The organism is Paenibacillus sp. FSL R7-277 (genome assembly GCF_000517965.1).
GTDB classification, from domain to species: domain Bacteria; phylum Bacillota; class Bacilli; order Paenibacillales; family Paenibacillaceae; genus Paenibacillus_AQ; species Paenibacillus_AQ silagei.
In genome coordinates this window covers 57,672-115,342 of the sequence record NZ_ASPX01000054.1, presented here as the reverse complement: position 1 = coordinate 115,342, position 57,671 = coordinate 57,672, and the positions used below count along the sequence as shown (strand labels likewise).

General features: G+C 52.7%; 53 protein-coding genes, 1 pseudogene and 1 riboswitch (2 of these 55 cut by a window edge). Of the genes and pseudogenes, 12 read left to right on the top strand and 42 right to left on the bottom strand.

The features are described 5' to 3' along the window. Window positions 1–98: riboswitch (cyclic di-AMP (ydaO/yuaA leader) on the bottom strand (it extends 62 nt beyond the left edge of the window). A gap of 226 nt (window positions 99–324) precedes the next feature. The 10 genes from C173_RS16730 to C173_RS16690 form a co-directional block, all read right to left on the bottom strand. After that, window positions 325–759: a disulfide oxidoreductase gene (locus C173_RS16730; RefSeq protein ID WP_036726554.1), complete on the bottom strand. Its 435-nt coding sequence runs from the start codon at window positions 757–759 to the stop codon at window positions 325–327. Next, a complete protein-coding gene (locus C173_RS16725; protein WP_036726553.1) occupies window positions 756–1,514 on the bottom strand; it encodes a DsbA family protein in 759 nt (252 codons plus the stop codon). The genes C173_RS16730 and C173_RS16725 overlap by 4 nt, the downstream gene beginning before the upstream one ends. A gap of 93 nt (window positions 1,515–1,607) precedes the next feature. Beyond that, the gene (locus tag C173_RS16720) at window positions 1,608–3,527 is read right to left on the bottom strand and encodes a sensor histidine kinase (RefSeq protein ID WP_051478108.1); all 1,920 of its coding nucleotides are present in this window, start codon (window positions 3,525–3,527) and stop codon (window positions 1,608–1,610) included. 159 nt (window positions 3,528–3,686) lie between these two features. Further along, window positions 3,687–5,003, bottom strand: coding sequence for a hemolysin family protein (locus C173_RS16715; RefSeq protein WP_036726551.1), 1,317 nt, complete (start codon window positions 5,001–5,003; stop codon window positions 3,687–3,689). 316 nt (window positions 5,004–5,319) lie between these two features. Then, window positions 5,320–5,721 (bottom strand): spore coat protein GerQ, encoded by a 402-nt coding sequence (gene gerQ / locus C173_RS16710; RefSeq protein ID WP_051478116.1) that lies wholly within the window; start codon window positions 5,719–5,721, stop codon window positions 5,320–5,322. A gap of 174 nt (window positions 5,722–5,895) precedes the next feature. Then, the gene (locus tag C173_RS16705; protein ID WP_036726550.1) at window positions 5,896–6,318 is read right to left on the bottom strand and encodes a cell wall hydrolase; all 423 of its coding nucleotides are present in this window, start codon (window positions 6,316–6,318) and stop codon (window positions 5,896–5,898) included. A 242-nt stretch (window positions 6,319–6,560) separates the two neighbouring features. Continuing rightward, window positions 6,561–6,959 (bottom strand): DUF2500 domain-containing protein, encoded by a 399-nt coding sequence (locus tag C173_RS16700; protein WP_036726548.1) that lies wholly within the window; start codon window positions 6,957–6,959, stop codon window positions 6,561–6,563. A 174-nt stretch (window positions 6,960–7,133) separates the two neighbouring features. Further along, the gene (locus C173_RS34690; RefSeq protein ID WP_179090460.1) at window positions 7,134–7,310 is read right to left on the bottom strand and encodes a hypothetical protein; all 177 of its coding nucleotides are present in this window, start codon (window positions 7,308–7,310) and stop codon (window positions 7,134–7,136) included. A 227-nt stretch (window positions 7,311–7,537) separates the two neighbouring features. After that, a complete protein-coding gene (locus tag C173_RS16695) occupies window positions 7,538–8,785 on the bottom strand; it encodes a WD40/YVTN/BNR-like repeat-containing protein (RefSeq protein ID WP_036726547.1) in 1,248 nt (415 codons plus the stop codon). Window positions 8,786–8,870: 85 nt separating this feature from the next. Continuing rightward, window positions 8,871–10,256 carry an APC family permease gene (locus tag C173_RS16690; protein WP_036726545.1) on the bottom strand — a complete coding sequence of 462 codons (1,386 nt, stop codon included), beginning with the start codon at window positions 10,254–10,256 and terminating at the stop codon, window positions 8,871–8,873. A gap of 199 nt (window positions 10,257–10,455) precedes the next feature. Here C173_RS16690 and C173_RS16685 point away from each other — a divergent pair, with 199 nt between their 5' ends. Continuing rightward, complete coding sequence (locus C173_RS16685; protein ID WP_036726543.1) at window positions 10,456–11,379, top strand: L-lactate dehydrogenase; 924 nt, start codon at window positions 10,456–10,458, stop codon at window positions 11,377–11,379. Window positions 11,380–11,646: 267 nt separating this feature from the next. Here the strand turns inward: C173_RS16685 and C173_RS16680 are convergent, their stop codons facing one another. Then, window positions 11,647–12,576 carry a tyrosine-type recombinase/integrase gene (locus C173_RS16680; RefSeq protein ID WP_051478107.1) on the bottom strand — a complete coding sequence of 310 codons (930 nt, stop codon included), beginning with the start codon at window positions 12,574–12,576 and terminating at the stop codon, window positions 11,647–11,649. 35 nt (window positions 12,577–12,611) lie between these two features. Next, the gene (locus C173_RS16675; RefSeq protein WP_036726540.1) at window positions 12,612–13,523 is read right to left on the bottom strand and encodes a LysR family transcriptional regulator; all 912 of its coding nucleotides are present in this window, start codon (window positions 13,521–13,523) and stop codon (window positions 12,612–12,614) included. Between the two features lie 120 nt (window positions 13,524–13,643). Here C173_RS16675 and C173_RS16670 point away from each other — a divergent pair, with 120 nt between their 5' ends. Continuing rightward, a complete protein-coding gene (locus tag C173_RS16670; protein ID WP_051478106.1) occupies window positions 13,644–14,918 on the top strand; it encodes an APC family permease in 1,275 nt (424 codons plus the stop codon). Between the two features lie 423 nt (window positions 14,919–15,341). On the opposite strand, the gene C173_RS16665 is transcribed toward C173_RS16670, so the two are convergent. Together C173_RS16665 and C173_RS16660 are read right to left on the bottom strand one after the other, a co-directional pair. Then, on the bottom strand, window positions 15,342–16,724 hold the full coding sequence (locus C173_RS16665) for a DUF4179 domain-containing protein (RefSeq protein ID WP_036726538.1): 1,383 nt from the start codon (window positions 16,722–16,724) through the stop codon (window positions 15,342–15,344). Beyond that, window positions 16,721–17,257: an RNA polymerase sigma factor gene (locus tag C173_RS16660; protein WP_051478105.1), complete on the bottom strand. Its 537-nt coding sequence runs from the start codon at window positions 17,255–17,257 to the stop codon at window positions 16,721–16,723. The genes C173_RS16665 and C173_RS16660 overlap by 4 nt, the downstream gene beginning before the upstream one ends. Before the next feature lie 136 nt (window positions 17,258–17,393). Between C173_RS16660 and C173_RS16655 the strand changes: the two genes are divergently transcribed. Then, window positions 17,394–18,344, top strand: a complete 951-nt coding sequence (locus C173_RS16655; protein WP_036726536.1) for an alpha/beta hydrolase — start codon at window positions 17,394–17,396, stop codon at window positions 18,342–18,344. A gap of 140 nt (window positions 18,345–18,484) precedes the next feature. On the opposite strand, the gene C173_RS16650 is transcribed toward C173_RS16655, so the two are convergent. Then, entirely contained in the window at window positions 18,485–18,841 is a 357-nt protein-coding gene (locus tag C173_RS16650; RefSeq protein WP_051478104.1) for a hypothetical protein, read from the bottom strand. A gap of 114 nt (window positions 18,842–18,955) precedes the next feature. Beyond that, window positions 18,956–20,176, bottom strand: a complete 1,221-nt coding sequence (locus C173_RS16645) for an aminotransferase class I/II-fold pyridoxal phosphate-dependent enzyme (RefSeq protein WP_036726535.1) — start codon at window positions 20,174–20,176, stop codon at window positions 18,956–18,958. Between the two features lie 418 nt (window positions 20,177–20,594). Between C173_RS16645 and C173_RS34685 the strand changes: the two genes are divergently transcribed. Next, window positions 20,595–20,768, top strand: coding sequence for a hypothetical protein (locus C173_RS34685; protein ID WP_200869554.1), 174 nt, complete (start codon window positions 20,595–20,597; stop codon window positions 20,766–20,768). Window positions 20,769–20,849: 81 nt separating this feature from the next. Here the strand turns inward: C173_RS34685 and C173_RS16640 are convergent, their stop codons facing one another. Further along, window positions 20,850–22,634, bottom strand: a complete 1,785-nt coding sequence (locus C173_RS16640) for an ABC transporter substrate-binding protein (RefSeq protein WP_036726533.1) — start codon at window positions 22,632–22,634, stop codon at window positions 20,850–20,852. A 144-nt stretch (window positions 22,635–22,778) separates the two neighbouring features. Between C173_RS16640 and C173_RS16635 the strand changes: the two genes are divergently transcribed. Next, window positions 22,779–24,020 carry an MDR family MFS transporter gene (locus C173_RS16635; RefSeq protein ID WP_036726532.1) on the top strand — a complete coding sequence of 414 codons (1,242 nt, stop codon included), beginning with the start codon at window positions 22,779–22,781 and terminating at the stop codon, window positions 24,018–24,020. 564 nt (window positions 24,021–24,584) lie between these two features. Here C173_RS16635 and C173_RS16630 read toward each other — a convergent pair. The 8 genes and pseudogenes from C173_RS16630 to C173_RS16595 all read right to left on the bottom strand — a co-directional run. Then, window positions 24,585–25,934: pseudogene (locus C173_RS16630) on the bottom strand (FAD-dependent oxidoreductase); the annotation flags it as partial. A 16-nt stretch (window positions 25,935–25,950) separates the two neighbouring features. After that, window positions 25,951–26,799 carry a carbohydrate ABC transporter permease gene (locus tag C173_RS16625; RefSeq protein ID WP_036726528.1) on the bottom strand — a complete coding sequence of 283 codons (849 nt, stop codon included), beginning with the start codon at window positions 26,797–26,799 and terminating at the stop codon, window positions 25,951–25,953. Then, window positions 26,783–27,697 (bottom strand): carbohydrate ABC transporter permease, encoded by a 915-nt coding sequence (locus C173_RS16620; RefSeq protein WP_036726527.1) that lies wholly within the window; start codon window positions 27,695–27,697, stop codon window positions 26,783–26,785. The genes C173_RS16625 and C173_RS16620 overlap by 17 nt, the downstream gene beginning before the upstream one ends. Window positions 27,698–27,715: 18 nt before the next feature. Next, complete coding sequence (locus C173_RS16615; protein ID WP_036726525.1) at window positions 27,716–28,408, bottom strand: hypothetical protein; 693 nt, start codon at window positions 28,406–28,408, stop codon at window positions 27,716–27,718. An 86-nt stretch (window positions 28,409–28,494) separates the two neighbouring features. Next, window positions 28,495–29,784, bottom strand: coding sequence for an ABC transporter substrate-binding protein (locus C173_RS16610; protein ID WP_036726523.1), 1,290 nt, complete (start codon window positions 29,782–29,784; stop codon window positions 28,495–28,497). 130 nt (window positions 29,785–29,914) lie between these two features. Continuing rightward, window positions 29,915–30,682 carry a response regulator transcription factor gene (locus C173_RS16605; RefSeq protein WP_036726522.1) on the bottom strand — a complete coding sequence of 256 codons (768 nt, stop codon included), beginning with the start codon at window positions 30,680–30,682 and terminating at the stop codon, window positions 29,915–29,917. Next, the gene (locus tag C173_RS16600) at window positions 30,675–32,465 is read right to left on the bottom strand and encodes a cache domain-containing sensor histidine kinase (protein ID WP_162174697.1); all 1,791 of its coding nucleotides are present in this window, start codon (window positions 32,463–32,465) and stop codon (window positions 30,675–30,677) included. The genes C173_RS16605 and C173_RS16600 overlap by 8 nt, the downstream gene beginning before the upstream one ends. Window positions 32,466–32,724: 259 nt before the next feature. Next, entirely contained in the window at window positions 32,725–33,666 is a 942-nt protein-coding gene (locus tag C173_RS16595; RefSeq protein WP_327196458.1) for a helix-turn-helix transcriptional regulator, read from the bottom strand. Window positions 33,667–33,782: 116 nt separating this feature from the next. Here C173_RS16595 and C173_RS16590 point away from each other — a divergent pair, with 116 nt between their 5' ends. Continuing rightward, the gene (locus C173_RS16590) at window positions 33,783–34,718 is read left to right on the top strand and encodes a Gfo/Idh/MocA family protein (protein WP_036726516.1); all 936 of its coding nucleotides are present in this window, start codon (window positions 33,783–33,785) and stop codon (window positions 34,716–34,718) included. A 614-nt stretch (window positions 34,719–35,332) separates the two neighbouring features. Here C173_RS16590 and C173_RS16585 read toward each other — a convergent pair. The 5 genes from C173_RS16585 to C173_RS16565 all read right to left on the bottom strand — a co-directional run bounded on the left by C173_RS16585 (window position 35,333) and on the right by C173_RS16565 (window position 39,162). After that, on the bottom strand, window positions 35,333–35,821 hold the full coding sequence (locus C173_RS16585) for a flavodoxin domain-containing protein (protein ID WP_036726515.1): 489 nt from the start codon (window positions 35,819–35,821) through the stop codon (window positions 35,333–35,335). Window positions 35,822–35,833: 12 nt separating this feature from the next. Beyond that, a complete protein-coding gene (locus tag C173_RS16580) occupies window positions 35,834–36,733 on the bottom strand; it encodes a hypothetical protein (protein ID WP_200869553.1) in 900 nt (299 codons plus the stop codon). Window positions 36,734–36,743: 10 nt separating this feature from the next. Next, window positions 36,744–37,367, bottom strand: a complete 624-nt coding sequence (locus tag C173_RS16575) for a TetR/AcrR family transcriptional regulator (RefSeq protein WP_036726513.1) — start codon at window positions 37,365–37,367, stop codon at window positions 36,744–36,746. 190 nt (window positions 37,368–37,557) lie between these two features. Beyond that, window positions 37,558–38,619 (bottom strand): hypothetical protein, encoded by a 1,062-nt coding sequence (locus tag C173_RS16570; protein WP_235191918.1) that lies wholly within the window; start codon window positions 38,617–38,619, stop codon window positions 37,558–37,560. Window positions 38,620–38,652: 33 nt separating this feature from the next. Further along, entirely contained in the window at window positions 38,653–39,162 is a 510-nt protein-coding gene (locus C173_RS16565; protein ID WP_036726510.1) for a GNAT family N-acetyltransferase, read from the bottom strand. 135 nt (window positions 39,163–39,297) lie between these two features. Between C173_RS16565 and xerS the strand changes: the two genes are divergently transcribed. The 4 genes from xerS to map all read left to right on the top strand — a co-directional run bounded on the left by xerS (window position 39,298) and on the right by map (window position 42,967). After that, the gene (gene xerS, locus C173_RS16560) at window positions 39,298–40,392 is read left to right on the top strand and encodes a tyrosine recombinase XerS (protein ID WP_036726635.1); all 1,095 of its coding nucleotides are present in this window, start codon (window positions 39,298–39,300) and stop codon (window positions 40,390–40,392) included. Window positions 40,393–40,440: 48 nt separating this feature from the next. Further along, complete coding sequence (locus C173_RS16555; protein ID WP_036726508.1) at window positions 40,441–41,307, top strand: pentapeptide repeat-containing protein; 867 nt, start codon at window positions 40,441–40,443, stop codon at window positions 41,305–41,307. Window positions 41,308–41,547: 240 nt separating this feature from the next. Continuing rightward, window positions 41,548–42,174, top strand: coding sequence for a TetR/AcrR family transcriptional regulator (locus tag C173_RS16550; protein ID WP_036726507.1), 627 nt, complete (start codon window positions 41,548–41,550; stop codon window positions 42,172–42,174). A gap of 43 nt (window positions 42,175–42,217) precedes the next feature. Beyond that, complete coding sequence (gene map, locus C173_RS16545; RefSeq protein ID WP_036726505.1) at window positions 42,218–42,967, top strand: type I methionyl aminopeptidase; 750 nt, start codon at window positions 42,218–42,220, stop codon at window positions 42,965–42,967. A gap of 1,063 nt (window positions 42,968–44,030) precedes the next feature. Here the strand turns inward: map and C173_RS16540 are convergent. From C173_RS16540 to C173_RS16505, 8 genes are all read right to left on the bottom strand, one after another. Beyond that, a complete protein-coding gene (locus C173_RS16540; RefSeq protein ID WP_235191917.1) occupies window positions 44,031–45,359 on the bottom strand; it encodes a molybdopterin molybdotransferase MoeA in 1,329 nt (442 codons plus the stop codon). 184 nt (window positions 45,360–45,543) lie between these two features. Beyond that, window positions 45,544–46,050 carry a DUF4178 domain-containing protein gene (locus tag C173_RS16535; RefSeq protein ID WP_036726503.1) on the bottom strand — a complete coding sequence of 169 codons (507 nt, stop codon included), beginning with the start codon at window positions 46,048–46,050 and terminating at the stop codon, window positions 45,544–45,546. Between the two features lie 41 nt (window positions 46,051–46,091). Further along, entirely contained in the window at window positions 46,092–46,502 is a 411-nt protein-coding gene (locus C173_RS16530; RefSeq protein ID WP_036726501.1) for a DUF350 domain-containing protein, read from the bottom strand. 126 nt (window positions 46,503–46,628) lie between these two features. Further along, entirely contained in the window at window positions 46,629–47,297 is a 669-nt protein-coding gene (locus C173_RS16525) for a PspA/IM30 family protein (RefSeq protein WP_036726499.1), read from the bottom strand. A gap of 68 nt (window positions 47,298–47,365) precedes the next feature. Next, the gene (locus tag C173_RS16520) at window positions 47,366–47,716 is read right to left on the bottom strand and encodes a prenylated flavin chaperone LpdD (protein WP_235191916.1); all 351 of its coding nucleotides are present in this window, start codon (window positions 47,714–47,716) and stop codon (window positions 47,366–47,368) included. Between the two features lie 87 nt (window positions 47,717–47,803). Further along, complete coding sequence (locus C173_RS16515) at window positions 47,804–48,748, bottom strand: dihydroorotate dehydrogenase (protein WP_036726497.1); 945 nt, start codon at window positions 48,746–48,748, stop codon at window positions 47,804–47,806. Next, on the bottom strand, window positions 48,741–49,445 hold the full coding sequence (locus C173_RS16510) for a dihydroorotate dehydrogenase electron transfer subunit (RefSeq protein ID WP_036726496.1): 705 nt from the start codon (window positions 49,443–49,445) through the stop codon (window positions 48,741–48,743). Before C173_RS16510 ends, C173_RS16515 begins: the two co-directional genes overlap by 8 nt. A gap of 86 nt (window positions 49,446–49,531) precedes the next feature. Next, complete coding sequence (locus C173_RS16505) at window positions 49,532–50,572, bottom strand: NADH:flavin oxidoreductase/NADH oxidase (protein ID WP_036726494.1); 1,041 nt, start codon at window positions 50,570–50,572, stop codon at window positions 49,532–49,534. 174 nt (window positions 50,573–50,746) lie between these two features. Here C173_RS16505 and C173_RS16500 point away from each other — a divergent pair, with 174 nt between their 5' ends. After that, the gene (locus C173_RS16500) at window positions 50,747–51,649 is read left to right on the top strand and encodes a polysaccharide deacetylase family protein (protein ID WP_036726492.1); all 903 of its coding nucleotides are present in this window, start codon (window positions 50,747–50,749) and stop codon (window positions 51,647–51,649) included. A gap of 126 nt (window positions 51,650–51,775) precedes the next feature. Here the strand turns inward: C173_RS16500 and C173_RS16495 are convergent, their stop codons facing one another. Next, window positions 51,776–52,459, bottom strand: coding sequence for a 3D domain-containing protein (locus tag C173_RS16495; protein WP_036726490.1), 684 nt, complete (start codon window positions 52,457–52,459; stop codon window positions 51,776–51,778). 299 nt (window positions 52,460–52,758) lie between these two features. On the opposite strand from C173_RS16495, the gene ppk1 reads away from it, so the two are divergent. Beyond that, window positions 52,759–54,879 carry a polyphosphate kinase 1 gene (gene ppk1, locus C173_RS16490; RefSeq protein ID WP_036726487.1) on the top strand — a complete coding sequence of 707 codons (2,121 nt, stop codon included), beginning with the start codon at window positions 52,759–52,761 and terminating at the stop codon, window positions 54,877–54,879. Here the strand turns inward: ppk1 and C173_RS16485 are convergent. The 3 genes from C173_RS16485 to C173_RS16475 form a co-directional block, all read right to left on the bottom strand. After that, entirely contained in the window at window positions 54,827–56,353 is a 1,527-nt protein-coding gene (locus tag C173_RS16485; protein WP_036726485.1) for a Ppx/GppA phosphatase family protein, read from the bottom strand. The two genes, ppk1 and C173_RS16485, sit on opposite strands and share 53 nt — an antisense overlap. 109 nt (window positions 56,354–56,462) lie before the next feature. Then, a complete protein-coding gene (locus C173_RS16480; RefSeq protein WP_036726484.1) occupies window positions 56,463–57,185 on the bottom strand; it encodes an amino acid ABC transporter ATP-binding protein in 723 nt (240 codons plus the stop codon). Continuing rightward, window positions 57,172–57,671: the 3' portion of an amino acid ABC transporter permease gene (locus C173_RS16475; protein ID WP_036726482.1), read on the bottom strand. Its footprint extends 160 nt past the window's final position; 500 of the gene's 660 nt are visible here — the last part of the coding sequence; its start codon lies beyond the right edge, outside the window; its stop codon occupies window positions 57,172–57,174. The genes C173_RS16480 and C173_RS16475 overlap by 14 nt, the downstream gene beginning before the upstream one ends.

The following is a 57,671-nucleotide window of genomic DNA, read 5'->3' as shown; positions in this document are numbered from 1 at the left end:
TTACAGGTCAGGTAGCCTGCTCCGATTCACCCCTTTTGGCCTTGGCCAAAGTGTGGTTCCCCCGTTTTTCCTTCCGGAAAATTCAGCGCATATTCAACTTCTCACAAGGACTAATATTAAGCTACAACACGTCTTCCGTAAAGCGTGGAAACAAATGAAAAAAGAATGAAAAGCACTCAAAACAACCAAATCCATCATCCGGTATGTCTTGATCTTTCATTCTCTTTCATTATCCCTTTAACACGTGATTTTACAGGGTTTTTGCCTATTATTTTTTACTAAAATTAAGGGTATTCTCTTCTCTTCCTTCTGCCCGTCAGCTTCTTACTCTGCCGGCTCCTCTTTGCGTCCTGTCCAGAGCAGAATGGAGATTAAGGCAAAGGCTATAAGTGCAAGCAGAGGGATCGTTATAAATCCGAACCAGTTCAGATAATCCTTGTTGCACGGTACGCCGATGGTACAGGGAAGCACCTTGCTGAGCGCCGGAATTTTCTGCTCCGCATAATGATAAATAGAGATGCTGCCGCCGATCAGACTAAGGGGAAGCACGTAAGGAATGATCCGCTTGTCCGCCCGGTAGGTGGCGATCCCCAGCAGGAACAGCTGCGGGTACATGAAGATCCGCTGGAACCAGCACAGCTTGCAGGGCTCGTAATGCAGGACCTCACTGAGATACAGGCTTCCCGCTACAGCAACCACACAGACGAACCAGGCCAAGTAGAGACAGTTACGCCGGCAGAAGGCAGTGAAGGCGGTCATTGGGCGGCCCCTGCTCCCGCTGCTGCTGCCTGAATCTGGGCGTCAATCGCCTCCATATTGAAAGGCTCCTTCACCTTGATGCCGTTCACGTACAAGGATGGCGTATTCGTTACGCCCGTATCGGAGCCAAGCTGAATATCCCGGTCCAGCTCCTTCTCATAGGTGCGGTCATCAATATCCTTGCGCAGCAGATCATAATCCACCGGCAGTTCCAGCTGCTTGGCGAGACTCACCATGAAGTCAGGCGTAGCCCATTCCTCCTCTTCATTCCCCTGATTGGCATAGATCGCATCGAAGTACTTCCAGAACGCTTCCTGGTTCTGATGATACACCGATAGGGCTGCCAGGGAGGCCGTTCTCGAATCCTTGCCGATGAAGGCCAGATTCACGAAATAGAAGGCTGCTTTATTCTGATCTACATAGCCCTGAACGATCTGCGGCTTGATGACACCGGTGAACTGGGCGCAAGCCGGACATTTGAAGTCGCCGAATTCCACTATTTTGACCGGAGCATCCTCCTTGCCAAGCCGCATCATTTCACTGTAATTGAAGGCAACCGGCGTGCTGTCTGTGCCGGCAGGCGAAGAGTCCTTGGAAGCAAGCATGAATAAGCCTACAAAAATAATAATAACGATGGCCACCGTACTCACGATCAGAATTCTCGTTTTCTGCTTCTGCTGCTCCTGCTCTGCCCTGCGCTTCTCCTGCTTGCTCATCTGGGGAGCCGTGACATTGTTCTTTTTTGTTTTGCTCAAAGAGAGTTCCTTTCCGTCCTCAGGACTATCGTGATAAAAGAATAGTTACTTTCAAATTATATAATGTTAACTCTCTTGTTGGCAATCGCTGTCTTATACGGCTTCATTCTCCTCTGCTGACTCCCCTTCCCCTGTATCCTTGCCGAAAAACACCTCCGGGGAATGCTCCTGCGACTGCAGCTTAATTCTGAAGAAGAATTGTGTGCCGCCCCCTTCTGCCGGTTCTGCCCAGATCTCTCCTTGCATCAGGTCTACAAGCTTCTTGCAGATCGCAAGGCCCAGACCCGTGCCGGGGTACTTACGGGTATGCGACCCGTCCACCTGGGAGAAGGACTGGAACAGCAGCTGCAGCTTATCCGGTGAGATGCCGATGCCAGTGTCGCGCACCATGAATTGCAGCGCCTGAGCGGTCTCCCTGACGCCATAGGACTCCACCTTAACCGTTACCGTGCCGGATGGCGTGAATTTCACCGCATTGCCGATCAGATTGATCAGAATCTGGCGGATACGCGCAGCATCCCCGGTGAACTTGTCGGGAAGCCCCTCCTCGATCAGAAGCTCCAGAGATAACGGCTTGTCTTGTGTGCTCACCATGAACAGGTCCATACAGCCCTGGAGCAGCGCCTTCAGCCCGAAAGAATCCTTGTTCAGCGAGAGGGCATCCGCCTCCAGCCGGGAGATATCGAGAATATCGCTCATCACATGCAGCAGAGCATGGCTGCTTGTACTCTGAAGCCGTAGGAGCTCCAGATGCTCAGGATTGGTGATCTCCTCGGCCAGCAGCTGGTTGACGCCGATAATGCCGTTCAGCGGTGTGCGGATTTCATGGCTCATGGTGGCGAGGAACTCGCTTTTCATCGTCACCGCACTCTCCGCGGCATCCCTGGCCTCCAGCAGCTCATACTGATACTTCATCAGGGCAGTCACATCCTCGGCCACAATATAGACCCACTGCTCCGTATGATGCAGCAAAGGAAAGACGGTGACACTACAGATCAGCTGCTCCCCGCCTTTGCTCCGTACCTTCAGCTCCAGCTTGGAGGACTGCCCCCGTGAAGCGCGCGTTATGGCACCCCGTACGGCCGCTTCATCCCTTTCGCTGTATAGTATCGCCTTATAATTCCCCAGTTCTTCGCTGCTATATCCGGTAATGTCCCGCAGAGCAGGATTAGCACTGATTATCTTCTTACGGGCAGGATCAATGCAAATCACCATATCAGGGTTATGCTCGAACAGCGCAGTATACCGCTGCTCATTAAAGGCGGCTGACTGGAGTACCCGCTGCCGGTCCCTGTACAACAGAGCAAGGACGATCGACACAATGAACAGGAAGGAGCCGCAGAGGATCATTCCCAGTATCGAATCCTGCAAATAGAGCACGTGCGCGGCTGCACTGGACGGTTCTCCTGGAGAGAATGAAGCGCCCGCCATGGCAGCGTAATGGATGCCTGTGAACGCGCCGGTCAGGGTCAGGACAAGCAGCAGCTTTTTGAAGCTGAACATATTGTAGGCCTGCTCCAGCCACTTCGGTTCATAGGATGCGGTGACCACCGGAACGATCAGGGCGAACAATACCGCCATTATAATTGAGAAAGCGCCTTGCTCATACGTTGCCGTAAGTCTCATCGACAGAATGCCGCTGAAATGCATAATCAGGATGCCGCTGCTGAACAAGAGGCCGCCCAGAGCCAGATAGACCCTGCTGCGGGTGTGCGGGTTATTCAGCATAGCTAACAGCATATAAGAAGCTGCCACGGGAATCACTAGAGAGAACGCCAGTAGCGGCAGATTATACGATACCGGAACGGCCATATCCATGGCACGCATCCCGATGAAATGCATGCTCCACAGGCCTGTGCCAAGCACTAGGGAGATGAGCAGGATGAACCGGGAGCTCCGCTGGCCGCGAAGCAGACGTTCCGTCAGATCGAGCGCCGTGAAGCAGGAGAGAAAGGCTATCGCAACCGACAAGAGGACAAGCAGATCATTGTAGGTGTTAAAAGGATGCTTCAACGCTCCCGCCCCTTTCTTGAATCGGATAGATTACATGTATTTACACTTCCTTACCCGCCTTAAATCCGGCCGAATCGGAGATAGGTCAGAACACTTCATCCTTATAACAAAAAAAGCACAGCGCTGTAGTAGCGCCATGCTTATATTGTATGCAGCAGCTTATGCTCCGGCTTCTTCCGTCAATAACTGCAGCTTCAGCAGCTTGATCCGGGAAATCCGCTTATTATCGGTTTCTTCGACCACGAATAAATGATTGTCGAACTCAATGGACTGGCCCTTTTGCGGCGGATTAACCTCCAGCTTGGAATACAGCCAGCCGCCGATCGTATCATAATCATCAGTCTCCATATGGATTCCGAGCTTGTCGTTAATCTCTTCAATCAGCATCAGTCCGTCCACGGAGAACTCATCCTCTCCCAGCTGCTCAATGCCGGGCCGCTCCTCGTCGAACTCATCCTGAATCTCACCGACAATCTCTTCCATAATATCCTCCAGTGTAACCATCCCCGAGGTACCGCCGTACTCATCAATAAGAATGGCGATCTGGGTCTTGGCACGCTGCATGACCTTCAGGAGGCTGCTGATCTGAATCGATTCCGGTACCGTCAATATCGGACGGATCAATTCATTATAGCTCGGCGCCTTCTCCCGGATCATATCCTTAATATGAATGAAACCAAGAATATGGTCCTTGTCTCCGTCACAGACCGGATACCGGGTTCTCATTCCATCGAAGGCAATCTCCAGATTCTCCTCCGTCTCCAGATGCGTGTTCAGACAGATCATCTCGGTACGCGGAATCATAATCTCCCGGGCCATTGTGTCGGCAAATCCAAAAATATTATCCACCAGTGTCATTTCTGTGTTGTCGATCAAGCCGCTTTTGTTACTCTCCTGCATCAGGATGCGGATTTCTTCCTCCGTATGCGCAGTAGCCAGCTCGGAAGCCGGTGTCAGACGGAAGATCCGCAGCAGTCCCCGGGCCAGCCCGTTAACCACCCAGATGAATGGAAACATGATCCGGTAGAAAACGTTCATCGGTCCCGCAGTTAACAGAAGCACCGCCTCAGCCTTATTCACAGCAATGGTCTTCGGTGCAAGCTCGCCGAGTACAATATGGAGAACCGTGATGAACATGAAGGCAATAATCAGGGAGATGACAAATACAGTAGTATCATCAAAGCCCAGTCCCCTGACCAGCGGCCCCACAATTGTGGCCACGGCCGGTTCACCGAGCCAGCCCAGTGCAAGTGAAGCAAGGGTCACCCCAAGCTGGCAGGCCGACAGGAAGCCATCCAGATTATGGACGATGTTCCTTGCGGCCAGCGCTCTCTTGCTGCCTTCCTCAATCAGCGATTCAATGCGCCCGCTGCGCACCTTCACCATCGCGTACTCCACCGAAACGAAAAAACCGTTAAGCAGCACAAGCAAAATAATAAGTCCTACATGTAATATACCGGGTAAAGGGTCGCTCAATTTATACTCCTATCCACCGTAATCTGTACGGCTGGATAGGCCCACCTCCTTCGTTTGCTCAAAATGTCAGACTCGATTACGCTAAAAGAACCCTTGCGTATCAATTCCCCAATGCCCTCATCTCCTATACAAAATCACGGATTATAAATAATACTTTCATTATATAAATATATTAGGTGAAACAGCAAGCATGCGTGTCCCCTCGAAAAATACAGCATATGTACGTACGGGAGCATAAGTAACGGCTGACCGCCTCAAACCAAGGCGGACAGCCGTTTTTGGATGATTCTATGGATAAATGGCCGAAAAAAGCGGATTAGCAGTTGCGCACTCCAAGCGGATTCCCGACAACGCCCGGATATTGATAGACAAGCGGCTCTTCGAAAGTAGCGTAATCAAAGTTAACCATCAGCAGCACTACCCGCTGGCCGGTAGCACGGTCGCTGATAATCAGGTGGTCACGGCCCGCAGCTTCCAGCACCCCGGTATAGACCTTGGCATTCCAGTCCTTGTTGTTCTCATATGTGAAATAGAAGGTGCCCACCTTGCCCAGGTTCAGGCGGAATATGTTCTCCACATAGGACTGTTCAAACACAGGTGCGGCTGTGGAGACCACCGTGCCGCCAGGCATCATGGGACTGCCGCTGCTGACCTGAGGCGGCATAGCGACCATGGTGCCCATGTTCCCCATGTTCCCCATGTTTCCCATTTTCCCCATATTCCCGATGTGCCCCATGTTGTTCATGTTATTCATGTTCTCCATATTATTCATATTGTTCATATTGTTCATGCTGCCTGCTGGATTGCTGCCCATCATATAAGGAACTGGGCGGTACGGTTGAACGATCATGTACGGATTACCTCCTAAAGTGTAATAACTGCCTTGTCTTGCCTAGTATACTGCCGGACAATCTCCCTGTGTCGGAGTGAAGAAGCAGTGAGCCTTGTAGCGTCCGGTATTCTGCTGATTGTACCAGGTCGCCGGACAGTCGCCGACAGGGCGGAAGAACCAGAGCGCATTCGAGGCCGGCCAGGTTCGCTCCCCGGCAATCGCACGTTTCGCCAGCCGGATATCGGCTTCCCGCGCCCGTTGATAGAAGTATCCCTTCTGCGGGGCTTCGAAGCCGCCGGGACTCTGGTACACCATGTCGTTCACACTGCGGATGTTGTTGAAATCCAGACAATTGCCAAGAATCCGGTTCACGCCGACATTGCCGACCATCAGCATGCCTGACTCTCCATCCTCTTCAGCCTCTGCCCGCATCAGCCGTGCAAGCACTCTTACGTCCTCCGAGTTTGTTTTGATGACAGCCACGCGTTCTCCTCCTTACATTCATTTCATGGACGGGTGAAGCTATGCATGCAAACAATGTGATTCTCCGTTGTTCTTTTGCTGCTCGCTGTATTGTATGTGTATTCGCCCAGGAGGTGACAGTCTGCGCCCAATTTCCTGCCTCCTCTTCTTCCGTCTCTATGCCGGATACACGCAAAAACCCCCTGGCTCCACAGCGGGAACCAGGGGGTCCTATCACCATCTATAATACATTGCCATCTTAGCTACTCCGCCGTGGAGTAGTGAGAACGCCGCTGAAAGCCATGATACCGTGTCCCCTGATACGTCAGTATGCCTTGATCCCCCTCAGCGCTCATCCCGTATTCCTGTCCCTCCACCTTGAATTCCCTGCGCACCCCATCCTCAGCTTCATAGGTCAGATAGTAGGTGGTGCTGGTCCGGCTGGAGAGACTATCCTCCTGGGACTGCTGCTGGCGCACTTCGGTCCGCTTGCTCACGATACGGGCGGGAATGGACTGCAGGGGGGCATTATTGTTCCGGCTCCACTGAAGCAATCCCCGGCCAGCAGACACAGCGATGATCCCCACGACCAGAGCGAGAAAGACCGGCAATACCGTTCCTGTAAAATCGAACAGCCAGGATGGATCACTCCCCGTTCCCATTGTCTCTTCCCCCTTATTCCCAAGTAGTTAGCACACCTGCCCCTATAGGCTTCTCTACATGTATATGCCTCTTGTCTGCAAGACAGCACCGGTAGAAACGGCAAAAAGACCATTCAGGCTCCGGTACTGCCGGGAACTCAAATGGCCTTCTATAATACCCGAGTGGCGGTTAGATTAAGCATGTACGAGGTCTAACAGTTGTCTGGTTTCGTTCGTTTCTTCCGGCATCATGCCGTTCTCTGCCCAGCAGGCTTTGCATTGTTCTTCAGTCTGGCACAAGTGAGCGTCATCGCAGTTGTAGCACAATTGCATCAGGTTTCTAGTCATATAATCCGTTTCAAAAGTTGTCATTGTAATCTCTCCTCTTCGGGTTGGAAGTTTGTTTGAAAGTTTGTGAAAAAAGTAACTTGTTCTCTATGTGTTAAATATATCACAGGATTCAAAGTTTGTCATGTGATTTTTTTCACACTTTTAAAGAAAATTTTAAATAAGATTTTTCCTTATATTGTAGAGGCCTTTAAGCGGATTTAATGTAAAAAAGAGGGTGTCCGTCAGAACGGGCACCCTCTTGTACAGTATTACATTACACGCCAGCTCTCGCCGCCGTTAGTGGTCTGAAGCAGGATCGACTTACGGTCCTCCTCCTTCGAGATCAGCAGCCAGCCGACATCATTTGAAATGAACTGCAGCTTCACTACCTCCGGATACTCCAGGAGCTTGGACTGCAGCACTGTGCTGGCCGGGAGGGCTGTCCAGGTCACTCCCTGGTCCACCGTCTTATAGAGCAGATTACCTTCCAGCGACCAGCCTGTCATGGCATTCAGGAAGTCGGGGGCCACATTGCGGTTCATGCCGGATAGCGCCGGCCGCCCGAAAGTGGTGAATTTCCAGTTCTCTCCCCCATTGGCGGTAAAATAGCCGTTATAGGTCATGCTGCCTTCCTTTTCCCTCTGACAGCCGACCGGCATCCAGCCTCCCGACGCATTCTCCCCGAAGAATTCAGGAACACCGGTAACCACCCGGTCACATCCGGCAAAGCTATCATTGACCAGGAATTCCGAACCCGATACCCAGGTCGCTCCTCCGTCCCTGGTCATATAAATCTTGGGCAGAGCGCCGGTCTGCAGCATAACAAACCCCCGGCTCTCGTCACCAAAGATCATCCCGGTCGTTACCCCCGCATGCGGAATGGAACTAGTCGGCAGATTCGGATTATACTGCTCATTCTGCATCACCAGATTCCAGGTAGCTCCGCCATCCTTAGTAGCATACAAGGCTTTGCTCTCTTTGGTCGCACTTGCATCCCACTTGGTCATCAGCCAGCCGCTGCGGCTGGAGCTGAAATAGATGGAGGACAGCTTGTTGGAATCGGGGAACGCTGAGATCTGCCAGCTGTGTCCACCGTCTGTGGTACGCAGCACCACGGTCTCGGTGGAGCCGAACGAGCTGCGGATGATCCAGCCATGCTCGGGGTCGGTGAAAAAAATCTCTTTGCCGTAGACCGGATTGCTTAGAAATTGTACATTCGTAGCTGGAGAGATATTCGCCCAGGTCTTGCCGTTATTCAGCGTCATGTACATTCGAAGCTCATTGCGCGTTACCCCCCAGGCTAGTCCTGCTGAGGGGTTGAGCAGCCGGAAATCGGTCAGCCGCGTCTGAATCTGGTATTTCTTTGCATTTTCGGGTTCGACATTCTTATTATCCGGGGTAATGACTGTAATCATCTGCCCTTCTTCCGGCGCTTCAGTCGGCTGAGGAGGCCGGGTTGCCTCCGGCGGAGGGGCGGACGAGCAAGCTGAGAGAATCAGCAGAGTCATAAGAAGCATCAACGCCACTCTTAGAACCTTGGAACATGAAGCTTTGGCTGACAATGCTCTCTCTCCTTTTCTACATTAATAAGTATTTAAAAGATTATTTCTTCGTATTCAGATTACTGCGTTTGTAGCCGTACAATGAGTAAATCACCAGTCCGAACGCAACCCAGATGATGAAGCCAATCCAGGTCTCTCTGCCGAGATTATACATTAAATAGCCGCAGGCTGCCGCACTAAGGAGTGGAACCAGCGGAACCCAAGGAACCCGGAAGCCTCTGCGGAGATCTGTCTTCGTCCGGCGGAGCATAATAACCCCGAGAGACACAACCAGGAAGGCAAATAAAGTGCCGATACTCGTCAGATTCGCCAGCCTGTCCAGAGGTACGAAGCCGGTAAGCACAGCGATCAGGCTGCCCACCATCCAGGTGCTGCGCACCGGGGTATGCGTCTTGGCACTAACCTTGGACAAGCTCTTCGGCAGCAGCCCGTCACGGGAGATAGCGAACAGCAAGCGGGTCTGGCCGAACAGCATAACCAGCAGAACGGTTGTCATTCCGGCAATCGCCCCGATGGAGATCAGTCCGGCAATCATATTCTGGCCCACGAACCGCAGCGCAAAGGATACCGGATCGCTGACATTCAGGCTCTGATAAGGCACAATGCCCGTCAGGACCAAGGATACGGCGATATATAAGACTGTACAGATCGCAAGGGATGAGATAATCCCGATTGGAAGATCGCGCTGCGGACGCTTCACTTCTTCTGCGGCGGTTGAAATGGCATCAAAGCCGATATAGGCAAAAAATACAGTGGCCGCGCCGTTCATCACGCCATGAATCCCGAACGGCAGGAAGGGCGTCCAGTTCTCCGGCTTCACATAGAAAATACCGGTGATGATGAACAGCAGCACCACGGAGATCTTAATTGCGACCATCACTGCGTTGAAGCGGGCGGTCTCCTTGACCCCCCGTGTCAGCAGATAGGAGATCAGCAGGATAATGATGACGGCAGGCAGATTGATGAATGTTCCCTTATCCGCATTATACGCTCCAGACAAAGCTGTGGGCAAATGTATCCCGAAGCCCTCCAGCAGACCCTGGAAATAACCGGACCATCCGCTGCTTACCGCTGCGGCGGCAACCCCGTATTCCAGTACAAGATCCCAGCCGAGCACCCAGGCCAGCAATTCGCCGAAGGCGACATAGCTATAGGCATAGGCGCTGCCGGATACCGGCAGGGTCGAAGCAAATTCGGAATAGCACAAGGCGGATAGCACACAGGCAATCCCCGCGATGATGAAGGACAGAACCAGTCCCGGGCCGGCATGCTCCGCAGCAGCCACCCCCGTCATAACAAAGATCCCGGTGCCGATAATGGCTCCTACCCCAAGCATCGTCAAATCTAAGGCACCCAGTGTCTTGCTAAGCTTCTCCGCTCCGGCATTCTGGGGAATGGCCAGCGGTTTTTTGCGGAATAAATCCATACTTCAGTTCGCTCCTGTCAAGTGGTTGAGTGGATAACAGAAAAATCGTTGTTAGCTTACCCTATTACGGGTAATGGATGAAAAACGGATAGCTTGAAAACACTATCCCTAGCGATTATGATGGATAAGATTGGACAGCAAGTGGAATGGCTCTGCCTTCCTTATACTACCAAAATACAAATGCTGGAGGAGATTTGACATGGCCCCATTTAAGCCCAATCGTGTTGTAGTCATCGGTACCGGTGCAGTCGGAACCACTACAGCCTATACGCTGCTGCTGCGTAAGCGCATGCCCGAGCTTGTACTGATCGATGTGAACCACCAGAAGGCGCTTGGTGAAGCGCTGGATATGAACCATGGTATGCCTTTTGTAGGAGGCGTGAAGCTTTGGGCCGGTACCTATGAGGATTGCCGCGAAGCCGACATTATTATCGTCACTGCCGGAGCCTCCCAGAAGCCTGGTGAAACCCGGATCGACCTGCTCCGCAAGAACATCTCGATCTTCAAAGATATCATCCAGAAAATCACGAAATACAACCAGCACGCGATCCTGCTGATTGCGACCAACCCGGTCGATATCCTGGCATACGCCACCCTGAAGATCAGCGGCTTTGACCGCAGACGGGTTATCGGCTCAGGAACGGTACTGGACAGCGCCCGCTTCCGTTACCTGATCGGGAAGCACAAGGAGATTGACCCGCGCAGCATCCATGGACAGATCATCGGGGAGCATGGCGATTCCGAGCTGCCGGTCTGGAGTCTCGCCAATGTCGCCGGGATTGATCTGGGCTTCGATGAAGCCGAACGCAAAGAAATCTTCGAGGATACGAAGAATGCCGCTTACGAGATTATCGATGCCAAGGGATCGACCTCCTACGCCATCGCGCTTGCACTGGACCGCATTGTAGCGTCCATCCTGAACAATGAAGGCTCCGTTCTGAATGTATCTACACTACTGAACAATTACAACGGCGTCTCCGATGTGTTCCTCGGCGCTCCGTGTGTTGTGGACCGCTCCGGTGTGCGTGAGGTGCTTGATCTTCCGCTCAGCGAAGAAGAACAGAGCTTATTCCAGCAGTCCGCTGACAAGCTCAAGAGTGAAATTACCAAGCTGGAGCTATAATTCCAGCCGGAACGAGCCGGCCGCCAATCCGCAGGGATTGGCGGCCTTTTTTTGAAATCTAAGCATCCAAGCATTTACAAGCCGCGAAGACGCGTTAAGCGACTAAAGCGAATTATGCGGTTGATTTCTCATCTCCGTTTTTCCCTTTCTCATGGTAGCAATTCATAGACAAGTTGTCATCATTAAAATGCACATTGCATGTAATTTATGCGTTAGGATATGAACAAAAATTCATAGTTCAAGTGATAATAATGCTAGACAGTTCGATTACAGGCTACCACTCAGCTTATCAGCGCTGCTGATTTGCAGTCGGGACATCGCCTCTTCCTTCTCCCGGCTCGTGATATGGGTATAGACTGTAGTTGTCTGAATGGAAGAGTGACCCAGCAGCTCCTGCACCGTCCGCAGATCCGCGCCCTTGCGCAGCAGCATAGTGGCGAACGAATGCCGAAGCTTATGGCTCGAATAGGCACGCTGCTGGGAAGAGGGCAGCTCACTCTGGAAGCGGCTGAAGGTATCCGCAGCAATGCCCTGAATTCCCCGGATCGACAATCTGCGGCCCTTCTGCGAGATGAACATGGCCTCTTCTTTGCTGCGCCAAGGGACCAGCCGGTCCGCAATCGCCTGATCGAGATACGGGGCTACATCCTCCGGAACCGGTATGCCCCGCCATTTTCGCCCTTTGCCGAAGACCCGCAGAGTACGTCGGTCTACATTATAATCACTCAGATTCAGCGTATGTACTTCCCCTACCCGCAGCCCCATATAGGACATAAGCAGGAAGACCGCCAGATTGCGGCTTCTGTACTTGCCGTCCACCGCTGAGAGGAACCGCTCCAGCTCTTTCTCCTCCAGATAGACCGGCTCACGGTTTTTGTCGGTCTTGGATTTCTTGATCCCTGCCGCCGGGTTAATAGATAACAGCTCCAGCTCGGACAGTGCCTTGAACAGACAGTTAACCGAGGCATGCTTGCGGTTACGGGTGGCATCGCTGACTCCCCGCTCACGGACCGAGGTCAGATAGGACACCACATGCAGCTTCTTAACCGTTCCTAGCTCCTTGCCGTTCAGATGGTCCAGGAATTCCCGCACATCCGCAAGGTAGGATTTCTGGGTATGTGCTGTATAACCGGCATCCTTCATCCAGATCAGGAAGGCCTCCAGCTCTTCTTCGTATGTTCGTTCCAGCTCATTCATGATCTGTTCCCTCCCTCTTAAGTACAACTATTATATCATTCCTCCGCAGTAGCTTCCCTCCATCCGGCAGCATGCTTCTCTACCATTCTGAGGAATTCGCTGAGCGCAGGAGACTTCCATTTCTTGTTATGGTAAGCGATCTGGGTGGCCACCCGCTGCGACTGGTCATTCCAGTTCAGCCGGCCCAGCTTGCCTTCCGCCAACTCGCGCTTCACCGTAATCTGCGGCAGAAAAGAGAGACCGAGTCCGGCCATCACGCACTGCTTGATCGCTTCAATGCTCCAGAACTCCAGATTCGGATCAGGAAAGACACCGTGGCTGTTCAGATGACGTTCAAACAAGGTGCGGTAGGTGCAGCCCGCTTCGGTATGCAGAATCGTTACGTTCTTCAGCTGATGCGGCTCCACTTCAGCAAGCTCCAGCAGTGGATGATCCAGCGGCGCCACCAGAGCCATAGCTTCATGAATCAGCGTCTCACAGTATATATCCTTATACTCTGTTTCCGGCTGTAGCAGGAAGGCCAGATCCAGCTCCCCGGAGCGGATGAATTCGGTCAGCTCCCAGCAGGCCCCCGGCTTCAGGGTAATCTGCACCTGCGGATAACGGCTGCGGAAATCCTTGATAATTCCGGGAAGCCGGAAGGCCGCCAGGGATTCCGGTGCGCCGATCCGCAGCGAACCGGCGATTTCGGTCTCAGACCGGAGGGCATTCTCAGCCATCGTGTGCATCTTGGAGATTTCCTGGGCATAGGGCAGCAGGCGGCGGCCTGCATCGGTAAGCATAATCTTTTTGCTGATCCGGTCGAACAGGGGTTGCCCCAGCTCTGCTTCCAGAGCCTGAATCTGTGCGGTAATACTGGACTGGGCATAATCCAGCTTCTGCGCAGCGCGGGTGAAGCTGCCGGTCTCTACCACAACGAGAAAGGTGAACAGATGCTTCGATTCCATAGCGGACCTTCCTTTGATCCATCGGTTTTTTGAATGGATGTTATTTGATAATTCCGTTTTTCCAATGGATCTATTATCTGATACTCTATAACTAAATACAAGGAAAGCGGGATTATACATATGAAGAAACACACCTCGTTACAACGTACCATCGGCATGCCTCAGGCCGTTGCCTTATACATCGGGGCTGTCCTCGGTTCGGGGGTATTAATTGTCCCCGGACTCGCAGCCGAGATGGCTGGCCCGGCTTCGCTGCTGGCCTGGGGCTTCATGACCCTGCTCATTCTTCCGCTTGCCTTATCCATGGGCCTGCTCTCTGCCAAGTTCCCTAACGCCGGGGGCGTCTCCCACTTCGTTACTCTAGCCTTCGGGCCGAAGGCCGGGGCCCTTGTCGGCTGGTTCTTCCTGCTGTCCGTTCCGATCGGTGCGCCAGTCGCCGCATTGACCGGTGCAGGATACATGACCGCAGCGATGGGCTGGGGCGATCCGGCCAGAATCGCCCTTGCCGCCGGGATGCTGGTCATTGGACTCCTAACGAACTGGATCGGCATGCAGGTCGCCGGTAAAGTGCAAATTGCTGTGGTGATCGCTATTGTTGCCGTACTGGTCTTCTCTTTTGCCGCTGCGCTTCCAAGGATGGAGCGTGCTCACTTCACTCCGTTTGCGCCGCATGGCTGGATGAGTGTCGGGCAGGCGGCGGCGATCCTCTTCTGGTGCTTCATCGGCTGGGAAGCAGTCTCGCATCTGTCGGAAGAGTTCAAGGAACCTGAGCGGGCTGCGGTTAAGGGTGTGACCATCGCGGCCATCATTGTCGGTGTCCTGTATTTCCTCTCGGCACTTGCTACCGTAGGTACGCAGAGCTATCTGCACGGCGGGGCAGATAACTCCCTGCTATGGATCATCAGCCAGCCGCTGGGGGCATGGGGAGGCTTCATCGCCGGACTCACCGGTCTCTTCATCTGCACGGCGACGATCATTGCCTATGCAGGTGCGGCTTCACGCGTGGCTTATGCCTTGTCCCGGCAAGGTTATGCTCCGGGCTGGATGGGCCTTTTATCCAATCGTTATCAGACGCCTGTGGGGGCCATCGGCTTCCTGGCGCTCTGCTTCACCTTGATATTATCGCTCTACGGCAGCGGGGCGCTCTCGATAACCACACTGATCACCTTCCCCAACGCCACCTTCATTCTTACCTATATTGGGGGTTGTGCCGCCGGAATCCGCCTCTTGCGCGGCAGCCGTGCAGGCGTAACGATCAGCGTCATTTCCTTCGCCGCCACACTTGCCGTGTTCCCGTTCACAGGCTGGGCGATTCTCTACCCGCTGCTGATTACGGCGGCGTTTGCCGGGGTGGACTATTGGAGATCCGGGGCTAGGCGTGTGGGTGAGCGGTGAGGGGGGATTTACTGTTACTTTACTGCTACACGCTTTGGAGTGGGACTCGAAGCTTGGTCGTCGCTGCGGTGAACATTTGTCCCTCCGGCCGCTGCCCAGTTTGGATTTCCTAATTAAAACCGCTCTTCGCGGTAGAAATCCAAACCAAGCCTATGCTGTAGATAGCGAGCTTTCCTGCGGAAAGCTTTCAGGCGGACGCATTCGCTCCTCCAGTTCCAAATTTCCCCTCCGCTTCTTTTTGCTTTTCGTTATTTCTTAAGTGCATTAAACAAAATAACCTGTGGGCTGTGCTTCCAACCCTTTGGCCTGCACGCCTCCGCACTGCCCATTGTGTTCGTAAAATTCCTCTACAACCGCAAACAGGCCACGCCATCCATAACAGGACGGCGCGGCCTTTCTTTTATAAGCGTTGAATTTCAGCAGCTATTGGGTCCACTCAATTGGAATGCGAAGACGGAACTGTTGTATATCCTTCGTATAAGTGAAGGAATTGGCCACAATTTCGAGCTGATCGGATGGCTGCACCGGCGGGAAAATCAGCTTAAAGGCTAATTTATCCCGGCTAATGCGCACCGGCTGTCCTTTGGGGAAAATCGGATGATCCTTGTCCTGCTCCTCCTCTAACCGAAGCGGGGTATTCTGGCTCGTGACCTGACTGGCCTCATAATATACGACCGTCTGCTTTTCCTCATAGTCAACGGAAGTCACCGTTACCGTTCCTCCTTCATCACCCTGCAGCGTTATAGGGAAAGATCCATTCAGGCGCTGACGGTCCTCCGCTTGCTTGGCTTCTCCATTTTTCGGGGGTTCAGTAACGATCAGGTTCACATAGGCCGGCTTAGGATTGAGCGCTGTCAGCGGTGAGAAGTTGAAATAGTAGTAGTCATTGGTGGCCCCATCTCCACCTTGATTCATATATAAGGTTCCAATATCATCTTCTAGCATTACATTAAGCCATGTATCAGGATACCTGTTCATCACAATAACTTGCGAAGTTACAGGACCCAGGGTCAGCTTGTCTACAGTATATAGTGAGTTATCATACATGAAATCCAGATTCTTGGGATAGACGGTAGTGCTCAGCGCGTTACTCTTAGCCCTATCTAGCAGGACAGATAAATCCCAGTTCCCCCTCGTCGTCCCTATGCAGTCGATACTCATATTTAATCTTAGCTGATCAGGCAGATCCTTATCCCCAAAGCTTAGACGGGTTGTACCTACGAAGGTATGGTCTCCTGTAATTGTGAAGTCATGGGTTGATATCGTTTGTGGATGATACCCTTCAAAATTAAGCTTATAGAAGACTGCCGCTTCTTTGCCGGTAATAGGCTCTGACGATGACGGATAGGTTACCTCATAATTTAGCACCAATGATATACCATCGTAATATTCCTCTACCAGATGGAAGGTTATTCCTTGATCTGCAATGACCGCACCTGTCGGACTGCTTAGATGCTTCTCTTCAATGGGCTTCAATCCCTCTCGATCCCCACCTTTAGCATACAAATAATCGAAGAACGGAATGACGCGCAGCGCCTCTGCAACCTTGGGCGAGACGAATCCGATCCCGGTAATGGATCCAGCTGTAACAGCCAGCGCAGCTGTGACGCCGATGACCCACTTCCTGTACGATGATAACCGATGTCTGCCTCTTGGGGCTTTCCCTACTCCTCCAGTATGTAGCTGCCACAATTCATCAAAATCAACAGAAGAAGGCATACTGTGTATGATGTGTTCTGCTTCCTTCTGTAATTGAGCGGATAATACTTCGGATTCAACATCCAGCCTGTCCTTAACTGTCGTCATTTAAGCCCCTCCTTCATCATCAGCACACCGGGGTCAAGTTCACCGCATTCTCTCAGCTTGCGCAGTGCCGCATGAAGCCTGGATTTGCAGGTTCCCAGCGGAATACTTAATACCTCTGCGGTTTCGGGAAGCGATAATCCGGCATAATAGTGCAGGGAGATCACTTCGCGCAGCTTCGCGGACAGATGGCTGACCGCCTGCCATAATTCCAGCTGATTCTCACTATGCAGAGCGATGCTCTCGGCGGAGTGCTCTTTTCCCTCTATAGGAACGCCCGCCAGCAGTTGTATCCAGGTCTTCCTGCGTAACAGATTACGGGACGTATTGACGGCAATCCGGTACAGCCAAGGCCGAAGCGGCCTGGAGGGATCATATAAATGATATTTTGCAAAGGCACGCAGAAAAGTCTCCTGGGTAATATCATCGGCCAGCACCCGCTGCTTGGTCATCATAAGGGCAATACCATAGATATAAGCGGAGTGTGCTTCAAACATGTCCTTGGCCTGTTGTTCTGTGATGGGATAATCCTTCAACGCTCGCTCCCCCTTTCTCTACTTGATATACGCTTTGACCCGGGCCATCCGTTCGCTTTACGTTTCAGAAACTTGTCAGGCGGTTATGGATGAGAAGAGCTTGACCTAATCTGCTAGAAGAAGGAGACTGTAACCTATGTCTGATCATAAAAGAGTGATTCTTGAACCTGCAGCTCAGAAATTCGCCGATGATAATGCCAAGCCTCCCTTCCTGCCCGATCTGGGTCCGGAAAAAGGCCGCGAAACGGTCAACACCGTCCAGGCTGGCGATATCGAAAAACCCGAGGCAGATCTTCAGGATCTGACCGTAACCGGCGGCCCCGGCGGTGAAGTGAAGGTCCGCATTGTCCGTCCGGTAGGCACCTCCGGTACTTCCCTGCCGGTCATTCTCTATATTCATGGAGCAGGCTGGGTATTCGGCAACAGTCACACGCATGACCGGCTCATCCGCGAGCTGACTGTGGGTACGGGCGCCGCCGTGGTATTCCCGGAATACAGCCTGTCCCCGGAAGCCAAATATCCTACGGCCATTGAAGAAATCTACGCAGTCCTGGAATGGATTGCTAGTGAAGGCTCCACGTACGGCCTGGATGCATCCAGGCTGAGTGTCGCCGGGGACAGTGTCGGCGGTAACATGACTGCTGCCATCACCCTGATGGCCAAAGAACGCAGCGGTCCGGCCATCTCTAAGCAATTGCTTTTCTATCCGGTTACAGATGCTTCCTTCGATACCGAATCGTATCATCAGTTCGCAGAAGGATATTTCCTCCAGCGCGAAGGCATGAAATGGTTCTGGGATCAATATACCACCGATCCTGAGAAGCGGGCACAGATTACGGCCTCTCCGCTGCGGGCCAGTCTGGACCAGCTTAGCGGTCTGCCGGAAGCCTTGATTATCACAGGTGAAGCCGATGTGCTTCGTGATGAAGGGGAGGCCTATGCGAATAAGCTTCGCGAAGCAGGCGTTCCCGTTACGGCTGTGCGCTTCCAGGGCATTATCCACGATTTCGTGATGCTGAACGCGCTGGCAGACACTAAGGCTAACCAAGGAGCTTTGCTGCTGGCAACGGCATGGTTGAAGGACTAAGTCACTAGAATATAACTATGTAAAAATAAAGCAAGCCCGTACCGGAGAATTCCAGTGCGGGCTTGCTTACATATATGAGGTTGCCGGAACTGGCAGCAGTGCGGTTTAGACTACCTGCTTCGAAGCAACCTGCGGTCCGTCTATTTCCGCTGGGAATAGAACTCCGCTGCTTTGATCAGCATATCCTTCAGTGAACCGAAGGAAGTCGTCTTCGCTACATGCTCATCGAGCTGATCCGACGGGAGCGATTTTATCTCCTCTGCTGATCCGGCAGAGAATCCTCCTTTTTGCAGCAGATCCTTCAAGGACTCGAAGGGAGTGAACTTTTGCAAAAAAGAACTCGATAGCAGTTGCTCCAGCGGCAGCTTCTGCAGAAGTTGCTCGACAGGCAGCTTGTCCAACGGCAATTTCTGCAGCAGCTCGTAGGCACGCCCTTCTTTGAGGGAACCGACTACTCCTTGTATTTTATCGCCTAATCCTCCAATGTTAAATCCCATAAGGTCAACCTCCTGAAAATCTGTAGTTGATCCTTATTACCCCGAATTCAGATCAGTGAATTATAAAAGTTAACATAATGTTGATTATGTTACTCAATGGCACTTCTCACATCCTCATCTCCCCGAACGCAGAAACTCCCCGATCCTCCGGGCGGCTTCCAGCAAACGTTCTTCCTCCTCTACCAGTGCAATTCGCACATACCCTTCCCCCTGGCTGCCAAAAGCATCTCCCGGAATAACCGCTACTCCGGTTCTCAGCAGCAGGTCATGCGCGAAGCGGCGCGAGCTTCCGGCTTCACCCTTACTCCCATAGGCATCCGGCAGCCTTGCCCAAATAAACATAGTAGCTTCCGGCGAGGGCAGCGCCCACCCTTCAAGATGCAGCGCTTCTACCACAAGGTTCCGCCGCCGCTCATACAGCGCAGCCACTCCTTGGTCCGACCCGGAGTCCATCGCCTGCTCCAACGCCACAACCGCAGCTTCTTGAATCGGCTCGAAGACACCGTAATCGACATTGCTTTTCAGCTCCCGCAGCGCCCCGACGGCCTGCGCATTGCCCGTCATGAAGCCGATGCGGCATCCGGCCATGTTGAAGCTTTTGGAGAAGGAATGAAATTCAACGGCGATATCCCGCGCCCCCGGTACCTGGAGGATGCTGATCGGCCGGTAACCATCGAAGCCCATCTCTGAATACGCCAGATCATGCACGACCAGCACCTCCCACTTACGGGCAAGCTCCACGAGCCGCTCCATATAAGCCAGATCCACAGTAACCGAAATCGGATTGCCGGGAAAGCTGAGCAGCATAAAAGATGCTTCCCGCCAGACCTCATCAGGAATACTCTCCAGATCCGGCCGGAACGCATTCTCCTCTAGAAGCGGCAGCGGCCAAGACCTAACCCCCGCTATTGCGAGCGCTCCTGAATAAATGGGATAACCAGGGTCAGGTACAATCGCCAGATCACCGGGATTGCAGATGGCCAGGGCCAGATGCGCCAGCCCGTCCTGCGAACCCATCAGGGACACAATTTCCTCCTCCGGGTCTACCTCCGCGCCAAATCGCCACTGCATCCATCTCGCCGCCTGATTGCGCAGCGCTGTACTCCCCTTGGATGACGGATAGGCATAACTGTCTTCCCGCAGTACTGCTTGACTTAATGCCTGACGGATCTCCGGCAGAGGCGCCCGGTCCGGACTGCCAATTCCAAGATCGATGATGTCCAGTCCCGATTGCCGGGCTTCTGACTTCCATGCCGCCACCTCGGCAAAGATCGATGATCCCAGATGAGACAGTTTGTCTGATCTCCATTTATGCTGCTTGCTACTATGAATCAATGGACTCCCTCCAGCGTATGTTTTTCAATGCCGTTTCCACTTGATAGTATAGCACGGGTTCCACACTCCGAAGAGGAGAAAGAACAGACAAATTCTCTGCAACACTCATTGTATGGGTATTAATTCCATTATTATTATATTATTCTACCGAAATCGCTCTATTTAAGCTGATAACTAGTGCGGGAATTGATATAAAATTCGATTTGAAGTGAAACAGCGTATAATTTATGTTATACGCTGTTTTTTGGAGGCGATTTTGTTTGTTATTAAGGTCATAGGTATTCGATTATTACAATGTAATAGAATACATACACCAATTCCTGAGACTCCCCATACAGCAATAAAAATGCATCTCCGTCGAATCGCTACCGGCTCCCGGGCATAGGATAGAGTATTACAGATGAAAGTGGGAATATACATGTCCAAGAATAAGCGCGGTAAAGCACTTTACACTACCCCCTCCCGGGCCAGGGGCACCTGTCCGATCTGCGGGAGCACCCGGATTAAGCTTTTGTATTTCGGTAAAGGCCCGGAGGGTGAGAAGCTGACGGTCTGCAAGAAATGTGACGGCAAGCAGCAGCAAGCGGTCTGAACTACGGCTTAAGCGCTAACCGCATCACGCACAAAAAAACGGCCTGCTCCCCCCTTCAGGAGAGCAACCGTTTCTTTGTGCCTACTGAAACCCTGATTTCACCCACAGCTTGGAGATATCCAAAAATCCAAAGGAGCCGGGCTCCAGTCCGAACAGATTCTGACTTAATTGCGCTTTTTTATTCATATGACAGCCATACAGTACCCAAGCGTTATCTCTCAGCTTGCCTTCGGCCAGCTCCAGTACCTCTGCCCTCTCCCCGGCGGCCAGCCGGGCGAAAGGCTTCAGCACCTCTGTGAGCTCAGATTTCTGGCTGTCCAGCAGCAGGTGATGCAGATAATTCGACTCATTGCGAAAATAATTAATCATCCCCCACTGCCAGTCATCCTCCAGTACTTCTTCGCAGATCACAAGATCCGCTTGGTTCACCAAGTCCGGCAGATCATAATCCCCTAAAGGATACAGCTCAAGCTGTAATCCAATTTTCCTGCTGCGCTCCTGCAGCCAAATCGCCTCATCCTGATCCTCTTTACAGGCCCGGTAGGCCAACTTAACTGCCTCTCCTCTGTATCCGCCTTCCTCAAGCAGCGCCCGCGCTTCCTCCAATTGCGGCTCAGCGAACTCATACTTGCTGCTCTGCCAGGGAAGGAAGCTGTCTGCCGGCATAATCCGGTTGCCTCCCAGCTCACGAATCAGGGCAAGCTGATTATAGAGGATACGCATGGCCTGCCGGACTGCAGGATGATGGTGTACGCCTTCTTTTCTAAAATTAAACAGAATGTATCTGCACCCGACAGCCGGATAATCGATATTGTGACTCCTCCCGTCCTCCGCTGCCGGCAAGCTGTTCAGACTGGTACTGGCACCCGTCAGCTGATATTGTCGTACCCCCGAGGCCAAATGCGGCAGGTACCAGATCTCGACCCGGTCCAGCAAAGGGCGTATTCCATAGTAGAAATCGTAGGCACCGAGTACAAGCACATCCTGACTCAGATCCACTACCTGATAAGGCCCCGTGCCGACCGGATGCACAGCGAAATCCACATCGTATGGAACAATCGACATATAGATCGAGCTGAACAGATGCAGGAAGAAGAAATTAGGCTGCACCAGATCAAACCGGATAACGTAATCCCCCTCCAGCTCTACATGGATGATGTCTTCAAAATGACAGATCGCCGGACTTTTAAGCCCGATCAGACGCTGGAGGGTTTCTTTTACATCCCGTGAAGTCATCATGCGGCCGTGGTGGAATCGCACCCCCTTGCGCAGGTAGAACAGGTAGCTTGTATTGCTCTCGTTAGCCTCCCATGTATGAGCCAGACCCGGCAGGAAGATCCCATTCTGTGCATCATAGGTAATCAGGGTACTGCAAATGTGTCCCAGCAAATAGGTCTCAAAAGCGGTGTATACGGTGGCCGGGTCCAGCTTCTCCATCGCACGGTTACGGGAGATTCGCAGCACCTCCTGCCCGGATATGGAGCCGGGTTCTCTCCAGAAGCCCATTTGCTTATCGAGAACCGCCAGCAGGCGTTCTTTGAGCGGCTCGTTAACCGGGTATTGACCAATCAATTCGATGGCAGGCTTAATCCGGCCTTTGCTGACCAGCTCCTGAAATCTCTCCTCCAGCACCTCATCTATATGACGCAAAAAAGTCATCTGCGAGCGATTTCCTCTCCCTCTTCCGGGTATCCAGGCAATCAGCTGCTGCTCCTCCAGCTTCCGCAGAATAAACTTCACATTGCGCGGTGTGCAGCACAGGATACCGGTCAACTGCTCAATCGTCACCGGAATCGGCTGCTGGAGGTTATATGCCGGAGCCAGGGCTGCGGTCAAACAAAGATAATGTGTACTGCTGGTATCCATGTTCTCAAGCTCCTTTTAAAAGGTGAAAAGTGACATGTAATTCTTACACTTTTATTTCCCCCTTTGTTCTATACAATTATACATAATCATTCGCTAAGAAGCATGCTTCAAATTCAAACCATTGACTAGGAGACAGGGATTCAAATGAAACAACATCTGCGCCACATTCACCCGCTGGCCTGGACCATCATCATCGGCACGATGTTCGGCCGGCTGGTTACTTCAATGAGCATTCCTTTTCTCTCGATCTATCTCACGCAGGTGCTTGGAGCTTCCGCTACCCAAACCGGGTTCACGGTGGCCGTCAGCTCGCTGGCAGGGGTAATGATCAGCTTCTACGGCGGTTATATCTCGGATGTGATCGGGCGCCGGATCGTTATGCTGGTGTCCGTGTTTGGCTGGGCCTTAGTCTTCTTCGGCTTCTCGGCAGCGCAGCATATCTGGGTCTTCTTCCTGGTGAACACGCTCAACGGACTGTGCCGCGCCGTATTTGAACCGACTTCGCGGGCATTATTGTCAGATATCACCCCGCCGGAGCAAAAGCTGCTGGTCTTCAATCTGCGATATGCCGCGGTGAATCTGGGTGTGGTCTTCGGCCCGATTATCGGCCTCCAACTCGGCTCCGCCAAGTCCACCTTCCCGTTCGTGATCGCAGGGATCGTCTATATCGCTTATGGACTTGTTCTGTTCCTGCAATTCTCGGTGCACCGTGCCAGCCTGCCTGTTCATGGAGAAGTGCGGACGCCGAAGCTGCTCGATGCGCTCGCGGTCACCGGAAGGGATAAGGTATTTCTGCCTGTTCTGCTGGGAACTATCTTCTGCGTCCTCGGGTATGGCCACTTTAGCTCTACACTGGCGCAATTTCTGGCGATGAACACCCATTTCAGCAATGGCAGCCAAGTCTTCTCTTACATGCTGTCGCTTAATGCAGTCACGGTGCTGGTCGTACAGTATCCCATCGTGCGTACAGCCAGCAAGTTCGCGCCGATTATCCCGCTCATTCTGGGCAATGTCTGCGTAGCCCTTAGTCTGCTGCTGTTCGGAATGCCCGGAGGGGTGCCCCTGCTGATGTTCAGCGTGGTCCTGTTCACGGTCGGGGAGGTTCTGCTCTTCACGATGATGGATATGCTGATCGACCGGATTGCCAAGCCGGAGTGGAAAGGCACCTATTTCGGCACGATCGGCTTCAATAATCTGGGCAGCGTAATGGCACCTATTCTCGGAGGACTGCTGCTGGATCAGTTCGGCGCTCTGAACGGGCCAGCTGTGTTCGTACCGCTTGCGCTGACCACGGCGCTCGGCCTTCCTTTCCTGATTACCGCGCATAAAAGACTCCGCATCCGCGAGCTTGCTGAAGTAAGTGCGCAGCGTAAGCTTGGTGCTTGAGCTATTTGAGACGAAAATAAACCCCAGACCTGCGTAAAGCGGATTTGGGGTTTATTAATATATACTTATCATTGTTTTAACTCTTGTGATCGTTAATAAGTTAACATAATAATTATTATGTCGCAAATAATAATTATACTGCAACTAAACGCCGCTGCACTAGCCCAATGTGGTCGGTCTTCCGACTACATTCCGCCCACGAACCCTCCTAGTGTCCAATGTGGTCGGTTTTCCGACTACATTTCGCCAACGAACCATCCCAGTGCCCAATGTAATCGGTTTTCCGATTACATTCCGCCCACGAACCCTCCCAGTGCCCAATGTAATCGGTTTTCCGATTACATTCCGCCCACGAACCCTCCCAGTGCCCAATGTGGTCGGTTTTTCGATTACATTCCGCCCGCGGACCATCCCAGTGCCCAATGTAATCGGTTTTCCGATTACATTCCGCCTACGGGACCATCCCAGTGCCCAATGTGGTCGGTTTTCCGACTACATTTCGCCAACGGACCATCCCAGTGCCTAATGTAATCGGTTTTCCGATTACATTCCCGCTCCGCAGCTCTATAAAACTACTCCATCCCGCTTCAGTTGCTCCTGCAGCTGAAGGATATCGAGCGCCTTCGGCTTCATCCCTGCGGCAGCCGCGAGCGCCGCGGCCGTTCCGGCCGCCTGGCCCGTGGCCATGCAGCTTGGCGTCAGCCGGGTGGTGGCCAGCGCTTCGTGCGAGGTCGAGATGCATCGGCCTGCGGCCAGCAGATTGGACACATTGGCGGATAGCAGACAACCGTACGGAATATCGTACGCGCCGTCTCCGGCGATGAAGGAGGCCGTTACCCCCTTGCCGGACGGATCGTGAATGTCGATCGGGTAGCCGCTGCGGGCAATGACATCACTGAACTTCCGGCCTTCTATGACATCTTCTTTGGTTAGCAGGTAATGCCCTTTAATCCGCCGCGATTCGCGAATGCCGATTTGCGGCGCAACCGCTGAGATCGAGGCCCGTTCGAAGCCTGGAACGTCGCGCTTCAGAAACTCGGACATGAGTAGCACCTGTTTGCGGCCCTCCTGCTCCGCCAAGGTCAGATCCTCCGCATTCGTTGCATCCAGCCCCTGGACACGGGTGCAGTTGATCAGCACCTCGTCGTCTGCAGGACCGGTAAAGAACAAAACCTGATCACGGTTGATCGGCACCTCAGCCCGTTTCCATTGCGAGTAGAATCCGCTTACCCCGGTGAGCGGCAGGTCCGGCAGCTCGGAAATCGGCGTTTTGCTGTAGAATTCTTCGGGGTGGCTGATCATATACGCTTTGACCTTGTGCAGATCAACGCCGCGCATTCTGAACTTCATCGTCATCGGCTGGGAACGGTTATCCCCCTCCCGGCCTTGCAGCGTTTCGGCCCCGGACAGCTTGGCGACATCGGCATCTCCGCTGCAATCCACGAAGATGCGCCCCGCTACAGGCGTACGCCCGGATTTATTGGTCACCACCACATGTTCAATCTCGCCGCCGATGACTATCACCTCATCCACAAAGCTGTGCAGCAACAGCTTCACCCCGGCTTCGCGCAGTATATCTGTAGCTACCACTTGATAAATCTCAGGATGGTACGGTGTCAACGTATGCACGAAGCCTACCGTATCACGCAGGTGGCCCGGCGAACCGCCGTTTGCCTGCAGCCGGTCTACAATTTCCTGGGCGATGCCCTTGATAACCTGCTCGCCGCTATCGGTATGAAAGGTCATCCACGGATAGACCATAGCAGCGGTAGACATCCCGCCCACGAATCCGTAACGTTCAATGAGCACCGTCTGTGCCCCCAGCCGTCCGGCAGCAATGGCCGCCGTGATTCCTGCCGGCCCGCCCCCTACGATAACGACATCTGCCTCTATTGCAGGATTCATTTCATCTACTCCTTTTCGGTGTGTGCTATTCCTTCAGCCCCGTCATGGCTACGCCCTCGATGAACCGCTTCTGCGCCATGAAGAAGACGATCAGCAGCGGCACGGTTGCCATGACAGTGGCACTCATCAGATAATGCCAGGAAGTGCCCACTTCATCTGTAAACAACGATAATCCCAGCGGCAAGGTCATCAGCTCACGCGTATTAATGAAAATAAGCGGGTCGAAGAACTCATTCCAGATGGACACGAACGTGAAGATCGTCAGTGTGGCCATGCCGGGACGGGCAATCGGCAGCATAATTGTCCAGTAAATGCGGAACCGGCTGCAGCCGTCGATCATCGCCGCCTCCTCAAGCTCAGTGGGTACGGTAATAAAGAATTGCCGCATCACGAAGATCCCGAACACGCCGCTTGCGCCGAAGATCGGCAGCAGAATCAGCGGCAGATGCGTGTCAATCCAGCCCAGGTCGCGCATGAACAGGAACATCGGGATCGCCGTCACTTCATGCGGGATCATCATGGCGCTGAGCAGCACCAGAAACACGGCATTTCTGCCTGTGAAGGGAATTTTGGCAAAAGCATAACCGGCCAGCGAAGCGAAAAACACCGTTCCCGCCACGACGACAAACGAGATATAGACACTGTTAAAATAGAAGCGGTGAAACGGGATCAGTGTAAAGACATCCACATAATTCTGAAACTGGAATACCGGCGGAATCAGCTGCGGCGGGTAGGTGAAAATATCCTGCGGCCGTTTGAAGGAAGTGGACAGCATCCACAGAAACGGAACAAGCATAATCAGCGATACCGCCGTTAATGCAGCATACACTCCTGCTACAGACCACTTTTTGCTGTTGTTAGGCGTCGCCTTCATTGAATACCCACCTCTTTCGCAGCTGCCACTGCAGCAGAGTCAAGATCAAGACGACAAAGAACAACACAAATGCCAGCGCCGAAGCGTAGCCCATCTGAAACAGCTTGAACGCTTTTTCCCAGATGTAATAGACCAGCACCTTGGTGCTGTTACTCGGTCCGCCCTGGGTCATGACATAGATCTGGCCGAACACCTTCAGCGAGCCGATTACGGTCATCACCACGGTCAGAAATACGGTGGGCGTAATCATAGGAAGGGTCACGTTGAAAAAGGTTTTGGTCTTGCCTGCCCCATCCAGCTCAGCCGCCTCATATAACGAACGCGATACCTGCTGGATCGCAGCGATAAATAACACCATATTTAGGCCCACGTTCTTCAGTACACTTGTCACAATAACGGCTGGCATCGCCAGTCTCTCATCATACAGCCAGGCGGCTCCTTTAATGTTGAACAACATCAGCAGCTGATTGATCAGCCCGGAATCGGTGGCGAACATATACTTCCAGACGATGGACCATACAATCAGCGAAGTCATTACGGGAACGAAGATCGCGGTGCGGAAGATGCCGATTCCCTTCAGGCTTCGGGATAACAGCAGCGCCAGCATCAGAGCCAGCACAATGTTAAACGGCACCAGACCCAGCGTGAAATAAGCCGTGTTGCCGAAGACTTTCCAGAACAGCGGGTCCACCGCAATATCCTTGTAATTATCCAGACCGACAAACCGGTGCCCGCCAAGCAGCGGCCAGTCATTTAAGCTCATATAGAGCGCTTTCCCCATTGGAAATAACAATAATAACGTGAAACCAAGCAACATCGGCGATATAAAAAGCCATCCGGTCACCTGTGCCTCGCGGGCAAGCGGACCCTTGTTTCGTCTCTTGACCTTTCTGTTCATGCCGGAATTCACCGCCCCCTAGCTCAATTTGTCTATTGCACCACGGAACGAGCTAACCGCACGCCGCAGCTCATCCTCTGTCTTGCCCGTCACCACCGCGCCTAACATGATCGCTTTCACTCCCGCGCGCTGCAAGGACGGTACATCTCCTGTAACCAGCTTACGCTGGGAAGGCACCAGCACGGGAAGACCGGAATGGTCGGCCAGATACCGGTATTTCAGCAGGTCTGCGAAGCTGAGGGCCGTACCGTATTCGCTGCCAGGCACAATTGAAGCTTCAAGCGCCGTGATCCCGAATTGCGCCCCTGCCTGAACCTGACTAAGATCATAGGTGTCATTAATGGCAAAGGTCTGATCCAAGCCGTGATCCTCCAGCATGAAGGACGGCAGATGATGGGCATAGATCGAATAGAAATCGAACCCGAGCGGAGCAAGCCGCCTAATCTCTTCTTCCGCCACACCTTCTAAGCTGCCTGAAGGAACTACCCCCAAGGGACCGTCAAAGGTAGAGCGGATCTCGCTAAAAATGTCTTCATAGCTGTCAAGCGGACCGAAATGCGTACCACTGGCCCGGTGGCCAACATTAAAATGAACCTTCAATGCATCCGCGCCTTCCTCAAGCGCTGCCTTTGCCAGTCTTACATCATTGGCAGGAAGGCTGATGATCAAGGACAAGCCGCTTTGCTCCAATCTTTGCTTCAATTTACCCATTGTATTTCGCTCCCCATTTCGGGCGGTCCGTCTAGCCGGACGCCGCACTCTGCTGAACGCCACTTGACGGCCCCATGCCCGGAATCTTATTTCAAAATAGCCTCGACATCGCTCTGCATCTTCGCCATGTTGTCCTTGGCGGACGCGGACCTGCCGAACAGGCGGTCAAAGCCTTGCAGCACCGCATTGTCGATATCCTGCCAGCGGATGTGGCCTGGAATGATGCGCGCCTTCGGCATTTCATCGATAACCGCTTGCACGATGTGCTCAGCTGGCGGGTTGTTCGGCTGATTCAGGAACGCATCAGAATTGAGCACCGATGTGCGCGGAGGTACGAAATAAGTGGATGTCGCCTCAATGCCTGACTGGCTGGCGAACAGCTTGAGCAGCTTTTTGGCTTCCTCCGGATGCTTGCTGTCCTTGAACAGCGTATAACCTGCTTGGCCCAGCATCGGAACACTGCCTGCGGAGCCGGACGGCATCGGAGCAATGCTCCATTCAAACCCTTTAATGTCACGCGCTTTCGAGACATAGCTGTAGTTGTCGAAGAACATGCCCAGATTCCCTGCGTCGAAGCTGATCTGCTCGCCTGCTTTCGGGTGGGATTCGTCCTCATACATCATCCGCTCCAGCAGCTCCATCGTTTCCACGCCGTACTGGTCATTCCAGGTGAACGCGGTCAGATCCTCATTGAACGGGCCGCTTCCATAAGACCACGCGTACGAAGATAGAATCGCCCAGGTCTTCCAGTCACGGAAGAAATTCGCGCCATATACCCGGCCCCCAGCGTCTTTGACAGCAATTGCTTTGGCCGATTCCTCAAAGGTCTTCCAGGTCCATTTCCCTTCGGAGGCCAGCGTATTCGGGTCTGTCAGGTTCGCCTTGTCGAACAATGTCTTGTTGTAGAACATGACCACCGGCGGTGTTGAGAACGGCAGGCCCAGCAATTGATCCCCGTCCCGGAACAAGTCTAGTGTGCTCGGAATATAATCGTCCAAGTTAAAGGAAGCATCGTCTTTGAAGGAGGAGACATCCGCCAGAATCCCGTTAGCCTTGAACTGCGGGATCATCCGCTCCGAGACCCAGGCGATATCCGGAAGGGATTTCCCTGCGGCCAGCACCGATATTTTCTGCTGATAATCCGTGAATGGCACCGAATCCATAGTCACCTTAATGCCCGGATTGTCTGCTTCAAATTGGCTGATCAGCTTGTTGTACACATCCATATGCCCTTGATTGCCCCACATTAGAAACTTTAACTCCACATCTTCCTGTTTCCCGGAACTCTCGGCATTTCCGCTTGCTGCGGGCTTGGCACAACCTGCCGTTAAACCCAGCAGCATGGCTGAAAGAAGCACTGCTCCTGCTTTTTTCATGAATATCCCCCTTTGATATGTTAGTTTTAATGACTCTTTCAGTATAAAGGAGACGTATTCGCTGTAGAAATCATCCAAAATACAGGAATGGTTCGTTATATTTATGTTTTACGTTAGATTAACTAACACTTCACTCTTGACTATTAAATTGATTGCGGTATTCTCCACCCGTCATCCCCGTCTGCTGCTTAAATACCAGCATGAAATGCTTCGGGCTTTGATGGCCGGATAGGCGGGCGACATCATAAATTTTGAGCTGGGTATGGCTGAGCAGCCACTTCGCACGTTCCATCCGGGAATCGGTTACATAGTCTGAATAATTGCAGCCCGCCTCCCCCTTGAACAGCTGGCTCAGATACGTAGCGTTCAGATTGACATGGGAAGCTACCGTCTGCAGGCGCAGATCACCGTCAATATGCAGTCTGATATATTCCTTAACATCCCGTATGATCTTGCGTGTATCTCCTCCGCTCTCCACCCGCAGCGGGCCTGTCGTTTGTTCCAGGGAAGATATGCCATGACGGTTATCGAGCAGCAGCCGTGCTTTTTCCATCACACTAACCAGCTCATGACGTTCGACCGGCTTGAGCAGGTAATGGAGGACACCGTATTCAATGGCTTTTTGGGCATATTCAAATTCGCCGTATCCGCTCACAATAATGACCAGCAGCCCGGGATACATCGACTTCACCTTTTCGGCCAGCGCCAGTCCGTCCATTTCCTTCATGCGGATATCGGTAATCATCACATCCGGCAGCTCGGACTTTAAGTACAGGAGCGCCTCCCGTCCGCCCGGCATTTCAGCTGTCACCTCGAAAAAGGGTGCCGACCGGCTAATCAACTCGCGCATCCCTTGTCTAATCACGATTTCGTCCTCTACGAGCAGCACTTTATACATCCTCTTCTCCCCCTGATTCCGGTATCGTTATCGTAATGGTCACGGCCAGCCCTTGCCCCGGACTTCCGTCAACCGTGAGACTCCCGCCTTCCCCGTACAGCAGCTTGATCCGCTGGCCGATATTGCGCAGCCCCAGACTTTCCTCCTCACTGCGCCGAAGCGAATCCATGGAAGGATCTTGTTCGATCTCCCGGTTCAGCGCCGTGAGTTCCTCCTCCTCTAAGCCGTTCCCGTCGTCACGCACCGTAATCAATAGCTCGTTGTCAAAACGCAGCGCTGACACCCAGATCGTGCCTTCTTCGCGTCCGGCGATCCCGTGATCGATGGCATTCTCCACCAGCGGCTGAATGGTGAGCTTCGGAATGCGTAGATGCTGCACTTCCTCTTCAATCTCGTTATGCACCGTCAGCTTACCGCCGAAACGAATTTGCTGGATACGCACATAGGAGTCTACGAACGCGATTTCCTCTCCCAGCGACACGAGCCGGCCGGCCTTGTCAATGGTATAGCGAAGCAGCTTGCCCAGTGCGGATACCATATCGGATACCTCATCATGCCTGCGCTGAACGGCCATCATATTGATCGATTCCAGCGTATTATAGATAAAATGCGGGTTGATCTGGCTCTGCAGGGCAGACAGCTCAGCCTCCTTCTCCCGGAGTCCAATCACGAGTACCTCATGAAACAGGCGGTTGATTTCCTCCATCATCTTATTAAATCCGCGCCCGAGCTGCCCGAATTCATCTCCCCCCAGCGGACTGACCCGCATGTTGAAATCCCCCCGCTCCACCCTGGACATATTGCTCTTGAGCTCCACTAGAGGGAGGGTGATCCGGTACGATACCGCATAAGCGAGCAACAGCACCGTCACCAGGCAAAAGAGGGCAAGCCATAACGTAAAAATCATCATCGCACGTGATTCCTTCAGCATGACTCCAATGGGGGTCAGGCCGATGACGGATAAGCCGGAATACGGGGACTTATGGCTGACAAACAAATAATCTGTGCCTCCCAGCCTCTCCCGCTCCCCGCCATGCAGCTCCTTGATCCGCCCGGAGCCCATAAGCTCGCCGTAGGCCGACTGCCCGTTATCCGGCTTTTGCTCATACAGCAGCCTCTGTTCTCCGTCGATAATCATCAGGTTCGTAGACTCTTCAATCTTCAGCTTAGAGAAGACGGAGCCGAAGGCTGACTGCTTAGCGTCAATGAGTATGTAGCCCAGACGCTTCAGCGTTCTGGGTTCCTTGATCACCCTGGCTACCGAAATATAAGATGAGGGGTCGGTTCCGGCATAATAAGACGGATGATGCGGAGGAAGAAGGATCCATTCGCCGTCTGACCGCTTGAGGGCGCTGAACCATTCGTCATGCCTGCCATCCCATGAGGTGTTGACCGCCAGCGGCTCCACGTTGGAGAACAGGGTTCCGCTGTTGCTCAGCAGATGGATACCCCGGATTTCAGGACGATCGTAGGCCTGTGCAGAGGTATAGAGCTTCATTTTCTGATAATCGTCCGACAGCGCCCATGTGCCTGAGCCCATAGGACCATCGTATTTAGCCAGAATAGATAACACCTGCTCGTCATACAGAGGCATCAGCGACAACCGCTCCAGATCCTTAAGCAGCCTGTCCAGATTGGCGTTGGCCTGTCCGGCGACATCCACCGTATATTGCTTTGTTTTCTCGTTCAAGGTGGAGGAGAAATGACGGTACGTCACCATCCCCTGCACACTTAACGGCAGCAGTGTCAGCATGGTGAACAAGAGCAGCAGTCTGGTACGCATTTTACTTCTTCTCAACCGTAGGATCAGCCCCCGCAGCATCTCATGCCCTCCTTTTGTCAAGTTATCTGACATCCAAACCTCTATACAGTTTATCGTATAATGTTCCGTAATTGAATTCTATCCTCTTATGTTTGGAAAAGGTACGGTTCAACAAAGTCAATAAACCCCAAACCTGCTGAAAAGCAAGGTCTGGGGTTTATTATTTTTCACTCTTCGATTGTAGAATAAGTTAACATAATGTTGATTATGTCGCCTTATTTCAATTATACATTTTATCCCACATTCGTACTTGATTGCTGACATACTCTCTCAGCTCTGGCGGCCCCACAATTTCAGCATGAACCAATAGCGGCAGCACCCTCGCACAGGCCGAGCTATAATCGTACATATTCACAGTAAACAGCCAGGCATCTCCATCAGATCCGGTATTCATAACCTCCAGCCCCTGCAACATCTGCTCATTCTTAACACGGGTACGGATGACCACCGGATAGAACTCCCGCGCTCTGCTGGTCTGAACGAAGGCTTGCTCTGCTTGACTCCAGTATGCCTGGAGGGAGAACTGCTCAGGGATGGCATAGGTCTCGTCCAACAAAGTAACGGCAGTGAACCGTTCGCATTTGAATGTTCGGACCCCACCTGCTCGCTCACAATAGGCGGCAAGATACCACTCCCCCTGCTTCACGATCAGTCCATAGGGCTGCAGCTTCCGCAGCGAGCTCTCTCCATTCACCTTAAGATAATCTGCCGTAATCTTCCGCCCCCGCCACACCGCCGTGCGCAGAGTCTCAAGATATGGCACCGCTACCTGACCGCTCCACCACGGCGTATCATCGAACAGAAACCGGCGCTGCGCGGTACGGATATCCTCCTGGTAGGGTGCGGGTAAGCTTGCTTCCAGCTTCAGGAGCGCATTTTTGAGCAGCAGACTGGTCTCTCCTGAACCGCCCGCCGGCATTCCCATCCCGGTCAAAAAAAGCTGGACCACCTCTTCCCCCTGCAGCCTCCGCAGATTCACCGTATAGCCTTCCATGAGCGAAATCCCGCCGTTCGGCCCGGTGGTGCTGACCAGCGGGATTCCAGACTCCGCCAAAACATCGATATCTCTGTAAATGGAGCGGACAGACGTTTCGAGGGCGATGGACAGCTCGTTCGCCTTCATCCGGCCCCGGGATTCAAGCAGTAAAAGTATAGCAATCAATCGGTGCAGCCGCATGCGTCTCCCCCAAACCTTCTTATTCCTCATCTATTCTTGCCACTCTGTTGTCAACAATACTGCGTTAAGATGAATGTATCAAAATCAAGGAGCTGCTGCAAATGAATATTGGCATATTGGGAACTGGATTCGGGGCGTATCACGCCTCTCTGCTGAAGCAAATGGAGTTCGTGAACAGGATCGTGGTCTTCGGGAGAAATGAGGACAAGCTGCTGAAACTGAAGGAAGAGCTGGGGGTAGAGATTACAACATCCATCGAGGACATATTGTCTGATCCCGGAGTGGATGTCATCGATCTCTGTTTGCCTTCTGCGCTACATAAGATCTATGCGGTAGAGGCGCTGCGACGGGGAAAACATGTCTTTTGCGAGACGCCGGTTGTTCTGGAGCCTGAAGAAGGACGGGAGCTGCTGGACGCCGAACAGCGGTATGGCCGCAGAATCCTCGTCAATCAATTCATCAAATTCGATTATGCCTATGAATATCTGGAACAATCCGCCCGTGAATCCGCCTACGGCCAACTGCTGCATGTCAGCTTCCGCAGGGAGACCGCACCGGTGTGGGGGGATCTGGGCCTGTCCGCCATCGCTGCCAATCTGATGATTCATGACCTGGATGCTATCGCGTGGCTGCTTGACACACCTGTACCCACTTTCGTCTGGGGGACCTCTGGAGGTATGGACGGTCAGGCGCTGGTTCATGCTTCTTTCGCGAAGGCCGGTGTTAGTGCGCAGTTAACCGTCTCTTCACAGATGCCGGAAGCGTACCCGTTCACGGTTGGTTACGAAGCGTATTTCGAGCGCGGCAAGCTGGTATTTCATGAGACCAATGCTGCGAACGGAGAGGTTGAAGCCAGCCTGACCAGCTATACTTCTGAGGGCAAGACGGCTATCCCGGTAATCCCGAACAATCCTTATGAGAAAAGCCTGCGGCATGCCCTGCTCTCTTTGCAGAACGGGACCCTCTCCCAACTGTCATTGCAATCTGCACTGAAGTCCGTGGATATGGCCTCTAAGATGACGGATCAGCTTATTTAAAGTAGAGTCTTCTGACACTGCCGGCCAAAGCCTGGCCTATGCAGGCTTAACAAATAGCTCCTCAGAAAGTTGTATTGGGAGAGGGACTTAGTTGGATTTTCTCCACTTGCTGAAGATCGAATCGCCCAGGATGGGGTAACAATTGGAAAAATGGCACTTCTTCAGGCAGTTTCCCCGCAAATAAGCATAATTGCCTCCAGTAGATGCTGTTTTTCCAATTGCTTAAGGAAATCAATCGGAAAGCGTTGATACAAGATACATTTTTCCACGTGTTTCAGGATTCAGGTGCGAAACCTCGCCCGGGTTGACAGCGAGAACCTGTTTTGGCAGGGGGTGGGCCTTACTTTTTCCTTTTGTTAGTTGCTAAGTTAATGTGGTGTGCCGGATTTAAGCGTAGTAATTAGGAGAGCAGGTAATTTTGTTTTCCTATTATGAATTTTTCATATAATGAAATATTATAATTATAGGGGGTAGATTTATGTTAAATCATCATGCGATGTTTGGGGCTAGACGTTTGGCGATTAATCGGTGAGGGGATATGGTTCAAGTTAACATAATTATTTTTATGTTACTTTGCAGTCCCTGCTTATTACAACTATCCCTCGTCCCCTACCCTACTCGCCTGCCGATATCGTATGCGCGAAACGCTCCAGCTTATCCATGGACAGCCCGCCTCCGGTCTTGTGCTCCTTGCCTTTTACCATACGTATAATCCACTTATCGAGCGCAGATATCCGGTCCGGGTAGATCTCATCGCCCATGATCTCCCTGGCAAGCGCCTTGTTGTAGATAATCTCAGGGTAAGCCTGCTTCAGTTCCTCCTCCCCCTTCTCCCCTGTCATTCCTGCACAGATGAACAATCCCAGCCGTTTGGTTAAAAGCTCTTGCTTGTGCGTTGCTGTGAATGCAGTCATCTCCTTCCGGATTCTGCCATAGTAGATGGAGCCGCCTAGGATTACTGTGTCATAGCCAGTTAGAACCGGCAACTTGCCAGTTCTCAGATTCACCACTTCGGCCGCGTTCAGCCTGGCTTGCAGCAGTAAAGCGGCTTTTTCCGTACATCCGTATTTGCTTGCATACACGATCAATATCCGGTTGCTCACTTAAGTCCGCCTCTATTCTATAGGTAATGGGCTTGCAGGTGGTGCGGGTTCCTGCGCGTTGCGCAGTACAAGAATGAGACACCAGATGACTGCCAGATTGAAGATTGGGAACAGGATCAACTCTACCATCGAGACATGAACTCCTGCCCTCAGCATCCCAATCATCATCGAGGAGATGGAGGTCAGCAGGGTGGCGGCTTTTACCAGGACGACTGGAGCCAGAAGGTAACCATAAGACTGCCTGCGGACGAGCAATGCCCCTGTCAGAACCATGAGCGGAAGCAATACAGCTAAATCCAGTGCCTGAATCACCAGCGTGGTGTAATGCTCAAGCCCAACAGGTGCGGTTCCATTCCGCCAGCCGCCGGCAATCCGGCCCAGCCATAGCATAATAATCAGGAAGGCGATCAGCAGCAGGATGAAGCCAATGCTTACCCCCGGAAGCTTCGTCTTCATCAACACCCCCTCCCGCTCCACCGAGCGAAAGACCAAAATAAATGCAAATAAGCTGCCCGAGAACAGCAAGACGTAAACCAGAAACAGATCATTATACATGGCCAGAAAACTGTATGAAGCATAGGTATAGGTGAAGTATCCGAGCGCTCCGGCAAGCAGCAGCCGACCCCGGATCGTTCCTCTGAGACTCAGCAGCAGGGATACGAGCAGCAAAGGAATACCCACCACTAAAGTAACGCCATCCTGAGCGATCGCCTGGGCTGCTGCGGACAAAGAATCATTCTTGTAGATTCCGCTTCCGTACAATTCAATCTGTTCTCCCCGGATGGATGTGTAGATTGGATGGCTCCCCCCTTTCTCAGCTCCTTCCCCTGAAAATAGCCCGATGCCTGACGCAACAACACCAAGCACTATCACCATCCACGTTAAAAAGGTAATGGTTCGTCTATGGCTCATTCTAATCCTCCTATCCTTGTGCAATATGCACCATGGCTTCTATGTGCCGGGTAATCAGAGCCTCCTTCTGCGCCTCAGGCAGATTCTCCTCCACCATCAGCCTCATAATCAGCCCGAATGCTGCGCTCCAGATGATCTGGGCGGTGAGCTCAAGCTCCCTCTCCTCACAGGAGGCCATCCCGCTGAATTGACGGAGCGTATCACAGAGACCTGCGATCCCGCTGCGTTCCAGGGCAGCCCCCTGATGCAACACCCCGGTGTGGCTAAGCACAGACGGCGAATCATTCAGCATCATACTCCGGTACTGTGAGCCTTCTGCGGTTGTGATTTTAATGAACTGTCTCAGCGTTCGTCTTAAGCGCTCTTCTGGAGATGTTTCATCCGGCGAAGTTTCCGATCCGGCAATTAGTCCGCCCATTAACTCCCGGTAGCCCCGCTGAAGAAGCTGCTCCACAATGTCCTCTTTTCCCTGAAAATAGTGATAAATAATGCCAGCCGAATACTCCATCCGTTCAGCGATTTTGCGAATCGACAGCTGCCTGATCCCCTTCTCCGCCAGCAGCTCGCCAGCCGTAGTCAGAATCAGATTACGCATCGCTTCGCGCTCCTGCTCTTGTCTCTCTGCTTTGCCCATGATCGTTAGACTCCTTCTGTCAGGGTGTTGCTGTTCCGCTTCATTGAACACTGTAATGTTTTTGAACATCGTTCAATTTAGATTATAGACGCCGGGACCTGGGAAGGTTGTGATTATTAATACATTACAGCAAAAAAAGCCTGAAACCCCGCAGGTGTCTCAAGCTTTCGAGCTTCGGCAGATGCTCTGCCTAATCAATATTAGCGATCTTCCACTTCCCCTGCTTATTCGGCAGCAATGAAATCTCGTAAGTGCCCTCAGTAATATAGCCCTCAGAGGTCATCTGGGTAAACTCCACATAGAAGCCCGCCCGCTTGGTTCCCTCAATAGGAATTCCGACTACGGTCAGTTTATTGAAGCGGTAGACATTCTTCTTATCCAGCAGGAACTGCAGAGCTTCATTAAGCTGCGGTGATTGCATAGTTGCAGCAAATTTCTCTTTGTCCTTAGCTGCCCAGGCTGCAATACAGTCCAGTGTCTCCTGGAGCGCTTGCTTGTTGCCTGGACTTGTACCTACATCAGGGGCTTTGAAGAACACTCCCGGCTTAATCGGAGGTTGCTTCTCCAGGTATTCCATACCACTCAGCATGGATGTGAAGAGTGGAAGCAGCTTATCGCGTTGCTCATCCTGAATATGGATCTCGGCCCGGTAAGAATCGTTATAGGCTGTGAAAATAAATGCCTCAACCCTCCGGTCCTCCTCCATCCTGCTCCCTTCATATTCCTTGAACTTCAGCAGCCTCCGGTCCGTGCCCGGCTCAAACTTCCCTCCAGCTGCATCCTTCGCAGAGCTTAGCTTAATTAACGTAATATAATTATGCTTGTCCTCTGTCCCCCATGCCGTTCTGCCATCCTGTTCAAAACGGATCATCGTCTCCGGCAGAAATATCCCGAGCGGTAAGGTCTGGTCTGCGGAATAATCCGCTTGGACATTGACGCCATCCAGCTCGTAGCCACTGCCGCTTCCTGTATACTCCCGTACTTCGGGAATCAGCGACACGGATTTAACAGCAGGCGCGGCAGTTGCAGACGGAGCCGGAACCGCGGTTGCAGGAGCAGTTATTGCAGCAGTAGCAGCTGCGGGCGTTGCTGATGCCAGATCGGTATGTTCTGCACCCGAAGAATTCTGATCCGAAGCATTGCTGCAGCCTGTGCTGATTGCTATTGCAACTGCTATACAGCCCGCTCCCCATAAGCTCATTTGCTTGGACAATCTAATCACCTCAGTTACCAGACGCTGGATACGATCCAAAGTTGCGCTGAAGCCTGCCAGGAATAGGTAATTTTATTTCTTAACCCTATTCGTATTTAATGTGCTGAAGTATTGACTTGGATTGCCTTGGCGGGAGTTGAACCGCTCCTGGAAATCACCGCCGGTGTAAGCTCCGATAACCCGGTGCCAGAAATCCCGTGCTGGAGTGTTGGCACGAATCTGTGACACCTTCCAGTTGCCGGGGAACATATCGAACAGCCGGTGTGCGGCCCAGGTCCCTACGCCGCTGCGCCGGTAGCGCTGCATTACAAAAAACTCCGTCATATAGAACTCGCCCTCCGGGTCGCGCAGCAGACGGTCGATCAGGGCAAAGCCTGCGACATTGCCGTCTACAGTGAACAGGTAGGCGAATTTATTTTTACCGCTGCTCCAGTAAGCCTCAAGTCCGGGATAGGACGGGAACAATCCTTCACGGTCGACCTGCAGCTCCAGATAGCGGGTAAAGTCATACAAGTAGAACTGCATTAATCTGCTGATAATCTGCTTCTGCTCTTTAGGAACCAGCTCGATTCCAAGTTCCATTCAGGTTCACCTCAACCGTTTTTGTTTACTACCCATCATATAACTTTGTCTCATCAGGAGCAAGGTTTGCCAGAAACATGGTAAGATAGAAGGACAGCCCTCCCCCTTGGGGAAACTATAAAGAAGGTGAAGCTCATCAGTATTCAAAAAGCGACCGACCGGGCAAACCTGGATCAGCGGCTGCCGCAGATGCCCTGGTTTGTCCAGCAGTTTATCGACTATAAACGGCCGGATTTGTCCCCCTCCACGCTGCTGGAGTATATCCGGGACTATGAATCCTTTTTCGGCTGGCTGCGGGGTGAAGGTCTCTCTGTAGCGGCCAGCAATGCTGACATCACACTGCTTGAGCTGGAGACCCTGCATATGGACAGCATTGTCGGCTACCGTCTGCACTTGACCACCCGGGCTGAGAATGCCAATTCGCGGGTGACCGTATCCCGTAAGCTGTCTGCGCTGCGCTCGCTGTTCCATTACTTAAGCCAGATTGCCGAGGATGAGAACTTCTACCCGCTGCTGAAGCGTAACATTATGGCCAAGGTGGAGATCAAGCGCATTCACAAACCGAAGGACACCGCCGCCAAGCTCAAAGGTAAAATTCTGGAGGACGAGGAGCTGCTGGAGTTCGTTGGCTACATCTATGAAGGATATGGCACAGCTGTGGAAGCCAATAAGCAGGCTTATTATTCTTGGCAGCTTAACCGTGAACGGGATGCCTGTATTGCCAGTCTGATTCTGAATTCCGGCCTGCGCGTCTCCGAGGTGGTTAACCTGAACGTGGATGATCTGGATGTCAACAATAAGCTGATTTATGTCTTCCGCAAGGGTCATAACGACGAGACCTTCAAGACCCCGGTCTATTTCCGGGAACAGTCGAAGGATGATCTCAGCTTGTATCTAAGCCTCCGCCAGAGCAGGTACAAGACGCCGAAACGGGAAAAAGCGCTCTTCATTGCCCTGCCCAACGGCAGCAAAGAAGGCAAACGGATGACCAAACGGGCGATCCAGGAGATGATCATCAAATACGCCAAACGGTTCGGCAAGCCTTATCTGACGGTGCATAAGCTGCGGCATTCTTTTGCCACAGATTATTACCTGCAGAATGACATCTACCGGACGAAGGAACAATTGGGCCATGCTTCTACGGAGACTACCGAGATCTATGCTCATCTCACAGATAAAACGATGTCCGAGGCGATTGAACGCCGTCTGGACAATGAACCGCCGCAGTAAGCTGCCTGACCGCTATGTTAATCTCATTTATTTTTTGGAGGAATACGTTTGTCAGACAATCATTCATCTACTGAATTTCCTACGAATCCCGGACTGCCGGAGCTGCAATCGGATTGCCTGAACTGCTTCGGGCTATGCTGCGCTGCGCTTCATTTCTCCGCTTCCTCAGACTTCGCCATAGACAAGCCTGCCGGACAGCCCTGTCCCAATCTGCGGGAAGACTTCCTCTGTGGCATCCATACTGAGCTACGAGAACGCGGCTTCCGGGGCTGCACCGTGTACGACTGCTTCGGGGCCGGGCAGAAAATCTCCAATCTGACCTATGGCGGACGCGACTGGCGTCAGGCTCCAGAGACTGCGGGACAGATGTTCGAGGTTCTTCCCGTAATGCGCCAGCTGCATGAACTGCTATGGTATCTGCACGAGGCACTCACACTGCGCGGGGCCGAGACCCTGCATGATTCGCTTATCAAAATTCTGGAGCAGACGCAGGCCCTCACCCTGCTCAGCCCGGACAAGCTGCTTCAGCTCGAAGTGCCCCTGCACCGAGCTGAAGTCAACGAGATGCTGCTGCGTGCCAGCGAGCTTGCGCGCACCGCTGCCCGCAAGCAGCTCTCTCCGGCACCGAAGCGCCAGAAGAACTATGGGCGCGGGGCCGATCTGATCGGGGCCAAGCTGCGCGGGGCCGACCTCCGCTGCCTCAGCTTACGGGGCGCGTATCTGATCGCTGCGGATCTCAGCGGCGCTGACCTGCGGTTCGCCGATCTGATTGGCGCGGACTTCCGCGATACGAATCTGCGCGGAGCCGATCTGCGGGGCAGTCTCTTCCTGACTCAGGCGCAGCTGCAAGCTGCGCAAGGCAGCCCGTCCACCAAGCTGCCGGAATCCTTAAGACATCCGGAGCACTGGGCTTGATAAGTGGAAACGGCTTTGCCGTCCTTTTAAGGACGGTACCGTTTCGGCGAGAAATAGAAGGATAATTTATAGCGTGAAACATATACATTCTTATATTTGGAGAAGAAACCGGATGATGTTCTATCCGGTTTTTTTGTGTCGTCCAGATGGTTGGTTCAACGATTTTCCCTTGCCATTTGCCTGCCGATGATTTATATTGACATGACAGCAGGTCTAAAATAAATGAGGTGAACGGATAAGATGACTCCCCGCACGAAGGAACAGAACGAAGATATCCGGCTGCGGCGGCTGGTGCAGATCCGAAAAGCAGCAGCGGACGTATTTTTGAATAAAGGGCCTTTATTAGAAATCCGGGATGTGGCTGCGGCGGCCGGTCTCGGTTATGGTACGGTCTATCATTATTACAGCAATAAGGGTGATTTGCTTCACGACTTGTTATGGGATGCGCTCGACCGGGCCGGGGAATGGCTGAAGTTCCCGCCTATGGCAGAGCCCGGGCTACCGCTAAAGATCCCGCTGGAGGGTTCTGCCGCCGGGGTGCGGCTATTGCAGCTATGGGCGGAGGATCACGCTATCTATCTGCTGTGTAAGCAGGCTGGTGAGGGATTCCCTTCCCTGCCTGAAGCCCGCTCTTCCCCGCTCACTGCCGAGTTCCGCCGGGAGGTGCTGACCCCGCTGTCCATGATGCTTGGCACTGGACTTACGGAGGAATCACTTTCTCCTGGAGGGACAGTAGTCGATGCGCCGTCTGGATTACAATATACAGAGATGCTGTTAGCCGCTCTGGTTGGCTGTGCTGCATTGTCCCTCCGCCGAGGGCAGCTTAATGAAGATGCAACGGAGATCGTCAGAGTTCTGAAACTATAAAAGACAGACAATAGTGAAAGATTAAGGAGCGAATGCACATATCATGATTATTCTTAAATCCCCCAGAGAAATTGAAGAGATGAAGCAAGCCAGCCAAATTGTTGCCGATTGCTACCGTGAAGTCTCCAAACACATTGTACCTGGAATCACTACGCTTGAAATTAATGATTTGGTAGCCAAACATATCACCAAGCTAGGTGGCAAGCAGTTCACCAAAGGCTACAACGGATTCCCTGCCGAGACCTGCATATCCATTAACGATGTGGTTGCCCATGGGATTCCATCCAGCAGACGGGTCGTGAAGGAAGGCGACTTGCTGAAGCTGGACATTGTGGCGCAATACGGGGGTTGGTTCGGAGATTCGTGCGTGAGCTACGCTGTCGGTGAGATCGGGCCGGAGGCACAGAGATTAATGCAGGTAACGAAGGAGTGCCTGGATCTGGGAATCGCCCGGGCTGTTCCGGGAGGACGGCTGGGTGACATCACATCGGCCATACAACAGCATGCCGAAGCACACGGTTATTCGGTCGTGCGCGATCTGCTGGCGCATGGCATCGGACGAAGCTTGCATGAGGAGCCGAGCTACGTGCACATCGGCACCGCAGGCAAAGGCATCCGACTCAAAGAAGGCATGGTATTTACGATTGAGCCCATGATTAACGAAGGCACATACCAGATCACCATTGACGATGATGAATGGACAGCGAGAACGGCTGACGGCAAGCTGTCCGCACAGTATGAGCACACGATTGCAATTACTGCAGATGGACCGCTGATTTTAACAGCCCAGTAAACATTGTAGTAGAACGTTAACACATAGGTTAGATTTTGTTGTTTCCTTTCGAACCCTAAGAACCCTCCTGTTTCTGTCTAGGGACTGTCCCCTATTAGAAAACTGAAGGGTTTTGTTTGTTACCCTTGAAACCGGGTTTTGCGGTTACGGCGTTGGATGCTGTCGCGCGATTGGGTGATTCTGCTTGTTGGCTGCTGGTTAGTGTTTTGAACTTGCTATTGTGAATTTTTCATGTGTTGAATTTTTAACTAATTTTGAGTTCAAAGCAGCAGTTATTCGGATGCTGTAGGCGCTGGAACGATAGCAACTGCATTTTGTACAATGGAATGCTGTAAAAAAGGCTTCGAAAATAGAATCTATTGTATTCGGTACAATTGAATGTTGAACAAAGGCCACTTTTCATCCAAAACACAACACTCCACTGTATGAAATACAATAGAATCTCATTTCACGGTCAACTATGCATTTTCTATTGCAGGAAATACAATCAGCTACTTTTAATTTAAGAGTAGGGGGCGGCAAAAAGTCCCTATTTCAGTTCTGAATTCTGTGCCCCCTTTTAAAGGGTTATTAAGATATCCTCCTATCCTTTATCTAAAGTAATTATTGTGAATTTTTCATATAATGAAACTTAATAATCAAGATTTAGTCGGTTAGTCCTTTGACTTGTCGGTTTGCTGGCCGATCGTCACTAGAAATGCTGAGACTTGCCGTGCCCCGATTTAGTTACACGCGATATGCTTAAGTGCAGTTTGTACAACTAAATCTCCTGATGTTCCGCCGATAATCCGTTTAGTTGTATTTCGTGCATTTAAACTAACCTGATTCCTCGATTCTGGCCTATTCGGGCAAATTTAGTTGTACAGACTACAATTAGAGGAGGAAATCCTTGATTTTTACTGTTTTTAATTGTACTGAATACATCTATCCCTGAAAGCTCGCCTCAAGCGAACGTCCTCCAGTCATCCATCCGTTCGTCCATCCGCTTATCCATAGCCTCATCTCCCTCCTAACTGAACTCACTTCATAAGCTCTGATGCTCCCCAATTCCTTTGCTTCAAATTCACCCTCTAATCTCACCCGGCAGCTTCAGCACGGTTACTTTGTCACCAGCGGATAATTGTCCGCTGTCCGGCGGGATGACGATCAGGCAGTCGCTGTCTTTGATCGTAACTGTGACGGATGACTCGTCCACGGCGGCTGGATAAACATAGAGAACTGTTTCGCGGATCTCCAGACGGGCGCGGACATAGCGGGTGAAGCTGTTGGCCCGCTTATAATCTTGACCCAGCACTGCTGTCCACTCTGGCAGATACGGCTGGGCTGCACCCTGCATTAGCCCGATGACCGGACGGGCAAACAGTTGGAATCCTACGAAGCATGCGCCCGGATTGCCGGATAAGGCGAGCAGGATGCTCCCGCCGCGAACGGCTGCCGTAGTGACGCTGCCGGGGCGCATGGCTATTTTATTGAACAGCATCTCTCCGCTCTGCTCACGGACCAAATCACCCATAATATCATAATCCCCGACAGATACGCCGCCGGTAGTAATCACCAGATCATAGCTCTCCAGTGCCATCTGCACCTTACTACGGGCCAGCTCCAGATCATCGATGATTGCACCCAGCATCACGGGCTCCCCGCCCGCTTCCCGGATTAGCGCCTCCAGCATGGGTGAGTTGCTGTTGCGGATTTTGCCCGGCACTAACGGCTCGTCCACCTCCAGCAGCTCAGTCCCGGTAGCGAAGACCGCCACCTTGGGTCTGCGGCGTACAGGAACCTTCGGCACCCCGAGCGCTGCCAGAACAGCAATCTCGCCAGCGCCGATTAGAGTCCCTTCAGGAAGCACTGGATCACCCGCTCTAAGCTCCAGCCCGCAAGGGGTAATATGCTGACCCCGCTCTTGCGGCTTGCGGATACCGACATAAGTGACTCCGCCCTCTATCCGGCTCTCCGTAGCCTCCATCATAATTACCGTGTCTGCGCCGCCAGGAATCTGCGCTCCCGTCATAATGCGAGCAGCAGTGCCAGCCGTAATCTCCCTTGAGGCTACTGCGCCGCAGGGTATGACATCGACGACTTCAAGCCACACCGTGTCAGGGTCTCCTGCCGCTAAAGTATCTGCCGCAATCACGGCGAAGCCGTCCATACTGGAGCGGTCAAATGCCGGAAAGGGATGTGGTGCATGGGCAGACTCAGCCAGATAACGCCCGCTGCTGAGATGTAGGGGTACAGCTTCCGGCGCAAGCAGCGCAGCATAAGGCTTCAGCCTGCCTTGCGCCTCTGCAACCTGCAGCACTGACCGCTGAAATTTATCACTGCTGTATTCCTTGTTATTATCCCTGCTATATTCCTTGTTATATTCCTTGTTATGATGCTCTCGGTTAGTCACTGTTGAATTCACTCCTTCTGCTTCTCCGGTAGATTGCTGCTGATTAAACCAATTACGCCCTATTCTAACATGAAGGCATGGGAAAAGGGATGCACAGGCCTGTAACAAGCGCATGCATCCCTTATTCCATTGCGATTCTATTCCGCAGTCAGGAGCCCAGCCGCAGCCCAGCTCCAGTTCAAGCTTAAGACGCGCGGATCACTCTGACATCAGCCGAAAGGACGCTTTCACCCTCATAGAGCATGAACCGTCCATTCTGCCATTCCACACGCAGCAGCCGCGAATCATCCGCCTGGTATTGCCAGACATGCTGCTCCCCGCCGTTCATATAAGGCGTCTGCCCGGTAACGGCGGCATATCCTTCATATTCTTCCTCCAGATAGAAGGTCCGGTCATCCAGCTCCAGGGTAGCCGGGACCTCGGAAGGACTGTCCAGACGCCCGTCTATCGGGTGATACAATCTGTATTGCAGCTCTTCCCGCTCTTCTATATACAGATAGGCGATCCGGCTCCCGTCACGCAGCGTCAGTACAACTGCATTACGGCCACTCGTCTTCGTCCGGCCCGTCACTTCATAGGTGACCAGGGAGACCTCACAGATATCTCCGGGAGACAGGGTCAGCATGCTTGCGGGCGCTTTAGGCGCCTCCGGCTTCGAGAACAGATTGCCGATTCTTTTCCAAAGACCCAAAGCCATCATCCTCCTACAGATTGGTACGCTAATCCTTCTTCTTATCCGCGAATAAAGGCCGCTATAATCAATGCCCCCGTCACATGCAGCGAGCCTGCCATCAGGCCGTAGCCGACCTTGCCAAGCTGAGTGCCATGATCCAGTTCAAGGTTCCCCCACCGGCTGAGGAGCTGCTCTACCGTCTTCTCCAGCACGAATAACAGGATAAAAGAGACAATCGAGACGATAAGGGCGGTCCCGAGCCGGTTCGCCGCAGCAATGGATGCTGATAAAATATAGCCTTGTGACAGCAGCTTCAACACCAGCCGGGTAGTCACGGCCATATTCCCTGCCTTCAGCTCTTCCATATCATTATAACGGGTAAACAGCGAATCCACGAGCATCAGCACACACAGCAGTACTGCGCCGCTGACCGTCCATACTACCATGGACACCAGGGTATCGAAATCCATTACTCCAGCCCCCGCTTGTTCATATTTCACAACAGGTAAGACAAACATAAAGCGAAGGAGAAACCGCTGGTTCTGTCTCCCCTTCGCCTGTGGCCATCAGCCTAAAATCCGGCTTATGCCAATATGTTATTGTTTATCGTATTGCTTCATCAGCGCAGCCAGCTCATCTTCAACCGCCTGGTCTTTGCCCAGCTTCTCGAACTCATCATCGAGCGACTTGTTGCCCGAGCTCATCTCGTTGCTGGCTTCTGCCTGTGCTTCGGCCTGCAGCATCTTGTCTTCCATCCGTTTGAGTCCGGCAGAAGCAGAGTCGGAGCTGAAGCCGCTCATCGCTTTGTTGATTTCGGTCTGTGCCTTCGCAGCGTTGTAACGGGCAACGAGTGTCTCCCGCTTGTTCTTCATCTGGGTAAGCTGTTTGCGCATTTCATCAAGCTTGCCGCGCAGGTTGTCGGCGGAAGCCTTGTTCTGGTCGAAGCTGGCCTTGTACTCTACAAGCTTGGCTTCTGCCGATTTCTTCTCTTCAAGAGCACGGCGGGCCAGATCGGCGTTACCGGCTTGAGCGGCTGCATGAGCTTGTTGATTACGCTTGTTCACGAGCGCTTCCTGCTCTTCGTACAACTGTTTGAATTTCTTCTCAATAGCGATCTGGGCAGCTACCGCTTTCTCAGCATCCTCCAGATCCTCCGTCATGTCACGAATGTACTGGTCGGTCATTTTAACCGGATCTTCAGCTTTATCGATAATCGCATTCACATTGGACATGGTCAGATCACGCAATCTTTTAAATATAGACATCATTCATTCCTCCAAAATAAAAGTTAGTTGTTCAATGGTATCTTTTACGCAGGGAGATGGGGATCGTTTCAAAAATTTGTTCCGGCCTTCTGTACTAAATATTGCTCCACCTTATCATTCACAATATTTACGACCGCAAGGATGCCCTCTTTGCTCAGATCGTCATAGTGAATGCCCATCACAACCGTGACTGTCCGGTTCAATGCGGCAGCAGCCTTCAGCGCAATGGCTTCACTGATCGTATGCTCCTTATGATGGGGAACGGCAGAGGTCATCACCCGTGCGAATTCTCCGTCCATGTACGCCGTGCTTGCTGCACCGATATGGCGCACTCCCCCGGTAATCAGCAGCAGCAGATCACGGCCCACCTTGGTCTCGGACAGCACAATATCGTCAGGATGCACCAGATTCGTTGTCAAGCAGAACTCCCCTCCCTTTATATTAACCATAGGCTGTAGAGATCTCTCATTCTACGGCAAAAAGATCATTGCAAACCGGCTTGCTGCCTATACAATACCACGGATCTCATCCAGTGAGGAAATATTCTCTTCCTTCATAAACTGCTGCAATTCTTCCACAAGTGTGCTGCCCGCCCGCAAATTCATGAAATTGTAGGTTCCAACCTGTATTACAGTCGCTCCCGCCATAATAAATTCAATAATATCCGTGGCTGAAGTGATGCCGCCCATTCCGATTACCGGAATGGTTACCCGGCGGGCTACCTGATGCACCATACGCAGAGCCACCGGCTTAACCGCTGGTCCGGATAGTCCCGCATAGAGGTTATTGAACACACTGCGGCGGCGGCGGACGTCGATCTTCATCCCGGAGATCGTGTTGATCAGAGAGACGGCGTCCGCCCCCTCTGCTTCACACATCACAGCCATCTCCGCAATATCCTCGGCATTGGGCGACAGCTTCACGGCCAGCGGCAGACTTGTAGCCGCCCGTACCGCACGAACCACTTCCTGCGCTGCCGGAGTCTTCACGCCAAAAGCAATTCCGCCCTCCTTCACGTTCGGGCAGGAGATATTCAGCTCAATCATATCCACGGCCTGCGTCCCGGCCAGAAGACGGGCATCCGCATCCCGCTGGATCAGCTCAGCACCCAGCACGTAATCCGCCAGCGTGTTGCCGCCTAGGTTCACGATACGTGCGGTATCCAGCGTCTCCCAATACGGCAGCTCCTTGGCCAGAAAGGCCTCTACTCCCGGATTCTCAAGCCCCACGCTGTTCAGCATACCGGAAGGCGTCTCATAGACGCGGATTCCGGGATTACCAGCTTTGGCGTGAAGCGTTAGCCCCTTGCCGGAGATTCCGCCAAGCAGGGACACATCATATAACCGGCCATACTCACGGCCGAAGCCGAAGGTGCCGGAAGCCATCACAATCGGATTCTTGAAGGATACACCGGCAATCGTTGCAGTTGTATCAATAGTTGTATTAATCATGGAATAATACCTCCTCAGCCAGGAAGACAGGACCGTCTGCGCAGGCTTTGCGTTGCCCGTCCTTGCAGGAGACGCTGCAGACCAGACAAGCGCCGATACCGCAGGCCATCCGGTTCTCCAGTGACAGATAGACGTCAGGGCGCTTACCCGCAGGATCTGGAGCGCTGCCCTTGAGCTGTGCAGCCTTCAGCATCGGATGCGGGCCGCAGACGAAGATATGGTCATACGCCGAGAAATCCACGCTGTCCAGAATTAGTCCGCCTACATCGACGGTCAGCTCAGCAGCCAGAGGACGGAAGGCTTCTGTACGAAACGGCTCGCGGCTGAAGCCGAGATAGATATCGCTCTCTGGAAGCTTCTGCGCACAATAATAAAGCGGAGCAATTCCGATCCCCCCGCCCACTAACGCTACCCTGCCTTCCACCTGCGGGAAGCCTGTGCCGAACGGTCCCTCCAGCTCCAACGGATCGCCCGGATTCAGTCCGGCAAGGATCTCTGTTCCTTCACCCACTACGTGATATAAGAATTCAACACCGTTATCATTCACCTGATGTATGCTAAGCGGTCTGGACAGCAGCGGATAGGCTCCCCATGCCCGCAGCATGTAGAACTGACCCATCTCCCCGCTGTTTCCTCCTTCAACTACCAGGTGGTACACTCCTTCAGCCAGCCGCTCATTACTAATCACCGTCGCCACGTTATCAAGCTCCTTCAAATTTAATCTTATTAACCATGCCTGAGAAGGAACTTAAAATCTGTGACATTATTCACAAATGATGCCCTCTATTTCTTGTTCCAGATTCCGCGCACATAAGGTGCGGGCAGCTCGGACGGATCAATTCCGCCCAGCGCCTCAGCAGCATGATGTACCCAATACGGATCGCTAAGCATGCCTCTGCCTACAGCCACCAGCTCTGCCTTCGCCTCCGTAATCACTGCCTGCGCTTCTGCATATGACTCCAGACGCCCTACAGCGATAACAGGAACCTGTAATCCGCTGCGTATGTATTCGGCAAGCCCCACCTGGTAAGCCGGCCCCGCATTAGGGACTCCATTCGAGCCAATCGGCCCTTCCCCGCCCGAGGATACATGGAACAGGTCTACGCCTGCATCCTTGTAGCGGCGGCAGAATTCCAGCGCATAAGCTTCATCATAACCGCCCTCGACGTATTCCTTGGCGGACACCCGCATGATTAGCGGCATCTCAGCCGGCAGTACCTCACGCACCGCCTCTACCACCTGTTCACCGAACAGGATGGGGTCTTGGCCATACTCATCATCCCGGACATTGGATAGCGGGGAATGGAACTGGTGAATGAGGTATCCATGGGCTCCATGCAGCTCAACGGTATCGAATCCCGCTTCAACCGCGCGCCGCGCCGCTTCCCGGAAGGCGATAATCAGCTCCGCAATCTCTTCACGGCTAAGCGCCTTGGGCATAGCATAGGTATCATCAAACGGTATTGCCGAAGGTGCAACCGGCGGAACGGCATCGACGGCCTTGCGGCCGGCATGTCCGAGCTGGATGGCAACCTTAGCACCATGGGCATGAACGGCACCCGTCAGCCGCTTGAACGCCGGAATCTGCCCGTCCTCCCAGATCCCGGTGTCCCGGTTCGTGATCCGTCCATCGGGGTGAACTCCGCTCATCTCTACAATAATGAAGCCGCTCCCGCCGACAGCCCGGCTGACATAATGCACATGATGCCAATCCGTCGGAATACCGTCCTGCTTCTCAACCGCATACTGGCACATTGGAGGCATGACCACGCGGTTCTTCAGGGTCAGAGCCTTCAGTTCATAAGGTGTGAACAAATCGGTCATTCTTGTCTCCATCCTTCCCGTATCTATGATCCATTTCAGTATACAACGATTTGCGGATGTGATAAATCTTTGAATGCTCTGCTGCCTGTACGGCATAATTTCACGGCTGCTTGGAAATAACAACCCTTATATTCTAAAATAACCGGACCCGTGGTTGGAGGAGGCATCATTCCGATGAAACTGGCAATATTCCGCCGCATTGTGCTGCTCATATCCGTCATTGCCCTGGCCCTGGCTGCTCCTGCACCGGCTGCGGAGCTTGTATCTGTCTCTGCTGCTGCGGCAGATAGTCCTGCGCCAGTGCCAGCACAAGAGATCCTGCCATCTTCCCGGCCACAGGCTTCTATTGAAGAGGAAACGGCGGTACCGGCGGGATCAGCGGCCTCCCAATCTTCAGTAAGGCGCCATAAAAAAAGCAAAGGCCTCTCCCTCAGCCAGTTGCTGCGCAAATACCCGGAGACCCTCAAGACCCAGGGTCCCCGCCGCAAAATGATCGCTCTCACCTTCGATGATGTGCCTGATCCGCGCTTCACCCCGCAGCTCCTGGATGTGCTGCGCAAATATAAAGTCAAAGCTACATTCTTCGTGGTCGGCAGCCGTGCGGAGAAGCATCCCGCCCTGGTAGCCCGGATGATCCGCGAAGGCCATGCTATCGGCAATCACTCCTATAATCACCCCCAGTTCAGCAAGCTGAGTATGAATGCCTTCCGCATCCAGATTATCCGGACGGAGAATATTCTGCAGCTGCTGGCCGGATACAAGCCAAAGCTGATCCGCCCGCCGTATGGCGACATCAACGAGCCGCAGCTTAAATGGGCGAAAGCGCATGGCTATAAGCTGGTGAACTGGAACGTCGACTCGCTCGACTGGAGAGGACTATCCAAAAATCAGGTCAAGCATAACATCCTCTCCCGGGCCGGCAGAGGGGCCATCATCCTACAGCATGGGGGTGGCGGCAGGGGCAGTAATCTTCAGGGAACATTGCAGGCCTTGCCCGAGATTATCAGCAATCTGCGCCAGCGCGGATACAGCTTCGTAACCGTTCCCCAGATGCTCCAGGTCAGCAAAAGCAAATAACCGCTTGATAAGCAGGGTAACAAAAAAGGAAACAAAACCGGCGAAGCTGCCTGGTTTTGTTTCCTTTTCATTAATACCTGTTATGCTTGCATTCGTGCAACATTGGTGCAACTTATCATTATCGGTTTATTCAATAATATATAAATGTACATACTGATAACCGAAATCGGCTACAAAGCTCTGGCTGCCCGGAATAAAGATATCGATCCGGTTGCCCTTGATCGCGCTCCCCATATCCGTGGCTGTAGCTACGAAAGCTTGCTTCGGAAGGCCCGGATGGGTATACCCGGTTACGAGCACCTTCGTTCCCAGCGGAATCACGCTCGGGTCAACGGCGATGGTTCCGAGCTTCAGCGTATTGCCGAAATAATCGACTGCGCCCCACTTGCCATTCTCGCTGGCTGCTGAGGAATAGGCGGAAGCCTTGACCTGCAGTACTTTGGCATAATTGAATTCTTTGCCCCAGGCTTGAACAGTGTTGGTTGCCGGCTGCACACTAAAGGCTTGAACTTCTGCGGCGTCCACAGCTTCTACTGAAGCTGCTGCAGTATTGGCTGCTGCCACAGTCTTGGCTTGAACATCACCCGGAATGGTGAATTTCAGCCCGGGATAGATATTTAGCGCTGAAATCTGCGGGTTCGCATTCATAAGCTCTTCTACGCTTATGCCATAATGATTGGATAGAGTATAATAGGTTGTAGTCTTTCCAGCGATATGTACGCTGTCGGCTTGAACGGGAGCTGCGTGAAGCAAGGTGCCGAGTCCCAGTACGGCCGCCAGGGCGGTGATGGCTCTGATCTTGAGTTTCATGAATTGCCTCCTTCAATGGTGACGCGCGGTTTGTAAACTAACAGTAATGAATATATCACAACTTTGTAACCATTGGCTATGTTTTTGTGGATATTGGAAATAATTAGCCCTAATAAAGCGTTATCAAGGATGTAAATATTACATATTCTTAATCATTATGAAGAGACTCTGCAGAATTATGCCATGTTTCCTGAATATTCGCAAAAATTTTACACAGTTTTAACATTTCTCGCTTAAGCAAATAGTAGAATGAAAGAATACGATATCTTAACTAGACATTGAAGCAACTTGGAGGGTCCATGAACGTGAATACAGATGAGAAAAAAATCAACAATATCAGCCCTGCAACAGCCTATCTTAACCGTGACCTCAGCTGGATCGAGTTCAACCGCCGGGTGCTCGGCGAGGCACAGGACCCGGAGAACCCGCTGATTGAGCGGGCCAAATTCCTGGCCATTGTGTCCAGTAACCTGGATGAGTTCATCAGTGTCCGGGTAGCGGGCATCCAGGATCAGATCCGGGCGGGATATACCAAAAAAGATTTTACCGGCTACACGCCCTCCGGCCTCTATAAACGCCTCAGCAAACGGGTGACCAAAATCGTCGCTGACCAGTACCGCACCTTTAAGGATATTTCACGCAGCCTGCACAAAGAGGGCATTGTGTTCGTTGATTATGAAGACTTGACACCGGCACAGGAGCTGTCGGTTGAGGAATACTACCGTGATATTATTTTCCCTGTGCTGACTCCTATGGCCGTGGACCAGAGCCGTCCGTTCCCGCTGGTTCACAGCCAATTCATCTATCTGGCTGTCGTGCTGACACGCAAGGACAGCCAGGAGGATGAGCCTTACTTCGCCATTCTGCAGATTCCGTCCAATCTGCCGCGCTGCATTCCCTTGCCTCACCGCTCGAACAGCAAAAAACGGCAATTCGTATTCATTGAAGATGTGATCCGCCATCATATTCAGACCTTATTCAGCGGTTATGATCCGGTAGCTGTCAGCGAATTCCGTCTGACCCGTAACTCCGATCTGACGATAGATGAAGAAGGTGCGGAGGATCTGCTGGAGGAGATTGAGAAGGAGCTCCGCAAACGCCGCCGTGGTGTGCCTGCCCGTCTGGAGGTCCAGAAAGGCATCCATCCCTATGCACTGGAGCAGCTTCAGGCTGAATTCGAGCTGGAGGACTTCCTCTTCGAAATTGAAGGTCCGCTTGATCTTGGCTTCCTGCGCAGCTTCAGCAGCAGTCTGAAGGGCTTCAGCTATCTGCTCAACCCGCCTGTCGAACCGATGTATCCGGCAGAATTCGAGGAGAATGAGGATTTCTTCGAAGTGCTGAGCACCCGTGATGTGTTGGTCTATCATCCGTACGAATCCTTCGATGCGATGACGGATTTCATTATCCAGGCCTCTGAGGATGAGCAGGTGATGGCGATCAAAATGACGCTGTACCGGGTCAGCGGCAATTCTCCGCTGATTACTGCCCTCGCCAACGCAGCCGAATCCGGCAAGCAGGTTACGGTGGTCGTGGAGCTGAAGGCCCGCTTCGATGAGGAACGCAACATCGCCTGGGCGCGTAAGCTGGAGCAGTCCGGCTGCCACGTGGTCTACGGTCTTGTCGGCCTCAAGACCCATGCCAAGGTGACGCTGATCGTCCGCCAGGAAGGCTCAGAGCTGCGCCGTTATGTTCACGTGGGGACAGGCAACTACAATGACAGCACGGCCAAGGCCTATACCGACCTTAGCCTGTTCACCGCCAATCATGAGATTGGCCTGGATGCGTCAGAGCTGTTCAATCAGATGACAGGCTACTCCGCCAACTACAACTGGAACTCCTTCATCGTAGCACCGACCAATATGAGTCTGTCGCTCCAGAAGCTGATTCTGCGTGAGGCGGAGCATGCCGCCGCAGGCCGGCCTGCACGGATTATCGCCAAGATGAACTCTCTATCGAACCAGGAGGTTATTGATTATCTGTACAGCGCGGCCCAGGCGGGAGTGTCTATCGACCTGATCGTCCGGGGAGTCTGCTGTCTGCGTCCGGGAATTGAAGGCCTCAGTGAGCGCATTACGGTACGCAGCATTGTGGACCGCTTCCTGGAGCATTCACGCATCTATTACTTCGAGAATGGCGGCGATCCCGAGGTCTACCTGTCCAGTGCCGACTGGATGACACGCAACCTAACCCGGCGGATCGAGCTGATGTGTCCGGTGAAGGATAGCAGTATCCGGGGGCAGATTGTCAAGATTCTGGAGCTGTCGCTGATGGACAATGTCAAATCCAGCTTCCTTCAGCCCAACGGATATTATGAACGGATCGACGACAAAAAGGCCCCGCTCCGGAGCCAGTTCGCCGCTATGGATGTTACCCGCTGGAAGGGAAGCCGATCTTTACCTTCACCGACCAAGCATTCCTGAAGGCTTTGAGTGCATTCTCAATGTCCTCCAGGCCGATAAGCACCTGTCCGCCCTGAAGCTCCAGATCCAGCGTATGATTATGCAGACGGGACTTCAGCCCGCTGACAATGCCGATCTCGGTGCTGTCCAGCGCAATGCTTAACTGCACTAATGTACCCAGCTTATGAATCCATTCCTCGTCGGAAGGCAGCAAAATGTCCTTATGCATCAGGGACAGTTTCTGCTTCCGGCTTTTTGTGCTGTAGGAAGCGATGTACGCGCTCAGAATCAGCTGGCGGTGCGTCAGTCCCCGAATGGGTGAATTCATCAGCCAGTAGTGGGTGTGCCGCTTGGATTGATAATAGTTAATGTTGGAGCCTGTCCGGTGCAGCATAATCGCCACATAGACCAGCATCTCCTGCTCCTCCCGGTCCCCTTCCCGATCAAAGGCCCCCAGCAGGCTCAGCGCCAGCTTGTTGATATGGTCGAGATGCCTCTTGGAGGTACGGATATCGAAGCGGATAATGGTATCCAGGCTGTATTCCAGCGCGCTGTCACGCACCGGCTGCTCCGGCTCCAGCAGATCATGCAGCATGCCCTCACGCAGCCCTTCGCCGCTGATCAGCGCCCGGCTGGCTCCAATGTAATGATAGACGGTATGGAAAATAATCAGCCCGGAGACGATGATATCCGCCCGGCTTTTGGACAGCCCGTCCAGATCCTTGCGCTTCTCAAACGGGGTAGCGGGCAGAACCTCCATGAACCGTTCGATCGTCTCGTTCTCCAGTACGTAACCATGGGAATTAGGCAGCGAATAATCGCGGTTCCTCTGATCGAGCTTAGCCAGTGAGCGAAGCGTTCCTCCCAGCCCGTATAGAGGAAGTCCTGTGCCCGTCGATAGCCAGTCATGCTCCACCAGCCTGCCGGTTACGTATAATTGCAGCTTGCGGAGCTGATCCGCATTCCAGTTGCCGCCCTGGCTGAACATCTGATTGGTGTTGACCGCACCGAACGGGAACGAGATACTCTGCTGATAACGCCGTCCGCGGAATAAGGTAACCTCGGTACTGCCCCCGCCGATATCAATCACGAAGCCATCCTGGACGTCAAAAGCATTAATTACCCCAAGGAAGCCGAAATACGCCTCCTGATATCCGCTGACCACCTCAATCGGAATCGACGAAGCCTCTGACAGATAGCTGATGATCTCCGCTGAGTTCGCTGCATTTCGAATGGCGGCGGTGGCGCCTGCGCGGATTCTCTCTACTTCAAAATCATCACAGATCTCCTTGAACTGCTGAAGAACAGGTATGATCGTATCCATATCCTTCTTCTCCAGCCTGCCCTCCTTCGTAATCTTCTCGCTCAAACGGGCAGAGTACTTACATTCCTTGATGATTTTGTAGCCGCCTGCCTGCGTCGTGTCATAAATTACAAGTCGTATAGAGTTGGAACCAATATCAATAATGCCGATCCGGCAAAGATCATCTCTCATCTGTATGTACTCCTTTTCAAGTAGATTGATCATCTGTATACTATATCACCCATTGTGCACTCCGCCAAAATAAAATAACCCCAAATGGTGGGGTTATTTAACCAGCCTTCTATAATACCTTGCTGAGAAAATCGCGCGTACGGGCATGCTTGGGATGACCGAACACCTCTGCCGGTGTCCCCTGCTCCACAATCACTCCGCCGTCCATGAACAGGATTCGGTCCCCTACTTCACGGGCGAAGCCCATCTCGTGCGTCACAATTACCATGGTCATGCCGTTAACCGCCAGCTGCTTCATAACCTCCAGCACTTCACCGACCATCTCCGGGTCCAGCGCCGAGGTTGGCTCGTCGAACAGCATGACATGCGGCTGCATAGCCAGCGCCCGGGCGATTGCGATCCGCTGCTTCTGTCCGCCGGAGAGCTGCGCCGGATAAGCATCGCGCTTGTCTTCAAGGCCTACAGTCCGCAGCAGCTCCATCGCGTACTTCTCGGCCTCAGCAGCCTGCTGCTTCTTCACCTTGAGCGGAGCGAGCATAATGTTCTGCAGCACGGATTTGTGCGGGAACAGGTTGAATTGCTGGAACACCATCCCCATTTTCTCGCGGGTCACGTTGATGTCATGGCGCTTCGCGGTAATGGATTGACCCTCGAAGCTGATCTCCCCGCCTGTGGGCTGCTCCAGTAGGTTCAGGCAGCGCAGAAAGGTGCTTTTACCCGATCCGCTGGGACCGATGACAACAACAACCTCACCCTTGTGAATATTCAGATCAATACCCTTCAGGATCTCCAGCTTCCCAAAGCTCTTCCGCAGGTTCTTAACCTCGATCATCCGTGTTCAGCCTCCGTTCCAATATACCCAGCAGCTTGGATAGTGTGAATGTTAGTACGAAATACATGACCGCAATCACAAGCAGCGGACTAAGTCCTTCATAAGTAATGGTGGTTATTGTTCTGGCTTGGAACAGCAGATCCGCTACACCAATCATCGATACGATAGAGGACTCCTTAATAATTGTAATGAATTCGTTGCCGATGGCAGGCAATACGTTCTTCAATGCCTGCGGCAAAATGATGTAACGCATGGTCATACCCTGCTTCATTCCGAGTGAACGAGCCGCCTCCATCTGTCCGCGGTCCACCCCTTGAATTCCGGCACGGAAAATCTCAGCCAGATATGCCGAGCTGTTAATCGTAAGTGTGATCGCACCCGACTGAATCGGGGACAGCGAAATACCAAACTCCGGCAGGCCGTAGTGAATCAGAAACAATTGCACCAGCATTGGCGTCCCGCGTAAGAATTCCACCCATGCGGTGG

What these genes read in the sequence shown, in the direction of transcription:
- C173_RS16495 (WP_036726490.1), bottom strand. Translation starts at nt 52,459, where the DNA reads ATGAAACTCAAGATCAGAGCCATCACCGCCCTGGCGGCCGTACTGGGA.
- C173_RS16670 (WP_051478106.1), top strand. Translation starts at nt 13,644, where the DNA reads ATGAAGAAACACACCTCGTTACAACGTACCATCGGCATGCCTCAGGCC.
- C173_RS16565 (WP_036726510.1), bottom strand. Translation starts at nt 39,162, where the DNA reads ATGGAACTTGGAATCGAGCTGGTTCCTAAAGAGCAGAAGCAGATTATC.
- C173_RS16685 (WP_036726543.1), top strand. Translation starts at nt 10,456, where the DNA reads ATGGCCCCATTTAAGCCCAATCGTGTTGTAGTCATCGGTACCGGTGCA.
- C173_RS16680 (WP_051478107.1), bottom strand. Translation starts at nt 12,576, where the DNA reads ATGAATGAGCTGGAACGAACATACGAAGAAGAGCTGGAGGCCTTCCTG.
- C173_RS34690 (WP_179090460.1), bottom strand. Translation starts at nt 7,310, where the DNA reads ATGACAACTTTTGAAACGGATTATATGACTAGAAACCTGATGCAATTG.
- C173_RS16730 (WP_036726554.1), bottom strand. Translation starts at nt 759, where the DNA reads ATGACCGCCTTCACTGCCTTCTGCCGGCGTAACTGTCTCTACTTGGCC.
- C173_RS16620 (WP_036726527.1), bottom strand. Translation starts at nt 27,697, where the DNA reads ATGAACAGAAAGGTCAAGAGACGAAACAAGGGTCCGCTTGCCCGCGAG.
- C173_RS16480 (WP_036726484.1), bottom strand. Translation starts at nt 57,185, where the DNA reads ATGATCGAGGTTAAGAACCTGCGGAAGAGCTTTGGGAAGCTGGAGATC.
- C173_RS16485 (WP_036726485.1), bottom strand. Translation starts at nt 56,353, where the DNA reads ATGAGAGATGATCTTTGCCGGATCGGCATTATTGATATTGGTTCCAAC.
- C173_RS16525 (WP_036726499.1), bottom strand. Translation starts at nt 47,297, where the DNA reads ATGTCTATATTTAAAAGATTGCGTGATCTGACCATGTCCAATGTGAAT.
- C173_RS16625 (WP_036726528.1), bottom strand. Translation starts at nt 26,799, where the DNA reads ATGAAGGCGACGCCTAACAACAGCAAAAAGTGGTCTGTAGCAGGAGTG.
- C173_RS16640 (WP_036726533.1), bottom strand. Translation starts at nt 22,634, where the DNA reads ATGGATACCAGCAGTACACATTATCTTTGTTTGACCGCAGCCCTGGCT.
- map (WP_036726505.1), top strand. Translation starts at nt 42,218, where the DNA reads ATGATTATTCTTAAATCCCCCAGAGAAATTGAAGAGATGAAGCAAGCC.
- C173_RS16675 (WP_036726540.1), bottom strand. Translation starts at nt 13,523, where the DNA reads ATGGAATCGAAGCATCTGTTCACCTTTCTCGTTGTGGTAGAGACCGGC.
- C173_RS16575 (WP_036726513.1), bottom strand. Translation starts at nt 37,367, where the DNA reads ATGGGCAAAGCAGAGAGACAAGAGCAGGAGCGCGAAGCGATGCGTAAT.
- C173_RS16615 (WP_036726525.1), bottom strand. Translation starts at nt 28,408, where the DNA reads ATGGGTAAATTGAAGCAAAGATTGGAGCAAAGCGGCTTGTCCTTGATC.
- C173_RS16665 (WP_036726538.1), bottom strand. Translation starts at nt 16,724, where the DNA reads ATGACGACAGTTAAGGACAGGCTGGATGTTGAATCCGAAGTATTATCC.
- C173_RS16610 (WP_036726523.1), bottom strand. Translation starts at nt 29,784, where the DNA reads ATGAAAAAAGCAGGAGCAGTGCTTCTTTCAGCCATGCTGCTGGGTTTA.
- C173_RS34685 (WP_200869554.1), top strand. Translation starts at nt 20,595, where the DNA reads ATGTCCAAGAATAAGCGCGGTAAAGCACTTTACACTACCCCCTCCCGG.
- C173_RS16580 (WP_200869553.1), bottom strand. Translation starts at nt 36,733, where the DNA reads ATGAGCCATAGACGAACCATTACCTTTTTAACGTGGATGGTGATAGTG.
- C173_RS16500 (WP_036726492.1), top strand. Translation starts at nt 50,747, where the DNA reads ATGAAACTGGCAATATTCCGCCGCATTGTGCTGCTCATATCCGTCATT.
- C173_RS16695 (WP_036726547.1), bottom strand. Translation starts at nt 8,785, where the DNA reads ATGCTTCTTATGACTCTGCTGATTCTCTCAGCTTGCTCGTCCGCCCCT.
- C173_RS16655 (WP_036726536.1), top strand. Translation starts at nt 17,394, where the DNA reads ATGTCTGATCATAAAAGAGTGATTCTTGAACCTGCAGCTCAGAAATTC.
- C173_RS16505 (WP_036726494.1), bottom strand. Translation starts at nt 50,572, where the DNA reads ATGACCGATTTGTTCACACCTTATGAACTGAAGGCTCTGACCCTGAAG.
- C173_RS16700 (WP_036726548.1), bottom strand. Translation starts at nt 6,959, where the DNA reads ATGGGAACGGGGAGTGATCCATCCTGGCTGTTCGATTTTACAGGAACG.
- C173_RS16550 (WP_036726507.1), top strand. Translation starts at nt 41,548, where the DNA reads ATGACTCCCCGCACGAAGGAACAGAACGAAGATATCCGGCTGCGGCGG.
- ppk1 (WP_036726487.1), top strand. Translation starts at nt 52,759, where the DNA reads ATGAACGTGAATACAGATGAGAAAAAAATCAACAATATCAGCCCTGCA.
- C173_RS16605 (WP_036726522.1), bottom strand. Translation starts at nt 30,682, where the DNA reads ATGTATAAAGTGCTGCTCGTAGAGGACGAAATCGTGATTAGACAAGGG.
- C173_RS16530 (WP_036726501.1), bottom strand. Translation starts at nt 46,502, where the DNA reads ATGGATTTCGATACCCTGGTGTCCATGGTAGTATGGACGGTCAGCGGC.
- C173_RS16650 (WP_051478104.1), bottom strand. Translation starts at nt 18,841, where the DNA reads ATGGGATTTAACATTGGAGGATTAGGCGATAAAATACAAGGAGTAGTC.
- C173_RS16690 (WP_036726545.1), bottom strand. Translation starts at nt 10,256, where the DNA reads ATGGATTTATTCCGCAAAAAACCGCTGGCCATTCCCCAGAATGCCGGA.
- C173_RS16590 (WP_036726516.1), top strand. Translation starts at nt 33,783, where the DNA reads ATGAATATTGGCATATTGGGAACTGGATTCGGGGCGTATCACGCCTCT.
- C173_RS16515 (WP_036726497.1), bottom strand. Translation starts at nt 48,748, where the DNA reads ATGATTAATACAACTATTGATACAACTGCAACGATTGCCGGTGTATCC.
- gerQ (WP_051478116.1), bottom strand. Translation starts at nt 5,721, where the DNA reads ATGGGGAAAATGGGAAACATGGGGAACATGGGGAACATGGGCACCATG.
- C173_RS16635 (WP_036726532.1), top strand. Translation starts at nt 22,779, where the DNA reads ATGAAACAACATCTGCGCCACATTCACCCGCTGGCCTGGACCATCATC.
- C173_RS16600 (WP_162174697.1), bottom strand. Translation starts at nt 32,465, where the DNA reads ATGCGTACCAGACTGCTGCTCTTGTTCACCATGCTGACACTGCTGCCG.